Origin of the sequence: Caballeronia cordobensis (genome assembly GCF_001544575.2) — a bacterium.
GTDB lineage: Bacteria > Pseudomonadota > Gammaproteobacteria > Burkholderiales > Burkholderiaceae > Caballeronia > Caballeronia cordobensis.
The window spans coordinates 342,360-399,248 of sequence record NZ_FCNY02000004.1 but is presented as its reverse complement, the minus strand read 5'-3'; the positions used below and the strand labels follow the sequence as shown (position 1 = coordinate 399,248).

The 56,889-nt window shown below is 62.1% G+C and carries 53 protein-coding genes and 1 pseudogene (2 of these 54 running past the window's edge); 23 read left to right on the top strand and 31 right to left on the bottom strand.

All coding sequences use genetic code 11. The features are described from left to right. The 6 genes from AWB70_RS10470 to AWB70_RS10445 all read left to right on the top strand — a co-directional run. On the top strand, nucleotides 1–1,212 hold the 3' portion of the coding sequence (locus AWB70_RS10470) for a GMC family oxidoreductase (protein ID WP_053571786.1). Its footprint begins 447 nt before the window's first position; only the last 1,212 of its 1,659 coding nucleotides appear in the window; the start codon falls outside the window, past its left edge; it ends in the stop codon at nucleotides 1,210–1,212. A gap of 161 nt (nucleotides 1,213–1,373) precedes the next feature. Next, nucleotides 1,374–2,291 (top strand): LysR substrate-binding domain-containing protein, encoded by a 918-nt coding sequence (locus tag AWB70_RS10465; protein WP_014252964.1) that lies wholly within the window; start codon nucleotides 1,374–1,376, stop codon nucleotides 2,289–2,291. Nucleotides 2,292–2,306: 15 nt separating this feature from the next. Then, nucleotides 2,307–3,188, top strand: a complete 882-nt coding sequence (locus AWB70_RS10460; protein ID WP_014252965.1) for a LysR substrate-binding domain-containing protein — start codon at nucleotides 2,307–2,309, stop codon at nucleotides 3,186–3,188. 198 nt (nucleotides 3,189–3,386) lie between these two features. Beyond that, a complete protein-coding gene (locus AWB70_RS10455) occupies nucleotides 3,387–4,349 on the top strand; it encodes a DUF3616 domain-containing protein (RefSeq protein ID WP_053571787.1) in 963 nt (320 codons plus the stop codon). A gap of 108 nt (nucleotides 4,350–4,457) precedes the next feature. Further along, nucleotides 4,458–4,754 (top strand): hypothetical protein, encoded by a 297-nt coding sequence (locus tag AWB70_RS10450; protein ID WP_041733543.1) that lies wholly within the window; start codon nucleotides 4,458–4,460, stop codon nucleotides 4,752–4,754. A 418-nt stretch (nucleotides 4,755–5,172) separates the two neighbouring features. Next, on the top strand, nucleotides 5,173–6,291 hold the full coding sequence (locus tag AWB70_RS10445) for a pepsin/retropepsin-like aspartic protease family protein (protein ID WP_063786751.1): 1,119 nt from the start codon (nucleotides 5,173–5,175) through the stop codon (nucleotides 6,289–6,291). A 9-nt stretch (nucleotides 6,292–6,300) separates the two neighbouring features. On the opposite strand, the gene AWB70_RS10440 is transcribed toward AWB70_RS10445, so the two are convergent. After that, nucleotides 6,301–7,224, bottom strand: coding sequence for a LysR family transcriptional regulator (locus AWB70_RS10440; protein ID WP_053571789.1), 924 nt, complete (start codon nucleotides 7,222–7,224; stop codon nucleotides 6,301–6,303). Nucleotides 7,225–7,455: 231 nt separating this feature from the next. On the opposite strand from AWB70_RS10440, the gene AWB70_RS10435 reads away from it, so the two are divergent. The 12 genes from AWB70_RS10435 to AWB70_RS10385 all read left to right on the top strand — a co-directional run bounded on the left by AWB70_RS10435 (nucleotide 7,456) and on the right by AWB70_RS10385 (nucleotide 19,843). Continuing rightward, a complete protein-coding gene (locus tag AWB70_RS10435) occupies nucleotides 7,456–8,802 on the top strand; it encodes an MFS transporter (RefSeq protein ID WP_053571790.1) in 1,347 nt (448 codons plus the stop codon). Between the two features lie 56 nt (nucleotides 8,803–8,858). Beyond that, on the top strand, nucleotides 8,859–9,272 hold the full coding sequence (locus AWB70_RS10430; RefSeq protein ID WP_053571791.1) for a DoxX family protein: 414 nt from the start codon (nucleotides 8,859–8,861) through the stop codon (nucleotides 9,270–9,272). A 106-nt stretch (nucleotides 9,273–9,378) separates the two neighbouring features. Further along, nucleotides 9,379–9,612: a hypothetical protein gene (locus AWB70_RS39215; RefSeq protein ID WP_235024199.1), complete on the top strand. Its 234-nt coding sequence runs from the start codon at nucleotides 9,379–9,381 to the stop codon at nucleotides 9,610–9,612. Next, on the top strand, nucleotides 9,566–9,907 hold the full coding sequence (locus AWB70_RS39210) for a Cif family virulence factor (RefSeq protein WP_235024198.1): 342 nt from the start codon (nucleotides 9,566–9,568) through the stop codon (nucleotides 9,905–9,907). Before AWB70_RS39215 ends, AWB70_RS39210 begins: the two co-directional genes overlap by 47 nt. 145 nt (nucleotides 9,908–10,052) lie before the next feature. Next, the gene (locus AWB70_RS39695) at nucleotides 10,053–10,448 is read left to right on the top strand and encodes a zinc-ribbon domain-containing protein (protein ID WP_075644314.1); all 396 of its coding nucleotides are present in this window, start codon (nucleotides 10,053–10,055) and stop codon (nucleotides 10,446–10,448) included. After that, complete coding sequence (locus AWB70_RS10415; protein WP_053571793.1) at nucleotides 10,445–11,170, top strand: ZIP family metal transporter; 726 nt, start codon at nucleotides 10,445–10,447, stop codon at nucleotides 11,168–11,170. The genes AWB70_RS39695 and AWB70_RS10415 overlap by 4 nt, the downstream gene beginning before the upstream one ends. Nucleotides 11,171–11,280: 110 nt before the next feature. Then, nucleotides 11,281–11,544: a DUF4148 domain-containing protein gene (locus tag AWB70_RS10410; protein WP_075644315.1), complete on the top strand. Its 264-nt coding sequence runs from the start codon at nucleotides 11,281–11,283 to the stop codon at nucleotides 11,542–11,544. A gap of 111 nt (nucleotides 11,545–11,655) precedes the next feature. Further along, entirely contained in the window at nucleotides 11,656–12,975 is a 1,320-nt protein-coding gene (locus tag AWB70_RS10405) for a TolC family protein (RefSeq protein ID WP_053571794.1), read from the top strand. 10 nt (nucleotides 12,976–12,985) lie between these two features. Then, nucleotides 12,986–14,461 (top strand): efflux RND transporter periplasmic adaptor subunit, encoded by a 1,476-nt coding sequence (locus AWB70_RS10400; protein ID WP_053571795.1) that lies wholly within the window; start codon nucleotides 12,986–12,988, stop codon nucleotides 14,459–14,461. 33 nt (nucleotides 14,462–14,494) lie between these two features. Beyond that, on the top strand, nucleotides 14,495–17,722 hold the full coding sequence (locus AWB70_RS10395; protein WP_053571796.1) for an efflux RND transporter permease subunit: 3,228 nt from the start codon (nucleotides 14,495–14,497) through the stop codon (nucleotides 17,720–17,722). Continuing rightward, nucleotides 17,722–18,399 carry a heavy metal response regulator transcription factor IrlR gene (gene irlR, locus AWB70_RS10390; RefSeq protein WP_053571797.1) on the top strand — a complete coding sequence of 226 codons (678 nt, stop codon included), beginning with the start codon at nucleotides 17,722–17,724 and terminating at the stop codon, nucleotides 18,397–18,399. The genes AWB70_RS10395 and irlR overlap by 1 nt, the downstream gene beginning before the upstream one ends. Nucleotides 18,400–18,430: 31 nt before the next feature. Continuing rightward, on the top strand, nucleotides 18,431–19,843 hold the full coding sequence (locus AWB70_RS10385; protein ID WP_053571798.1) for a heavy metal sensor histidine kinase: 1,413 nt from the start codon (nucleotides 18,431–18,433) through the stop codon (nucleotides 19,841–19,843). Nucleotides 19,844–19,861: 18 nt separating this feature from the next. On the opposite strand, the gene AWB70_RS10380 is transcribed toward AWB70_RS10385, so the two are convergent. Continuing rightward, the gene (locus AWB70_RS10380; protein ID WP_053571799.1) at nucleotides 19,862–20,134 is read right to left on the bottom strand and encodes a DUF4148 domain-containing protein; all 273 of its coding nucleotides are present in this window, start codon (nucleotides 20,132–20,134) and stop codon (nucleotides 19,862–19,864) included. 234 nt (nucleotides 20,135–20,368) lie between these two features. Between AWB70_RS10380 and AWB70_RS10375 the strand changes: the two genes are divergently transcribed. Next, nucleotides 20,369–20,638, top strand: a complete 270-nt coding sequence (locus AWB70_RS10375; RefSeq protein ID WP_053571800.1) for a DUF4148 domain-containing protein — start codon at nucleotides 20,369–20,371, stop codon at nucleotides 20,636–20,638. Nucleotides 20,639–20,736: 98 nt separating this feature from the next. Here the strand turns inward: AWB70_RS10375 and AWB70_RS10370 are convergent, their stop codons facing one another. From AWB70_RS10370 to AWB70_RS10335, 8 genes are all read right to left on the bottom strand, one after another. After that, entirely contained in the window at nucleotides 20,737–21,723 is a 987-nt protein-coding gene (locus AWB70_RS10370; RefSeq protein ID WP_053571801.1) for a zinc-binding dehydrogenase, read from the bottom strand. Nucleotides 21,724–21,804: 81 nt separating this feature from the next. Continuing rightward, complete coding sequence (locus AWB70_RS10365) at nucleotides 21,805–22,419, bottom strand: nitroreductase family protein (RefSeq protein ID WP_053571802.1); 615 nt, start codon at nucleotides 22,417–22,419, stop codon at nucleotides 21,805–21,807. 377 nt (nucleotides 22,420–22,796) lie between these two features. Next, complete coding sequence (locus AWB70_RS10360) at nucleotides 22,797–23,750, bottom strand: Csu type fimbrial protein (protein ID WP_053571803.1); 954 nt, start codon at nucleotides 23,748–23,750, stop codon at nucleotides 22,797–22,799. 4 nt (nucleotides 23,751–23,754) lie between these two features. Continuing rightward, complete coding sequence (locus tag AWB70_RS10355; protein ID WP_053571804.1) at nucleotides 23,755–26,157, bottom strand: fimbria/pilus outer membrane usher protein; 2,403 nt, start codon at nucleotides 26,155–26,157, stop codon at nucleotides 23,755–23,757. A 241-nt stretch (nucleotides 26,158–26,398) separates the two neighbouring features. After that, complete coding sequence (locus AWB70_RS10350; RefSeq protein WP_063786752.1) at nucleotides 26,399–27,112, bottom strand: fimbrial biogenesis chaperone; 714 nt, start codon at nucleotides 27,110–27,112, stop codon at nucleotides 26,399–26,401. Between the two features lie 92 nt (nucleotides 27,113–27,204). Then, complete coding sequence (locus tag AWB70_RS10345) at nucleotides 27,205–27,711, bottom strand: Csu type fimbrial protein (protein WP_045459514.1); 507 nt, start codon at nucleotides 27,709–27,711, stop codon at nucleotides 27,205–27,207. A gap of 226 nt (nucleotides 27,712–27,937) precedes the next feature. Next, entirely contained in the window at nucleotides 27,938–28,378 is a 441-nt protein-coding gene (locus AWB70_RS10340) for a hypothetical protein (protein WP_053571806.1), read from the bottom strand. A gap of 456 nt (nucleotides 28,379–28,834) precedes the next feature. Continuing rightward, a complete protein-coding gene (locus AWB70_RS10335) occupies nucleotides 28,835–29,695 on the bottom strand; it encodes a 2OG-Fe(II) oxygenase (RefSeq protein ID WP_053571807.1) in 861 nt (286 codons plus the stop codon). 170 nt (nucleotides 29,696–29,865) lie between these two features. Between AWB70_RS10335 and AWB70_RS10330 the strand changes: the two genes are divergently transcribed. After that, nucleotides 29,866–30,726, top strand: a complete 861-nt coding sequence (locus AWB70_RS10330) for a lytic transglycosylase domain-containing protein (protein WP_235024197.1) — start codon at nucleotides 29,866–29,868, stop codon at nucleotides 30,724–30,726. Nucleotides 30,727–30,735: 9 nt separating this feature from the next. Here AWB70_RS10330 and AWB70_RS10325 read toward each other — a convergent pair whose 3' ends face one another. The 20 genes and pseudogenes from AWB70_RS10325 to AWB70_RS10235 form a co-directional block, all read right to left on the bottom strand. Beyond that, nucleotides 30,736–31,980 carry a chitinase gene (locus AWB70_RS10325; RefSeq protein WP_510183501.1) on the bottom strand — a complete coding sequence of 415 codons (1,245 nt, stop codon included), beginning with the start codon at nucleotides 31,978–31,980 and terminating at the stop codon, nucleotides 30,736–30,738. Between the two features lie 309 nt (nucleotides 31,981–32,289). Beyond that, a pseudogene (locus AWB70_RS39205) lies at nucleotides 32,290–32,589 on the bottom strand (carbohydrate-binding protein); the annotation flags it as partial. Between the two features lie 144 nt (nucleotides 32,590–32,733). Next, nucleotides 32,734–33,228: a type II secretion system protein gene (locus AWB70_RS10320; RefSeq protein ID WP_063786753.1), complete on the bottom strand. Its 495-nt coding sequence runs from the start codon at nucleotides 33,226–33,228 to the stop codon at nucleotides 32,734–32,736. Beyond that, nucleotides 33,203–33,580 (bottom strand): type II secretion system protein, encoded by a 378-nt coding sequence (locus AWB70_RS10315; RefSeq protein WP_053572133.1) that lies wholly within the window; start codon nucleotides 33,578–33,580, stop codon nucleotides 33,203–33,205. The genes AWB70_RS10320 and AWB70_RS10315 overlap by 26 nt, the downstream gene beginning before the upstream one ends. A 5-nt stretch (nucleotides 33,581–33,585) precedes the next feature. Next, nucleotides 33,586–34,053: a type II secretion system protein gene (locus AWB70_RS10310; RefSeq protein WP_053571809.1), complete on the bottom strand. Its 468-nt coding sequence runs from the start codon at nucleotides 34,051–34,053 to the stop codon at nucleotides 33,586–33,588. 21 nt (nucleotides 34,054–34,074) lie between these two features. Further along, a complete protein-coding gene (locus AWB70_RS10305; RefSeq protein ID WP_053571810.1) occupies nucleotides 34,075–36,030 on the bottom strand; it encodes a secretin GspD/PilQ domain-containing protein in 1,956 nt (651 codons plus the stop codon). After that, complete coding sequence (locus tag AWB70_RS10300; protein WP_053571811.1) at nucleotides 36,027–36,587, bottom strand: hypothetical protein; 561 nt, start codon at nucleotides 36,585–36,587, stop codon at nucleotides 36,027–36,029. Before AWB70_RS10300 ends, AWB70_RS10305 begins: the two co-directional genes overlap by 4 nt. After that, nucleotides 36,584–37,105, bottom strand: a complete 522-nt coding sequence (locus tag AWB70_RS10295) for a hypothetical protein (RefSeq protein WP_045459523.1) — start codon at nucleotides 37,103–37,105, stop codon at nucleotides 36,584–36,586. The genes AWB70_RS10300 and AWB70_RS10295 overlap by 4 nt, the downstream gene beginning before the upstream one ends. Continuing rightward, nucleotides 37,102–37,698, bottom strand: a complete 597-nt coding sequence (locus tag AWB70_RS10290; protein ID WP_053571812.1) for a hypothetical protein — start codon at nucleotides 37,696–37,698, stop codon at nucleotides 37,102–37,104. The genes AWB70_RS10295 and AWB70_RS10290 overlap by 4 nt, the downstream gene beginning before the upstream one ends. Further along, entirely contained in the window at nucleotides 37,695–38,564 is an 870-nt protein-coding gene (locus AWB70_RS10285) for a hypothetical protein (protein WP_053571813.1), read from the bottom strand. The genes AWB70_RS10290 and AWB70_RS10285 overlap by 4 nt, the downstream gene beginning before the upstream one ends. Nucleotides 38,565–38,567: 3 nt before the next feature. Further along, a complete protein-coding gene (locus tag AWB70_RS10280; protein WP_053571814.1) occupies nucleotides 38,568–40,223 on the bottom strand; it encodes a GspE/PulE family protein in 1,656 nt (551 codons plus the stop codon). A gap of 3 nt (nucleotides 40,224–40,226) precedes the next feature. After that, nucleotides 40,227–41,411 (bottom strand): type II secretion system F family protein, encoded by a 1,185-nt coding sequence (locus tag AWB70_RS10275; protein WP_053572134.1) that lies wholly within the window; start codon nucleotides 41,409–41,411, stop codon nucleotides 40,227–40,229. Between the two features lie 17 nt (nucleotides 41,412–41,428). After that, nucleotides 41,429–41,890 (bottom strand): type II secretion system major pseudopilin GspG, encoded by a 462-nt coding sequence (gspG, locus tag AWB70_RS10270; protein ID WP_053571815.1) that lies wholly within the window; start codon nucleotides 41,888–41,890, stop codon nucleotides 41,429–41,431. 88 nt (nucleotides 41,891–41,978) lie between these two features. Continuing rightward, nucleotides 41,979–43,988, bottom strand: coding sequence for a glycosyl hydrolase family 18 protein (locus AWB70_RS39200; RefSeq protein ID WP_053571816.1), 2,010 nt, complete (start codon nucleotides 43,986–43,988; stop codon nucleotides 41,979–41,981). Nucleotides 43,989–44,443: 455 nt separating this feature from the next. Next, nucleotides 44,444–45,697 (bottom strand): hydantoinase/carbamoylase family amidase, encoded by a 1,254-nt coding sequence (locus AWB70_RS10260; RefSeq protein WP_082378204.1) that lies wholly within the window; start codon nucleotides 45,695–45,697, stop codon nucleotides 44,444–44,446. Between the two features lie 75 nt (nucleotides 45,698–45,772). After that, a complete protein-coding gene (locus tag AWB70_RS10255) occupies nucleotides 45,773–46,723 on the bottom strand; it encodes a dihydroorotate dehydrogenase (RefSeq protein ID WP_053571818.1) in 951 nt (316 codons plus the stop codon). Beyond that, nucleotides 46,716–47,564: a dihydroorotate dehydrogenase electron transfer subunit gene (locus AWB70_RS10250; RefSeq protein WP_053571819.1), complete on the bottom strand. Its 849-nt coding sequence runs from the start codon at nucleotides 47,562–47,564 to the stop codon at nucleotides 46,716–46,718. The genes AWB70_RS10255 and AWB70_RS10250 overlap by 8 nt, the downstream gene beginning before the upstream one ends. A gap of 54 nt (nucleotides 47,565–47,618) precedes the next feature. Next, the gene (locus AWB70_RS10245; RefSeq protein ID WP_053571820.1) at nucleotides 47,619–48,872 is read right to left on the bottom strand and encodes an MFS transporter; all 1,254 of its coding nucleotides are present in this window, start codon (nucleotides 48,870–48,872) and stop codon (nucleotides 47,619–47,621) included. Between the two features lie 295 nt (nucleotides 48,873–49,167). Further along, complete coding sequence (locus tag AWB70_RS10240; protein WP_053571821.1) at nucleotides 49,168–50,226, bottom strand: porin; 1,059 nt, start codon at nucleotides 50,224–50,226, stop codon at nucleotides 49,168–49,170. Between the two features lie 575 nt (nucleotides 50,227–50,801). Further along, nucleotides 50,802–52,001, bottom strand: coding sequence for a T6SS phospholipase effector Tle1-like catalytic domain-containing protein (locus tag AWB70_RS10235; protein WP_053571822.1), 1,200 nt, complete (start codon nucleotides 51,999–52,001; stop codon nucleotides 50,802–50,804). A gap of 261 nt (nucleotides 52,002–52,262) precedes the next feature. Here AWB70_RS10235 and AWB70_RS10230 point away from each other — a divergent pair, with 261 nt between their 5' ends. From AWB70_RS10230 to AWB70_RS10220, 3 genes are all read left to right on the top strand, one after another. Continuing rightward, the gene (locus AWB70_RS10230; RefSeq protein ID WP_075644317.1) at nucleotides 52,263–53,060 is read left to right on the top strand and encodes a peptidoglycan-binding protein; all 798 of its coding nucleotides are present in this window, start codon (nucleotides 52,263–52,265) and stop codon (nucleotides 53,058–53,060) included. Nucleotides 53,061–53,090: 30 nt separating this feature from the next. After that, entirely contained in the window at nucleotides 53,091–54,536 is a 1,446-nt protein-coding gene (locus tag AWB70_RS39190) for a hypothetical protein (RefSeq protein WP_053571824.1), read from the top strand. Between the two features lie 394 nt (nucleotides 54,537–54,930). Then, nucleotides 54,931–55,851, top strand: a complete 921-nt coding sequence (locus AWB70_RS10220) for a phosphatase PAP2 family protein (protein ID WP_053571825.1) — start codon at nucleotides 54,931–54,933, stop codon at nucleotides 55,849–55,851. A gap of 214 nt (nucleotides 55,852–56,065) precedes the next feature. Here the strand turns inward: AWB70_RS10220 and prpF are convergent, their stop codons facing one another. Further along, nucleotides 56,066–56,889 carry the 3' portion of a 2-methylaconitate cis-trans isomerase PrpF gene (prpF, locus tag AWB70_RS10215; RefSeq protein WP_053571826.1) on the bottom strand. Its footprint extends 343 nt past the window's final position, so the window shows 824 of its 1,167 coding nt (coding positions 344–1,167); its start codon lies off the right edge, out of view; the stop codon is at nucleotides 56,066–56,068.

Genomic DNA, 56,889 nt, shown 5'->3' with positions numbered 1-56,889 from the left:
GGCGCGCATCCGATCTGCGGCACCTTCCTGGAAGGCGCGCGGCAGGCGGGCTATCCCGTGACCGGCGATATCAACGGCGCGGACTACGAAGGCGCGACCGTCTACGATCTCAATGCGCGCAAGGGCGAGCGTTCGTCGAGCAGCTTCGAATATCTGCATCCCGTGCTCGGGCGCATGAACCTGCGCGTGGAGCGCAACGTGAGCGTGAGCCGTGTGATGTTCGACGGCAAGCGCGCGACGGGCGTGGCCGCGACGCGCAACGGCGAGGCACTGCGGTTTCGCGCGAAGCGTGAAGTGATTCTGTCGGCGGGCGCGGTCGATTCGCCGAAGCTGATGCAGCTTTCCGGCCTCGGCGAGCGCGCGCTGCTCGCGAAGCACGGCATTCCCGTCGTGCATGAACTGCCCGCGGTCGGCAAGAATTTGCAGGATCATCTGTGCGTGAGCTTTTACTATCGCGCGACGGTGAAGACGCTGAACGACGAACTCGGCTCGCTTTTCGGCAAGGCGAAGGCCGCGCTGCGTTATCTGACGTCGCGCAAAGGGCCGCTCTCGATGAGCGTCAATCAGTCGGGCGGCTTCTTCAAGGGCGATGACGACGAGGCGGAACCGAACCTCCAGCTTTACTTCAATCCGCTGTCGTATCGCATTCCGAAGAGCAGCAAGGCGCAGCTCGAACCCGAGCCGTATTCCGGTTTCCTGCTGTGCTTCAATCCGTGCCGGCCGACGAGCCGCGGCTCGGTCGAGATCGCATCGGACCGCGTCGAGGATGCCGCGAAGATCCGCATCAACGCGCTGACGACGCCGAAGGACATCCGCGAGGCGGTGCAGGGCAGCAAGCTCGTGCGCAAGATCATGAATTCGAAGGCGCTGCGCGCGGTCACCGCGGAGGAAATCTCGCCGGGGCCGAACGTGCAAAGCGATGCCGACATGCTGGCGTATTTCCGCGAGCAGTCGGGTTCGATCTACCACCTGTGCGGCTCCTGCGCGATGGGGCCGGACGCGGCCACCGCGGTCGTCGACGAACGGCTGCGCGTGCACGGCGTGCAGGGCTTGCGGATCGTGGACGCGTCGGTCTTCCCGAACATCACGTCGGGCAATCTGAATGCGCCGGTGATGATGGTCGCCGAGAAAGGCGCGGACATGATCCTCGACGACGCGCGCGCGACCGTTGCCCGGATTCCCGAGCCGGCGGAGTCCGCCGCGATCGGTTGATGCGCGCGGGGCGTGAGCGCGTCGCTACGCTTTCACGCCCCGAAGCGGCATAATTTGCCTCGATTCGTAAAATGCTGCCTGAGAGCGGCATGGTCCGGCGTCGACGCGTGCTAAAAGCGCGCCTCGAACGCGAGGAAAGGGAGACCGACTTGAAGCGAAAGATGCCCGCCCTGAACGCGCTGAGGGCCTTCGAGGTGGCCGGACACACCGGCAGCTTCACGCGCGCGGCCGAAATGCTGCATGTCACGCAAAGCGCGGTGAGCCGTCAGGTGCGTCAGCTCGAAACGCAGCTCGGCGAGCCGCTTCTTTTGCGTCGGCATCATCATCTCGAACTCTCGGCGACGGGGCGGCTTCTGCTGCAGGCGCTGAAAATGTCGTTCGACCGCATCGAACTGACCGTGCGCAGCATTCAGGAGAAGACGCATCTGAAGCGTTTGCGCATCAACGCGCCGCCTACCTTTTCCAGCCGCTGGCTGATGCCGCGGCTGCAATCCTTGCGCACCGCCGCGCCCGAGCTCGAAATCACGCTGACCACGCGTCTCAGGGACGATCTCGTCGAATCGGGCGCGCTCGATTGCGCGATCCGCTTCGGCAACGGCGAGTGGGACAGCCTCGATAATCAATTGCTGATGAACGAGCGGCATATCGCGGTGTGCTCGCCAGCGCTGATCGGCGAGCGCGATACCTCGGACATCGACCTGAACGCGTTCACCCTGCTGCATGTGCTCGCGGCCAGCGATCAGCGTTATCTCACCTGGCAGCACTGGCTCAAGGCCGCGAATATCGGCGGTGTCGATACGCGCGGCGGCTACGAGTTCGACCTGCTCGATCACGCGATCCGCGCGGCCGTCGACGGGCTGGGCGTCACCATCGCGGATCGTCACATGATCGCGCACGAATTGCGGCAGGGCACGCTCGTGCCGATCGTCGATGTGGAGGTGGACGGGCATCAGTCGTACTGGCTCGTCACGCGCACCGGCCAGGACGATTCGCCTCAGGTCGCGCTGTTTCGCGAGTGGCTGCGCGCGGAGATCGAAAAGCAGACGCGCGGGCGTGGCGGAAAGCCTGCGCGGGCCTGAGCGGGAGAGACGATCATGCGCCGGCTGCCATCCCTGACCGCATTGCGCTTTTTCGAAGAGAGCGCGCGCCATATGAGCTTCAACAAGTCCGCCGCGGCGCTGTGCGTGACGCCCGGCGCGGTGAGCCGCCAGATTCGCCTGCTCGAAGAGGCGCTCGGCACGAAGCTGTTCGATCGCGATCACAAGGGCATACGTCTTACGAAGCAGGGCGCGGAGCTGCTCGCGTGTTTGTCCGATGCGTTCGATTCGATCGAGCGCGTGACGCGTTCGCTGTCGACTGCGCAACGCGGCGAGCGCCGGCGTCTGACCGTGAGCGCGCCGCCGACCTTCGCGACGCGCTGGCTTTCGCCACGCCTCGGCTCGCTGATGGACGCGGTGCCCGACATCGATCTTTCCGTGCGCACCGATGCCATCGACGAACGTCAATGCAGCATTCGCTTCGGCTACGAGGCGCGGGCGGATCACCGGTCGGAGTTGCTGTTCATCGAGCGGCACGTGCTTGCCGGCGCGATGAAGTTCGCGGGGCAGCCCGTCGAGGCGCTATTGCAGCGGCTTCCCGCGCTGCACGTGCTGCATAACGATGCGCGGCTCACGCTGTGGCCCAACTGGCTCGACGCGGCGGGACTGCCGCGCGCGTACGGCGAGAACGGCATCGAGTTCTCGACGCTCGATCAGGCGATTCACGCGGCGCGCGCGGGTTCGGGGCTGGCGGTGGTGGACCGGAACATGATCGCCGACGAGTTGCACGAGGGTTCGCTCGTGCTGTTGTCGCCGGTGGAATCGACGGGGCCGTATGGGTACTGGCTGGATATCGCGCCTGCGGAGGCGAGCTCGGATAGTGTGCAGGCGTTTGCGGAGTGGTTGCGTGGCGAGGGGGCGAAGGCTGCGCAGGCGTAGGGGTGCTGGGAAAACCTGACCACATCAGCCTCCAAGTAACGAACTTACGAATCTCCTCCGAAGAAAATCGGATATGGGCGATGCGGCCACGTAACTGAGGAACTCATCGCCTCAAGTATTCTCTGAAGCCAAGCAGTCCCGGTTTTGATCGGATCGCATCGTTTGGCGGTCAGGCGGATCACGCAAGAGGAGATCGCAATGAAAAATAGCGCCGTAGCCATTTTGTGCATGACGCTGCTCGGCAGCGCGCTTGCAGCAAGCGAACCTTCGATAACGGAATACCGAGGCATCTGCGACGCTTCGGCGGCCATCGCGCTGGACGAGAATCTGTTCGCAGTAGCCGACGACGAGCACAACATACTCAAAATATATCGTCGCGGTCAAGCGAAGGAAGTATCGAGCGTGTCGGTCATCGATTCGTTGGGCAATGACGAATCGGATCTCGAAGGTGCCGCGAGGATCGGAAACAGAATCTTCTGGATCGCGTCTCACGGAAGAAATGCGAAGGGGAAACTACGCGAGCAACGACATCGCTTCTTCGCGACCGACATTGTCGGACAAGGCGATTCAGTGACGCTGAAGGTCGTTGGAACTCCGTACACTCGACTTCTCGATGACTTGCTCGCCGACACCGATTTGCAACCGTTCAAGCTCGACATCGCGAGTAGCCTGGCAGCCGAAGCGAAGGATGGGCTGAACATCGAGGGACTCGCGGCGACACCCGATGGCCAGCTCTTGATTGGATTTCGCAACCCGATCATCAAGGGAAAGGCGCTTATCGTACCGCTGGAAAATCCGCAGGAGATGATCGAGGGTAAGAAGGCACGGCTCGGGGCGCCTATTGCACTCGATCTCCAGAAGCGAGGGATACGCAGCATCGAACGGGTGAAGGGCAGCTACCTCATCGTTGCAGGTCCGCCCGCAAAGAAGGGGACGTTCGCCCTGTTCAAGTGGTCGGGGAATCCGTCGGATGCGCCGGAGCCGGTGAGAAGCGTCGGCTTCGACGGATTGTCGCCGGAAGCACTCTTCGAAATCCCCGATAAGGAAACGATTCAAGTGCTCAGCGACGACGGCGAAAGAAAAGTCGGCGATCGGGAATGCAAGGAAATCAGCGATGCGGATTTTCGATTGTTCCGAAGCTTGAGCATTCAGATTCCGTAGGTTTTCATCGACGTTTTTCCTCACTTTAGCGTGGGATGTGCGCGCGCGTTCTTTCAAACCGCGCGAGCCATCTTCGTCTTCTTCGGTACACGGCGCGGGCACAATCTCATGCTGGCCGTCATCGCCGTCTGTGCATTCACGGCGATCAGCCTGCAAACGGCGGTATTCATTTTCGCGGTCATGGTCGTGGCGGGTGGAATCAGCATGCTTTACCTGCTGCTCATTCTCGCAACAAGACGTTGCTTCGCTTGCGGGCGTCACCGGCTATCGGCGCTGAGGCTTTCTCCCCGATGTCCATGCGGTCATGACCTGCTGCGAATATTCATGTCTGGACGCGGCAAGGCTATGCGCATCACCTTCCGGCTCGCCATTCCCCGGTGCGCGAATGACGCGTGGGATTGTTGACGCTCTGCAAGCGGGCGTTGAACGTCTCAAACTGTCGCCGCCGAGAATGACGTGAGCGTGTCCCAAGCCGGAGCAGACCAGTCGAAAATGTGAGGCAACCGGGCTTGGAAGCGTCCAACGATGCCACGCAGCAAAGCTTCCTCGTCGCCCATCGCTGGTTTTACTGCCTTTGCACCGGACGCTTGCCTGTAAAATGACAAGCAGCGCGCTGAAGGAAACTGAAACCCCATGCCGACGTGCCGTAAGGCCCGGTCGACGGAAAGGGGCGGCGTAGCAAAGCTTCAGATCAAAAGTGTTCGGGTACAAGATGGAACAAGTAAAGCGAGTTAAGTTAGCACCCCTTTTTTTTGGGGCGTTGGCAGTAAGCGTTGCCTCACTGAGTGCGTGTAATAAGGCGGCTGAAACACCGAAAGAAGTCATGCCGAAGCAAAGCGCTGCGGCGCCTGTTCTGAGCACTTCCTTCAGCCCGATATATGGTTTGATCGTTCCACTTAGGATTGCAGGAAGAGATTATCGTTTCCTGTTGGACACGGGTTTCGGCTACACGGTTCTGGATAATCACTTCGCCTCGACGATCACGAAACCCGGAAGCTATCAGACGGCCACCGTTTTTCGTTCAGCAATAGACCGGGGCATAAGTGCAGCGGATGGTGAGAAATTGGCGAAGGACCGGCTGCGCCTATGGAAAGCTCAACCTATCGAAATCGGCAGCCATGTCGTACCGGACTTCTACCCATGGTTTGGCGTCGATTTATCGATACTTGCTATGGCGAAGAAAACCGCGCCGATCGACGGTATTCTAGGTGTCGAGATTTTTCGCCAGTTCAGTTGGGTTCTCGATAATCGCGAGAAAACGCTCACCATCTGGCAACATCCACCGGCGAACGAGCATTTTGCGCACTGCGTGCCTTATCGGGATGGGCCGCCGGTGACTGGGCCCGCGCTCTATCTGCGCACGGGGGATCAGTTTATCGAGTTTGCTATCGATACAGGCGCGGAAGGTTCGAGCATCGATGCTGAGACGCTCGAGCTGCTCAAAGGTGCCAAAACGGCCAAACTCACCGGGACACGTCAGAGTGGATCGATCAACGGATTGGAGACATCCTCCGACTATTTCGTCACCGGATTTTCGCTGGACAAGCAGCCGATTGGCGGCTTTGAGTTTTCCTACGTGAATGGCAAGAAAGGCAGTAATCTGCTGGGCCGCGATTTCCTGGCCAAGCTCGACCGCTATATGTTCGTGCCCAGCACGTTCGAGTTCTGTTTCGACGAAAGCCGTCTCGCACAGGACAATCCGATCGAAGTTCGTCGACTTGGCGTTCGCTTGATCGATGGCAAAGTGACGTTCGCCGCCAACACGTCGAAGTCCTTCGAAGAGCAGGATATCCGAAACGGAGATGTGCTGATCGAGGTTAATGGTCAGCCGGCCTATCCTGCTTCTCTGGATGAAACCAGTTCCGCGTTGAATACCACGGCGAAGGGCAAATTGTCACTCGTCATCGAACGGGACGGACAACGTCGTACCGTGCGAATGTAATCGTGAAGATCAAGCGACTCGGCCAAGAGCGCGTTGCCTCTCAAGCAGGAAGTCCACAAACGTGCGCACCTTGGCCGAAAGATGCCGGTTGGTCGGATAGACGGCGAAAATCGGTTGAGGCAGCGGCCGGAATGGCGCCAATACTTCCACCAGCCGACCATCGCGCAGATCGTCCTCAACCGTGAAATCGAACAGTTGCGTGACGCCCCCACCGTTGATCGCGCAGGCTAACGTCGCGAACGGATGATCGAACGTCATTGCCGGGCGCACAGGAATTTCGTAGGCAGTCTTGGCTTCTTCGGCGAAAGACCATGGCAACGGACGTCCGCTATCGGGCATGACAAGTCCCAGACACACATGATCGCGCAATGCTTCGGGCCGGGCCGGCGCGGGGTGATGGCGCAAGTATTCGGGCGATGCCACCACGCGAAGCTGGGCGTTGTTAAGAAGCCGTCCAACGAGGCGTGAGTCGGCAACCTGGCCCAAACGAATCGTCATGTCGAAGTCCTGAGTCGCGAAATCGGCGACGGCGTTGCTCAGGGACACGGCAACCTCCACTTTCCCGTCGTAACGCTCGACGTATTGCGGTATCAGCGGGACGATGTGCTTGATGCCGTAGCTTGGCGGCACGCTGATTTTGAGTTCGCCGCGCGGTTGACCGTGGGCCGTCAGAGAATGTTCGGTTTCCTGAATGTTATCCAGCGCTAGGCGGCAGGCGTCGTAGTAGACAAGACCATCGTCCGTAAGGCGGACTGCGCGAGTCGTGCGATGAAACAGTAACAAGCCAAGACGGTTTTCGAGGCGACCTACGGCCTTGCTGATCGCGGACGGTGTCACGCCGGCCGCCGCAGCCGCGCCAGTGAAACTTTGCGCCTTAGCCGCAGCGCAGAAGAGCTGGATCTCGCCCAGTCGATCGATGGCCGAATCTTTCATGCGCGACGTTCCTTATCGACAGCGGTTCGACGTTTCCAGTGATGCCCCAGAGTATACGTCGCATCACCAATTTGTGCCCAAGAGGCACAAATAAAATGCCCGCAGGCGTCTTTATCGGCGGCAGCGGGCCTCCTAAAGTTCCACACAACGGAATCCGCCACGTGTGCGGCAAAGGGTTCGGCTATGCGGCGGCGGCCGCTTTAATGCCGGCAGATAACAGGAGTGACCTGAGTGAACACGCCACAACAGCCTATAGACATCGCTGCCGTGATCGACGCGGCGCCCTTGAGCCGCCTGCAGCTTCGAATATTGACGATGGTTGGCCTGACCGTCCTGATCGACGGATTCGATGTCCAGTCGATGGGCTTCGTGGCGCCCGCAATCATTCATGCGTGGGGGGCGGACAAGGCGGCATTCGGCATCGTGTTCGGCGCGGGTTTGCTAGGCATGCTGATCGGCTCGCTGGTGCTAAGCATCGCTGCGGATAAGATCGGGCGCAGGCCCGTACTGATCGGGGCAACCTTTGCCTTCGGACTGTGCATGCTCGCGACGACGCAAGTCACCACGATAACCGGGTTGCTCGTGCTGCGCTTCGTAACGGGTCTGGGTCTCGGCGCGATCATGCCTAACGCGATGGCGCTGGCCGCGGAGTTCAGTCCGAAGCGCAGGCGCGTCACGCTGATGATGTGGGTCTCATGTGGCTTTACGCTTGGCGCGGTGTTAGGCGGCCTGATTTCCGCCGCGTTGATTCCCGTTTGGGGATGGCAATCGGTTTTCGTCGTCGGAGGCGTGGTGCCGATTGTGCTCTCTGCAATGATGGCCTTCCACATGCCGGAGTCGATGTTGTTCTCCGTGGTTCGCGGCACCGGCCTCGTGCGCGTAGCCGACACGCTGCGACGCATCGATCCTGCTTGCGCCGCGACGCCTGAGAGTCAGTACGTCGTGCCCGAGGCGCGTCCGAAGAGCGCTCCGGTTGCGGAGCTGTTCCGTAGTGGCCGCGCGAAGACGACGTTGTTGCTGTGGGGCGTGAATTTCATGAACCTGCTCAACCTTTACTTCTTGTCCAACTGGTTGCCTACGATCGCAAAAGACCTTGGACTTTCAACCTCGACGGCTGTATTGGTTGGCACCACACTGCAGCTCGGCGGTGTTGCGGGAACATTGGCGATGGGGCCGGTTATCGACCGAATCGGATTCTATAAGGTGCTCATCCCTGCACTGTTCGTCGCAGCGTTCGCGATTGCCGCGATTGGCCAGACGGGACTTCCGTTACCGCTGTTGTTTGTCGTGGTCGGTATCACGGGATTCAGCATCATCGGGGGGCAGCCTGCCATCAATGCGTTGGCGGCAACCTGGTATCCCACGTTGCTGCGCTCGACCGGAGTGGGCTGGAGCCTGGGTGTCGGCAGGCTTGGCTCGATCATCGGCCCGGTCATTGGCGGAGAGCTCATGCGGATGAACTGGTCGAACAACAGTCTTTTCCTTGCGGTGGCGATACCAGCCATAGTGTCCGCGGGTATGCTCGCTTTGATGGCCTCAGCGCGTAGTGGGGTGCCGTCATCGGTCACGCCGTGCTGATGCAGCCTTCCATTTGAGCATGGCCCTGCATTGCAACCACAACCTGGAGCTGAAAAATGCGATATACGCTCTTCGAAAATCGAAAAGACGAACTCCTGTTGATCGGACGGGTGCTGCTGATGATTCTGTTCGTTCTCTTCGGCTGGAGCAAACTGACCCACTATTCAGACACCGTCGCCTATATGACCTCGACGGGCGCACCCGCGCCGGCGTTTTCCGCCATTGTTGCGATCGTCATGGAGTTTTTCGTCGGCATTGCAATCGTGATTGGCTTTTATACCCGTCCCCTCGCCGCGATCTTTGTGCTTTACACATTAGGCACGGGGTTTATCGGCCACCATTACTGGACGATGACCGGTGCGCAGCAGTACGCGAACATGATTAATTTCTACAAGAACGTCAGCATCGCCGGTGGACTACTTTTGCTGTGCGTGACCGGTCCTGGGAAGTATTCAATCGACCGGCGCTAAAACGCACTCAAAGTTTGCAATGTCCGTTGCAAAGAGCCGCAGTGTTTCATGAACTGCACTCTGCCGTCTGATCCAGACGAACTGCATAACCATGGTTGAGGACCGAATGAAAAAGTACGACACGTTTCGCATGACTGTTGCCATGGTTGCTCTCGTCGGCACGCTAGGTGGATCGCAGATCGCTCAGGCCGCCGCGTCCGAAACGGGAACGCCTCCCTTCTCCAGCGATCCTGCCATCAGTGCCTCGCAGAGGGCGGTGTACGCCGTCGTCCATCAGTACGAGACTGCGCTCAATGCGAAAGACACGAAAGCAATTCTGGATTCTTTTTGCGAATGGTAGCGTCGCTGAGTGGAATGGCAAACGTACTCTCGCGACACGTCAGCAGAAGATCGACGCGTACGACAGCGTATTCAGGATCGCAAAATTCAATACGGTGCTCGATTACGATTCCATCGATGTATATGGAGATACGGCCGTGGTCCGCACGCACCATCAACGTGGCTCCGTGGTTGTCTTAAACGGTAAGAACGTGCTCGACTACAACCGCGAAGTCTTCGTGCTGCGCAAGACCGACGGAAAATGGAAGATAGTCCTGTACACGTTCAATACTGACGCCGTGCAAGGCGAAGGCTGAGTCTGTACCGGTTTGGGGCGCCCTTCTAAAAAAATCCCTTGACCTTGAAGCCACTTCAGGGTGTGTACTGTGAGCATACGGCCCTGATCGATGACGCTTCGCAGGCGAAAGGGCTGCAAGGACTCAACCAAACTGGAGGAAAGCCATGAGCTGGCTTGAAAGAATGTTGGGAGGCCATCACGGTTTCCAAAACCGCGGGGGACATGATCGCGGGCACGGCGGGTCGCACGGTCAATCGCACGGTGGATCGCATGACGACAGATATGGCCATCACGGCAACAGCCACGGCAATGCTGGCGGCTATGCCGACGAACGCACTTGCGCTCCCAATGAAGGGTGGGGCAGAACGCCCGGCCGCGCTGCTTCCCCGGCGCAACCGGGCGTGATGTGCCCCAAATGTAGCGCGGCCAATGCCGAGGGTGCTCGCTTTTGCAGTCAATGCGCGACCTCGCTCACGCCACAGGCCTGCGCGAAGTGCAATCAGCCGATGGCGGCAGGCACGAAGTTCTGTAGCCAGTGCGGCACGCCGGTCGCCACGTGACGCCCGCGGTTAAACTCGCACTCCTCACGCTGCCGCCCGTGCTGGCTGCTGCCGCCGGCGCGGCTATCGCTTCGGCGCGCAAGCCCGGCGCGCGCACCACCAGCGTCATTCAGCACTTCACGGCGGGCATCGTGTTCGCCGCCGCAGCGCTCGAATTGCTTCCCGAAGACCGCAAGCATGCCCTGTGGCCGGTCGTTATGGGTTTCGCACTGGGCCTGGGGTTGATGTTGGGCATCAAGGCAGTCTGCAACCGCCTGGAAGCGCGGCTTGAAGGTTCCACGCTTCCGGCCGGTCTCGTGGTCGTTACAGCAGTCGACCTCATCATCGATGGCCTCGTGCTGGGCATCGCTTTCGCGGCGGGCGAGGAAACCGGCGTGATTCTGACCATCGCGCTCACGCTCGAGGTGCTCTTTCTGGCGCTCTCGGTTAGCACAGCGCTGAGCGCTGCCGGTGTGCGCAGCCTTTGGGCAATCGTCGTCCCGATTTCGCTTTCCGTGTTGCTCTCGGCATCGGCCGTTGCAGCCCACGCGGTGCTCGCCAACTTGCCCTCCGTCTACTACGCGGGCCTCCTCGGCCTGGGAACGGTTGCGCTCATCTATCTGGTCACCGAAGAACTCCTCGTCGAAGCGCATGAGGTGTCCGAGACAGCGCTGGCCACCTCTGCATTCTTTGTCGGTTTCATCGTCTTCTTCGTGATTGAAGCGACGGTCAAGACGGGGTGATCACGCTGACGGCGAGATGATAGTTTTCTCATCTTGCAGTCATTGAGACGCACCGTCGGTGCTCCACACTGAGTCGAGCTGTAAGCGACCCAATTATTGTGGAGTCACCGATGAAATCGATATGTGTTGTTGCAGCCGCGCTGTTGATGGCCGGCTTGGCGCAAGCTCACGAAGGTCCGTTGAACGAAGGAAAGACGCGAGAGCAAGCGCGTCAGGAACTCGAGCAGGCCTACAAAGACGGCGTCCTTCCCTTTAGACGAAGCGAATATCCGCCCACCGAGGCTTCCAGGAAAAAGAACCGGGAGGCCTACCTGCGAGCGCACCCCGAAGATGCCGCAAAGCCGACAACCTCTGAAGCGAGTACCGGCCAATAAAGTCGGGCGATGAGCGGCTTGCCCGACGATGACAGAAATATCATTTTCGTCTCATCTTCGCACTGCGACAGAACCGTAGCATCGCATCACTCCCATCCTCGAATGCCGCACATGCTTACGCGAACCCTTGCCGTTCTGGCTCTCCTGGCGGTCACAACATCAAACTACGCACAGGCGTCTCCCGTTCAACCGATTGCGGATGAGGGCGGCTTGCAGGAGCCGCGAAACGCTTCATCAACCGGCCTGCCGCAAATTTCATTGATCGACGTGCTCGGACTTGCCGCTCAGAGCAATCCGCTCTTGCGAGGCGCGAGGGCGGACTCGGATGCATCGGCCGGCGCATTGATGCAGGCGGGCGCGAGACCCAATCCTGAATTGTCGTTTCTGCAGGAAGGGCTTGGCGGCAAAGAGCGCACGAGCACAGCGACGGTCAATCAGCTCATCGAACTCGGCGGCAAGCGTCAGGCACGGCTCGACGTGGCGTCCTACGGGCGCGAGGTCGCGCTCGCCGCGCTTGACGGCAGAGGTGCGGCATTGCGTGCGGATGTCATTGCCGCGTTCTATGAAGAACTCGCCGCACAGCGCCAGGAGCAAGTCGCGCGTGAATCCGCCGACATCGCCGCCCGTTCCGCCGATCTTGCGGAGAAGCGCGCCCGCGCGGGCAAGGTCTCGCCGGTTGAAGCGACGAAGGCGCGCATTGCGGCAAGCGCAGTGCAGATCGAAGTGACGAATGCGGCCGCGCGTGTCTTGACCGCTCGCGAGCGTCTGGCATCGGTCACCGGCAACTCGCAAGTGCGAGGCAGTGCAGCCGGCGGGGACATCGAGTCGGTGCCGAGTCTCGAACCGCTTTCGGTATTGGTCGGTCAGTTGGGCAATAGCCCCGGCTCGCGCGTGGCCCGTGCCGAAATGCTGCGTTCGGACGCCGTCATTTCCGTTGAGCGGGCCAAGCGCATTCCGGATATCACGGTAAGCGCCGGGATGAAGCGTGTCATCACGGGTGGTGTACCCGACAACCAGGCGGTCATCGGTGTATCCATTCCGCTGCCGCTTTTCGACACGAACAAAGGCGCCCTGCTGGAGGCTGCTCATCAAGCCGAGAAAGCCAGCGCCGATTTCGATAACGAGCACTTGCGCATGCAACTGGAGTTGACCCGCGCGTATGCGAACTACGAAACCTCGGTGCAGGCCGCTCGCAGGCTCAAGGACGATGTGCTGCCGGCCTCCAAAGACGCATTGAACGCCATGTCGCGCGGCTTTGAACTAGGGAAGTTCGCGTTTCTCGATGTGCTCGATGCGCAGCGCACGCTGTTTCAAGCGCAATCGCAATACGTCCAGGCGCTGACCGCGGCTCATCTCGCCTATGCGGAAGTGGGGCGCCTCGTCGGCACGCCGCTTCCCGCCGTTTCGCCGTCGACGACTACTTTACCCTGAAGGAATCACCATGCCGCGCCGCAGAACCTGTTTCATCATGGCCGCTCTCGGTGGGATCGGCATCATCATTGCCGCCTATGCGATGACGCAAGAAAAGGAAGCGCCTGCGTTCGAACCCACGGCTGCCAAGGCCCAACGAGACGAGGCCGATGCCGGTGCCGGACAGCACGGCGGCGTTCTTCTGAAGAACGGTCCGATCACGCTCGAAGTCGTGCTCGCCGAAAAGCCCGGCGACGCGCGTCTCATCGTCTATCCCGCCCGCGATGGCAAGCCTTTGTCTAAGGACGTGGTGGTATCGGCGAGTGTGACCCGATACGACGGGCAGAAGGAAACGCTGGCGTTTCAGCAGTCAGGGCAGAAGTACATGTCCACCGAGGCCATTGCAAAACCGCACGTATTCGACGCGATCGTCAACGTCAAAGGAAGCGATGGCAACGCCTCGTTCGAATACGCCCGCACCGATGGCGCTGTGGTGCTATCCGAGGCGCAACTGAAGACTTCAAAGATCGACCTGGCCAAGGTCGGTCCGGCGCAGATCGCAACCTCGTTTCAGTTGCCGGGCGAGATCAAGTTCAACGAGGATCGCACCGCCCACGTCGTGCCCCGCGTGGCCGGCATTGTGGAGCGCGTGGACGTGTCGATCGGGCAGAACGTGAAGAAGGGACAGGTGCTTGCCGTGATCGCGAGCACGGGTCTGGCGGATCTTCGCAGCGAACTGCTGACGGCCGAGCGGCGTCTGTCGGCCGCGCGCACGACATACGATCGGGAGCGAACGCTCTGGCAAGAGCGCGTCTCCGCCGAGCAGGATTTCCTGCAAGCGCAGGTGCAATTGCGCGAAGCGGAGATTGCGGCCCAGAACGCTCGCCAGAAGCTCGCTGCGATCAATGCCCCCGCGGGCGCCCGCAGCCTGAATCAGTATGAGTTGCGCGCGCCGTTTTCAGGCACCGTGATCGAGAAGCATGCGACACCCGGCGAGGCCATCGCGGCAGACGCCAACGTCTTCGTGATCTCGGACCTCTCCAGCGTGTGGGCGGAAATGGCCGTGCCGGCGCAACGGCTCAATGACGTGCGCGTGGGACGAGAAGCCACCGTGAGCGCCGCTGCGTTCGAATCGGCCTCGCGCGGCCCTATCGCCTATGTCGGCGCATTGCTCGGCGAGCAGACGCGCACCGCGCCCGCGCGCGTCGTGCTGCCCAATCCCAATGGCGCGTGGCGGCCTGGCATGTTCGTCAACGTTTCTGTCGACGCAGGCACGCAGGACGTGCCGATTGCCGTCGCGACCGACGCCCTTCAGGACGTCGATGGCACGCCTTCCGTTTTTGTCCAGTCCGCGAAGGGATTTGTCGCACAGGCGGTCGAGACGGGGCGGCGTGACGAACGGGTCACCGAAGTCGTCAGAGGGCTGCACCCCGGCCAGCAGTACGTCGCGGCGAACAGCTTCGTCCTGAAGGCGGAGCTCGGCAAAGGCAGTGCCGAAGAAGAGTGAACGACGCAACCCGCCGCATCAGAGGACCATTCCATGTTTGAGCGATTGATTCGCTTTGCGATCGCGCACCGCTGGCTCGTCATGCTCGCGGTCGCCGCCGTTGCGGCCTTCGGCGTGTACAGCTATCAGAAGCTGCCGATCGACGCCGTGCCCGACATCACCAACGTGCAGGTGCAGATCAACACCGCCGCGCCCGGCTATTCGCCTCTCGAGGCTGAGCAGCGCATCACCTATCCCGTCGAAACGGCGATGGCGGGTCTGCCGAATCTCGAAAAGACGCGCTCGATCTCGCGTTATGGCCTGTCTCAAGTCACCGTCATCTTCAAGGACGGCACCGACATCTATTTCGCGCGCCAGCTCGTCAACGAACGCATTCAGGAGGCGAAGGACAAGCTCCCGCCCGGCGCGACGCCCGCGATGGGTCCGACCTCGACGGGGCTCGGCGAGATCTATCTCTGGACCGTGGAAGCGGAACCTTCGGCGCGCAAGTCGGACGGGACGCGTTACACCCCATCGGATTTGCGCGAGCTTCAGGACTGGGTCGTGAAGCCTCAGCTGCGCAATGTGCCCGGCGTGACCGAGGTGAATTCGATCGGCGGATACGTCAAGGAGTTTCGCATTGCGCCGAACCCGACGAAGCTCATGTCCTATGGACTGACCCTGGCGGATGTCGTGCGTGCGGTGGAGCGCAATAACGACAATGTCGGCGCGGGCTATATCGAGAAGCGCGGGGAGCAATATCTGGTGCGCGTGCCGGGGCAGGCCCGTTCGGCGGAGGATCTGGCCAACGTCGTGTTGACGAACGTGGGCGGTGTGCCCGTTCGCGTGAAGGACATTGCGCAGGTCGACACGGGGCGCGAACTGCGCACGGGCGCGGCGACCTCCAACGGTGAAGAGGTCGTGCTCGGGACGGTCTTCATGCTGATGGGAGAGAACAGCCGCGCGGTCTCGAAGGCCGTCGCGCTCAAGATGGACGACGTCAATCGTTCGCTGCCCAGGGGCGTGCGCGCCATTCCGGTCTATGACCGGACCCATCTGGTCGAGAAGGCCGTCGATACGGTCAAGAAGAACCTGCTCGAAGGGGCGGTGCTGGTCATCGTCATTCTGTTCCTCTTTCTGGGCAACATCCGCGCGGCGATCATTACGGCGCTCGTGATTCCGCTGTCGATGCTGATGACGTTCACCGGTATGGTGAACGCGAAGGTGAGTGCGAATCTGATGAGCCTGGGCGCGCTCGACTTCGGCATCATCGTCGATGGTGCGGTGGTGATCGTCGAGAACTGCGTGCGGCGGCTCGCGCATGCGCAAACGCTGCGCGGCAGGCCGCTTACGCGCGAGGAACGGTTTGCCGAAGTGTTCGGCGCGTCGCAGGAAGCGCGGCGGGCGCTCGTTTTCGGGCAACTCATCATCATGGTGGTGTATCTGCCGATCTTCGCGCTCACGGGCGTCGAAGGAAAGATGTTTCATCCGATGGCCGTCACGGTCGTCATGGCCCTGGCTGCCGCGATGGTGCTGACCGTGACGTTCATTCCCGCGGCGGTCGCGCTCTTTATCGGCGACCGAGTGGAAGAGAAAGAAAACCGCATCATGGGCTGGGCGCGGCGTGCCTATGAGCCTGTGTTGAATCGCTTTATGGCGCAACCCAGGCGCGTGCTGACGGGCGCGGTGGTCATCGTGGCGCTCACGCTTGGACTCGCGACCCGGCTCGGCAGCGAGTTCATTCCGAGCCTCAACGAAGGCGATCTCGCCGTGGCTGCGCTGCGCATTCCCGGTACGAGTCTGTCTCAGTCGCTCGACATGCAGAAAACGATCGAAAAGACGCTCAAGCAGCGCTTCCCCGAGATCGACCGCGTGTTCGCGCGCACCGGTACCGCTGAAATCGCCGCTGATCCCATGCCGCCGAATCTGTCCGATGGCTATGTGATGCTCAAGCCGGCGAAGGAATGGCCCGACCCCGGCAAGTCGCGTGACAAACTCATCAAGGAAATCGAGACCGTGCTGGCTGAACTGCCGGGCAACGCATACGAGTTTTCGCAACCGATCCAGCTTCGCTTCAACGAACTGATCTCCGGTGTGCGAAGCGATGTCGCCGTGAAAATATTTGGCGACGACATGTCGATGCTCAACGATACGGGCGAAAAGATCGCGGCGGCGCTGAACAAGGTGCCGGGCGCATCCGAAGTCAAGGTCGAGCAGACGACCGGTCTTCCGGTGCTGACCATCAATCTCGAACGCGAGAAGCTCGCGCGCTACGGCGTCACCGTCGCCGATATTCAGGACGCGATAGCCGCGGCGGTGGGAGGACAGAAGGCGGGCACGCTCTTTCAGGGCGACCGCCGCTTCGACATCGTCGTGCGCTTGCCGGATGAGCTGCGCTCTGATATCGAAGCCATCAAGCGGCTGCCGATCGCGCTCCCGGCCGCGGCGCTCACGCCGGCGAGCGGTCCGGTGGTGCAGGCGCCGTACGTTCCGCTGGCCGAACTCGCAACGCTCGAAGTCGGTCCTGGCCCGAATCAGATCAGCCGCGAGGATGGAAAGCGGCGCGTGGTCGTGAGCGCGAACGTGCGTGGTCGCGACGTGGGCTCTTTTGTGGCGGATGCACGCCAGCAGATCCGGCAGGATGTGCAGATTCCGGCGGGTTACTGGGTGTCCTGGGGCGGCCAGTTCGAGCAACTCCAGAGCGCGAGTGAACGGCTGAAGCTCGTCGTGCCTCTCTCGCTCTTCATGGTGTTCGTGCTGCTGTTCGTGATGTTCAACAACGTGAAAGACGGTTTGCTGGTATTCACCGGCATTCCCTTCGCATTGAGCGGCGGTGTCGTGTCGCTCTGGCTGCGCGGCATTCCGTTGTCGATCACGGCGGCGGTTGGCTTCATCGCGTTGTCGGGCGTCGCGGTGCTCAATGGTCTCGTGATGATATCGTTCATCCGCAGCCTGCGAGAAGGCGGGGCGCAGCTCGATGCTGCGGTCAGGGAAGGCGCGCTAACCCGCCTGAGGCCCGTGCTGATGACCGCGCTCGTCGCCTCGATCGGTTTCCTGCCGATGGCTTTCGCAACCGGCACGGGCTCCGAGGTGCAGCGACCGCTGGCGACCGTCGTGATCGGCGGCATCCTTTCGTCTACCGCGCTGACCTTGCTGGTTTTACCCGTGCTGTACCGGGTGAGCCACGCGACATCGATGCGCTCCATGTTCGAACGGCGCTTCGGCCTGATCGTCCCAAGCTGGCTTCAGCGGCGTCTGCGCCACTCCCGAGGAAACGTGTAATGCGAATTCTGATTGTCGAAGACGAGGCGAAGATGGGCCTCTATCTGAAAACGGGGCTCTCCGAGGCGGGGTACACCGTCGATTGGGTCGAGGACGGCCTATCCGGCCAGTATCAGGCGGAAACGGAAGACTACGACCTGTTGATACTGGACGTGATGCTGCCCGGCCAGGACGGCTGGTCAGTGTTGCAAAACCTCCGCCGCACGAAGAAGACACCCGTTTTGTTTCTGACGGCGCGTGACGATGTCGGCGACCGGGTCAAGGGACTGGAGCTTGGCGCCGACGATTATCTGTCGAAGCCATTCGATTTCGTGGAGCTCACTGCCCGGATAAAAGTCATTCTCCGGCGCGGTCAACCTGGTGATTCGAACACGATTCGCGTGGCCGACCTCGAGCTCGATCTGACCAAACGCAAGGCCTTCCGACAGGGCAATGCGATCTTGTTGACGGCGAAGGAATTTGCGCTGCTGTGGCTGCTCATGCGACGCAACGGAGAGATTCTCCCGCGCGCAATCATTGCCTCTCAGGTCTGGGACATGAATTTCAATAGCGATACCAACGTGGTCGATTCATCGATCAGACGCTTACGCTCGAAGGTTGACGATGCCTATGCGCCCAAGCTCATTCATACCGTTCGCGGCATGGGATATGTGCTTGAAGTGCGAGATGAGAAATGAACGCCGCCATTGGCACGCGCATTGGCATGCCATGAAGCGATTCTTTCCAAGGACGCTACGGGCGAGGCTCACCGTCCTCATCGTGGTTTCGACCTCGAGCATCCTGGCCCTAAGCGGCCTTGCGCTCTACGAGGCGCTACGCAGCCGAATCGAGTGGACGGCATCGGAGCAGATGACGAGCATCATGGCCGCGCTGCAGGGCCATTTCGACGAAATCAAGTTCGCCGATGAAATCGCGCGCAAGCCGGAAACGTGGTCGGATCAACTGCACGATCATCCGAACGTGGCCATGGCGATCTACGATCGCGACGGCCGGCGCTTGCTGCAAACAACCGGGTTTCAGCCCTATGGCCCCGCGCTGATCGATAAGTTGCCCTCGGACGGCCTGAGCATTGCGCGGCCGGAAACAAAGCTCCGCTATCTCGCCGCGTCGGCGTCGCTCAACCCCGCTCCGGGCGAACGCGTGCGCGTGATCATGCAATACGATGGCAAAAGCGATGCCGCATTGCTTCGGGCTTATGCATATACGATCGTCGTGATCGAGGTGCTTGGCGTCGTGCTGGCCGCTGCTCTCGCATACGGCATCGCCAAGTTCGGGCTAAAGCCGTTGCGTCAGCTCGTCGCCCGGGCAGAGCAGATGTCCACCGCAAGGCTTGCGCACCCCTTGCCGTCACTGGATACGTCGGGCGAACTCAAAGAGTTGGAGTTCGCGTTCAACGGAATGGTGGAGCGGCTCAACGAGTCGTTCACGCGACTCAGCGAGTTCTCGTCGAACCTCGCTCACGACATGCGAACTCCACTCGCGAACTTGCAGGCGGCGGCTCAGGTGGCCCTGTCTCAGGAGCGCGCCGCGGATGAATACAGGGATGTCATCGAGTCCAGCATCGACGAATTTCAGCGGCTTTCGCGCATGATCGAAGACATGCTCTTCATCGCGCGTTCCGAGCGCGCGGACGCTCTGCTCAATATTCAACGGCTCGACGCGGCGCAAGAGGCGCAACGCCTCGCCGGCTTTTATGAATCGTTGGCGCAAGACGTAGGCGTCGAGATTCATGTCTCGGGGCAGGCGCGCGTCGATGCCGACCTTCTTCTGTTCCAGCGAGCGTTGAGCAATCTGATCTCCAATGCGATCGCGCATGCACCGAAGGGTACTGTGATCAACGTGGAGTGTAAGGAAGGTGCGGATTGGACGACCGTCAGCGTGTCGGATACCGGGGCGGGGATCGCGGCGCAGCACATAGACCGCATCTTCGATCGGTTCTATCGAGTCGATCCTTCACGGCATAGCCGATCATCGAGCTCGGGGCTTGGACTGGCGATCGTGAAGTCGATCATGGAAAGTCACGGCGGAAGCTGCGGGGTCCAGAGTCAGCCTAACGTACGAACCCGGTTTTGGTTGGCCTTTCCAAACGATACAAAGGAACCAGCCAACCTTATCCGTTGATGCCGGCGCACGCAGAGTTTAGCGAGCGGCGATGCTGTCGTGATGATCGACAGGCGGCGTCGTCTCACCGGCGTGTCTCGCTATTGCGTGCGTTTCCTTATTGCGAGCGATCAGTGCGTCGCTTGGCGGATAGTGCGTCGTGCTGCTCGGAATGAGCCCGTCGTGTTGTGCCTGAGCGAGTTCTTGCCGTACCTCGTCTCGCGTCTTTGCTTGCGCCAGAGCCGCCTGGGACACCGCGCCGAGCGCGATTGTCGAGGTAACGAGCAGGGCTGCGAACTTGATTGCTTTCATCTCTTTCTCCGTTCAGTGAGATTGCCATTCGGTGCAACTTGAAGTTCAGTATGCTCGATGGCTTATGCGTCACCATGACGTGAAGATGAGAAATGCATATGGAATGGTTCGACACGCAGTCGATTCGCTCGTCTGACATATTTCTCATTTTCACGTCACGTTCGCGCACTGTCGGGCTCACATACTGTTTCCATGACGCGCCACTTCTCGGCGGTCGAAACTTGGAGAACAGAAATGAAAGCAGCAAAACTCGCGGTCGTGCTCGCAATGACCGGTATTTCGATCGGTTTGGCTTCGCAATCTGCATTGGCACAAAAGTCCCGCGAGCAGGTGCGTCAGGAATTGGCGCAGGCGCAACACGACGGATACTCGCCCGCTGGCCGGACTCAGTATCCGCCCACGGAAGCATTGATCGCCCGGAACAAGGAGATCCACGCAGTGGCGACGCATGGCGGCGAGAAGGCGCCTGGTCCCGATCGCCACGATCAGGTCGCGGGCCGCTGAAGGACTCGGAAGCCAGAAGAAAACCGTTTCCCTCACGCTGTCGGCTACAAGCGGGCACTCGCACCCGCTTGTCGATTCGCTGCAATTTACGAGCTGGCTCAGATACGCACGACCAGTTTCCCGTGCGCGCGATTGCCTTCAATCCACGTATGCGCCTCCCGAACTTCGTCGAAGGCAAACGTATGTTGCAAATGCGATGGCAAGCGCTTTGCGGCGATGTCGTCGGCGATCCGGCGCAGCGGTGCATGCGTGAGCGGCAGCGCCTCGGAGCCGAACAACTGACTCGGGAAGAAGGACAGCCGGACCGCAGGCGGCAGATCGGTCATCAGATTGAGATTCTCGAGCACCGGCGGCCCGGCGAGCAGCCCGATCACGGTCACCGCGCCAAAGGGCCTCAGCGTCTTCGCGGTATCGCGCAATGTCGCCGCACCGACGACTTCTAGCGCCGCATCGATCCCGTGAGGCCGAAGGCGCAGGACATCATCCGCGACGTTGCCCGCATCAATGATCACGTGCTCGGCACCGGCGGCGTGAAGCTGCTCCGCATGATCGGGCGAGCGCGTTGTCGCGATGACGTGCAACCTCGACGCTTTCGCATAAGTTACCGCCGCGAGGCCGACCGTCGATGTCGCGCCGCGCACGAGCAGCGTTTGCCCCGCATCGATCGACAGGCTGTGGGTCAGCGCTCCCCAGATTGTCAGATATGCCTGAGGAAGCGCGGCAAGCTCCTCCCACGACAGATCAGTGCCGTCGAGATCGACTACGTTGGCGCGCAACACGGTGACCTCCTCGGCATAACTGCCGTGACGGGTGAATTGCAGCCCGCCCATTGCGGTGGCGACGCGTTGCCCGACGCGGAACGTGCCCGACGGATCCTCGGCAATTTCCCCGACGGCCTCGATGCCGGGTACCCGCACGCCTTCGATCGGCCCCATCTTGCCGGCGCGCAGATAGACTTCCCCGCGGTTGAGGCCAAACGCACGTACGCGGATGCGAACTTCGTCCGCTTGTGGAGCAACAGAGGGGATGTCACGGAGTTGCAGGACTTCGGGGCCACCGATACGGTCAATCACATAGGCTTTCATGGCGCATGTCCTTTCAGGTGGAGTCCGTATGATTCGGCGCGACAGGGCGCCGATCAGGTCACTAGGTCGATTCGAAGCCGTTCAGGCTAGAGACACCACGTCGGTGACAGCCTTTCTCGGTTTCTGCGGCCAGTTGCCGGGCGCTGCGTAGCCGACTGTCACGAGCATGACGGGCACGTCGGTCGCCTTCAAATCAAACGCCGCCGATACGCCCGCGGGATCGAACCCGATCATCGGACCGGATGCGAGCCCGCGCTCTTCTGCAACAATCATCAGCGTCATCGCGGCGAGCGATGCAGAGCGCACAGCCTCGTCGCGTTGCATTACCGGATTGGTTCCGTACATGTTCTGTGCCGCTGCAATCCAGCCGTCGTAGATCGCCTGATCGACAATCTCGGCATCGAGCGAAGGCCTTAGAGCGGATGGCAAGGTGAGATGCGGTTCCAGCGTCCCGCAGACGATGAACGTCACCGCGGCATCGACGACCTTCTGCTGGCCGTAGGCAATCGGCAGCAATTTGGCTTTTCCTTCCGCGCTACGTACGGCAATAAACTTCCAGTTCTGGAGATTGAAGGCGGACGGAGCGGTCGTGGCAAGACTGATTAATTCTTCAATTTGCCGATCGCCGAGTGTGCGAGCAACGTCATAACGATTGGTCGAAACTCTTGATTTCAAGAGCTCTGCGAAACGAGACATGCTTAACCTCCTGGCGTATTTAAGGAAGAATGCGTGAGCAATATACCTGCTGAAACTGCGCAGGGAATTGCGATAACCTGTAAAAAAGTGTCGCCTTATTTAAGGGGAACAAAATGGATTCGAATGCAGTCGAGATGTTCTTAACGTGGCATAAAGCAACTCGAAAGTAAGCTTTTGGTTCAGTTTCTGAAACGTTCAGTGCGCGGCACGCGATTGAAGGGGATGCGACCATGCTGGGCACGTAAAGAAAAACGCCACGCCCAGAAATCCGGGAGCGTGGCGCGAGTCGAGAGGATTTAGACCGTGTTAGGAATTTATTATTCAGGTTTGCGAAATTAAATTGAACTCATTTGGTTTGGCTGCCGCAAAGCGCGGCCTCAAAAGTTCACCGTCACCGTAATCGTATCCGTATAACGCCCAGGCGTTTTTGCGGGCTGCGGCGGCACAAGTCCGTACACCGTGAATTGGCGCGTCGTGCCCGAGCTCGTGGAGACTAGCCGCCATGTGCCGTTCGTGCCGTCGGCCCAGATCTGCGTGCGGGCCGAATCCAGATAGAGCTGATAGTCGATCGTGTCGGCGCCGCTGTCGAGCAGCAGCTTGCGCTGGGTGACGCTGCCGCCCGGCGTCGTGCCGGCGTCGAGTTCGATGGCGTAGTTCAGCCCGGCAGTGCAGGTGACCGTGAGCGAGCTCGTGGCCAGCAACGGCTTCCTGAGCAGGCGTGCGTTGGCGAAACGCATCGGCGTCGCGCTGATGTCGCAGTCGCTGCCCACGGTCGCCGTCACCATGAACGGGGCCGTCGTGTACGGCGCGGTCGACGTCGCGCAATTCGGCGGCGTGCCGCTGTAGCCGATAAACACGAAGTAGGTGTCCGTCGCCGAGAATGCCTGCGTGTAGGTGCCGACCGGCACGTTCTGGTTCGGCGGTATGCGCCCATAGAACGGCTCGTTCGCCCACACCTGGCCGCCCTGATGAACGGGAAAGTCGAGAATCAGCGGCGTCGTGCTCGGCGCGGTCACCGATCCCCACACGCCGACGTGATCCGGATCGACGTACAGGTTGTAGTTGAGCGCCGCGCCGTCCGGGCCGAGCAACTGGCGCGGCGCGGTCGCGCTGATGTTCAGGCACATGCGGACCATCGGCGTCGTGTAGCCGCTGCACAGAATGTGGATGCCGCCGACGATATCCTCCGGCTCCGTGCGGATCGCGCTGATCGTGCCGAAGTTCGTGTAGCCGACCGAAAACGTGCAAGTCTGCGCGTTCGCCGCGTGATGCGCAAAGAGGAGCACGACCAGCACGGCCACCCATCGGGCGATGCAAAAAAGCCTGTACATGATGTCACCTCCCGTCGCTCCGGTTCGCGATACACGGCACCGGCCCGAGTTGCGCGAGCGTGCCGGCCGCGGGCGTTTCGTACGCGACGATCGCCGTGCAGTCGAGATCCTTGCCGCGGATCGTCACCGTGTTGCTCGCGTCGAGCTTGTCGAAGAATGCGATGCCGTCGTAGCCCACCGTCGCGGCCGCGCCGCTTGCTGTCGTCGCCGTCGCGCCGGCGGGCAGCGCGCGGCCGTTTGCATCGACGAAACTCACCGACGCGCCCCGGTAGCGCTCCATGCCGAAGTGCGCCAGCGCGCCCGAGCGACGCTCCGGCGCAATGTCCAGCCCCGTGCGCTCGATCCGCACGTCGGCGGGCAGCGCGAGCGGATCGATCGCGATCTGATTGCGCTGATAGGACGTCAGATCGGGCACGAGCAGATAGCCGCGCCGGTTCGTCGCGCCGACGAGGCGGTTTTCCTGCAGGACCGGCACCCTGGCGATGCCGTCGGACGAAACGAGCGCGAAGCCGTCGGTCAGTGTGCGCGACGGCAGCACCGTGCCGTCCATCACGACGAGTGCGCCCGCGGCTTCGGCGGTCGCCGTCGTCACGCCATTGAAGCGCTGCGCGGTCGCCTGGAAGTCGCCGAAGCTCGCCCGGTAGTTCGCGCCCGCGAACGCATGCCGGTAATCCGCGCCCGCGCCGCCCTGCACGGACCAGCCCCAGCCGCCGCTGAAATCCGCCGGGCGCGACGCAGTGACGTCCGCCGTCATGTGCCCGCCGTTCTGCGCGAGCGTCGTCGCGACCGATGTATTGCCGCCGAGCGCGATCGTCACGCCGATCGAGCCGCCCCACACGTCGCGCTGCAGGAAATCGCGATACGCGGTGGCGAACAGCGACCAGCGCCGGCCGAGCTGCGCGTTGTACGCGAGCGTCACGACGCGCGCGTGGCCCGCAAAGCTGTCGAGCGAATCGATATAGCTGAGGCTCGCCGACTGCCCGCGCCCGAGCGCGACGGACGCCGTGGACTGGTAAATGTGTTCGAAGAGCGACGTGCCCGACAACGCGCCGATATCGCGATAGCCGTCGGTCGCACGCGTCGCCTGAGCGGTGAACGAGAACTTCGGCCCGATGTACTGATAGCCGACGCTCAAGAGCGCGCCCGTCATGCCGCGCAGCCTGCTTCCCGCCGCGGCCGTGCTGATGACGCCCGCATTGCCGATGCCCACGATCGCGCCCGCGCCGCCGTTGGAGAGACCCTGGCCGCCTTCCGCGTGCGCCTGCAGTGTGAGCCAGTCGGACACGCCGTAGCTATAGAGACCGCTGAAGATCGGCGACGACTCGTAGTCGTTGGAACGGATCGTGTAGTTGTCGCGCAGAAAGCCGACATCGACCGAATAGTTCGACAAGCCTTTCGCGAGCAGCTTCGTATCGATGTAAAGCGGAATGCTCGTCGTCACGCGGCGACCGAGCGCATCGGTCACGACGACTTGCGCGACGCCCGCGCCCGTCAAGCTCGGCGGCTGCGAAATCTGAAACGGGCCGGGCGCTGCGTTGCCGCTGTATTGACGCAGGCCGTTGATATACAAATCCACGGCCGATGGCACCGCCGCCGAACCCGCGAATACCGGCAAGGGAAACGTGATCAGATCCGGACGCAGGCTGAAGTCGCGCTGCAACTGGATACCGGCGTAGCGCACCGAGCGCGACCACGCGAGCGAGCCGGAAATCGTATCGCCGACGGTCATCGTGAACAGCGTCGACGGGCGCGAATACGTCCAGTTGGTGTCGAGCCGCGTGTAGCGGTTCAGGCCCGTGCCGTTCAGATAAGTGCCCGTGTTGTCGAACACGCCGTAGTGCGTGAAAAAGCGCTGCTCGCTCCACACGCCGAACTGGTCATCGTGGACCTCGCCGACATTGCGCAGATACGAAATGTCGTAGTTGAGCACGAAGCCGGTGCCGGGCGTCGCTTTCGGCGTGGACGGCGTGCGATAGCCGATTCGTTGCGTGACGCGCCGCGCTTCGTCCACTTGCAGAATAGCCTGCTGTTTCGCGACGGAATAGTCGGCGCGCAGCCCAGGAATCGATGAAAGCGCCAGCCAGCCATCCCTGTCCGGCGTGAGGTCGTTGACGCGCACGCCCGCGTTTTCCAGCGTCGATGGCTCCGCGTACAACTGGCCGTCGCGCAGTTGGAACGTCACAGGTTCGCCGAGGCTCGCGCCATTGAGCACGATTTCGAGCACGAGCGTTTGCGCCGCCCCCGGCGGGCTCGCGGCCGGCATCGCGCGTGCGGCGCCGGCAAGATTCGGCATGTCGGCGGGCGGACCGCCGGTGATGTCGTCTTGCGCAACGACTTTCGACGAGATCACGCAGAGCGCAATGAACCCGCACGCGGCACGTACGCGAAGGGCAGGCCACGCAGGCATGGCGACTGGAACGTCCTTTGTTGCGCTTATCGACGATCATGTCGCGTGGCAAATTTAAATATCGCGTAGTTATGCGAAACAATTGAGTAGAGTAAAATCGTGGACAGGTCGCGAGCCTGTTTCCCGTTTGGCATGACTGCGCGGAAGGGTTCTTTATGGCGTGTCATCATCGTCTCCAGAGTCCGCTCGCGGGGGTCACTATGAAACAGTACGATTGCGCGCGGCCGACGCCATCAACCGGTCACTGCGCCGGTTCGATCCTCGCGTCCTGCGGCTTGCCGTTGACGCTCGCTTTCACGCCGCTAGCCGCGCCTTTCAGTTTGATGTCGGCGAGCGACCACGCGCGCACGCGGCCCGCGAGCACATAGCCGAGCAATCCGGAGGAAAGCGGCACGTCGCCGCTCGCCGTCCTGATGGTGATCGCGCTCAGTTGCGCATGCAGCTTGCCGCTGTTGCTCACGCGCAGGAACGGCTGACCGTTTTTCTGAACGATGGACCAGTGCAGCTCCGGCGCGCCTTCTTCGCCGGCAGCCGAAATAAAAAGGGGTACTGAGTATCGAAATCGAAACTGAACCGCGTTTGCGGTTTCCGCGCCCGCTGCGGGCAGTTCGTCGATCAAAAGCCGGTAGGTTCGCTCCGCGGGCGGCGCGGTGCGATCGACGCGGATCACGCGCACGACTTGCTTCGCGCCAGGCGCAATCGGCGCAATGGGCGGACTGGCGATCAGATCGCGCGTCGGGACGATCGATTCTTTCTCGTCGACCTGATCCCAACTGAAGACGCGCACTTGTGCATTGATGGGCTGATCGCCTTCGTTGCTCAATTCGATGGTCTTGCCGGCTTCGGTTGCATCGAGACGAATGGAGACGGGCGAAATCTGCAATGACGCGGCGTCCGGCGAGCTGGCGTGAAGCGCTAGCGAAACCGTTAGCGCGCAGAGGAACACGCGTCGCATCGTTGACCTCCGGATACTGGCCGACCGTCAGTCATTGATAGTGCGAATCACGCATGATGGCAAGCGCCGCGCATCGTGCTTCGATGAGCGTCTCAGAACGCAACGGTAGCCGTAACCGTCGACGTGTACGTATCGGCGGTGGGCATCGCTTGCGCGGGAACGCGGCCGTAGACGGTGATCGACTGGGCGTCGCCGTTGCCGGTGCCCGTCACGACGTCGCTGCCGGTCGTTTGACCCCAGACCTGCGTGTGGCCGGCGTCGCGATAGAGGTTGTACGTCACGGTGTCCGAACCCGTGGTGCCCTTGAGCAGGCGGTTGCTGATGTCCGAGCCCGTGGCCGAACCGGCGTCGAGCGCGACCGTGTACGGCGTGCCCTTCGTGCAGGTGACGGCGAGGCTGGTCGTCTGATCGAGATTGTTGTCGATCACGCCGGTCGTGCCGAAGTTCAGCGGATTCGCCGAAATCGCGCAGTCGGCCTCGACGGTGAGCGAAACCTGAAACGTGGCGCTCTTGGTGCCTGCGAACGAACTCGGCGCGACGGACAACGCGGCTGCACTCATGACGGCGACCATAGCGACTTTGGCGAACGTGATCTTCATGTTTGAACTCTCTCTATGTGGATGTCGGAAGGCTTGCCGTGGCGGGCGTGTTTCCGTTGCCCGTCGACATGTGAACAGATTAATGAGATGGGAATTGAGAGTGAATGCGACGATTCCTAAGTCGCGTACGCCTCTCCAAAACATGGTGTTGACGAAATCGAATCAAAGGCGAGCGCAAACGAAAAAGGGCGGCTTCGGGAAGTCGCCCTTCAATACGACACGCTGCTCAGAACACGACCGTGGTCGTGACGACATTCGGAACATCGTCGGCTGCATCGGGCGCGCCTTCATCGGCATTCGTGGCTTGCGCGGCGCGGCGGTGCGCGGCTCTGATCACTGCGGCCTGCGCGGAGTCGTGATCCAGCGCGTAGCGCGCGCCGGGCGTGTTGCTTTCACCCGCGAGCGCGCGCACGACTTTGCCGAACTTCGGTTCGAAGTCGCCGTCCTGCAGGACGTAAGGCGACGTGCGACCGCTGCAATTCACCGTGAGATCGCGCGGCGCGGAGCCGGCATCCGGCGTCACGGCCGTGACTGTGCACGTATCGTGAACGGTCAGTCCGACTTCGAACGACGCGGACCGGCCCGCCGCCCGCGCGCCCGGCATATCGAGCATCGTCAACACCGCGCACGCGATGAGCGTCGACGTGCCGCACAGCTTGCTCTTCATGATGAACCTCCGTATCCATTGCTTGCAATGCGCTCTCTTCGAACCGCGAGATGGCATCGACCGATGACAGAAAGTTACGTCAGACGAGCTTAAGAATAAATGAGATGACTCTTATTGAACGCGTTATTGCACAGTCGAGGCCCGATTGAAGGCAAGGATGTTATCGAAGCGTCGATTGAAGCGAATTGGCGTTTCGATTTGCGTCATCTTTTGGAAATGAGCGACTGGAATGAAACTCATCCGTTCTCGATTGACGATGTATTAAGTTAGATATACCAAGCAATATTTTTGGTGTATCGTCGAATTGCTGCCTGCCTGTCCGTACAGCTTGAACCTCGGCGTTTCATCTGCGACTCTTCACGGGAAAACTCGCGATGCACGGATATCGGCGCACATCGCTGCGCTCATCGTTTCGATTGTGGGAAGCGCGGCGCAATTCAGCCGCAAGCGGGCGTATCAGTCTTGCGTCCGGAAGCGCCCGCGCCGCATCCACTTCGTCGCGATCCATTTTTCGCCGCGTTCGACGGGCATGCCGGCATGCAGCGTCCTGGGATCGGTCTGGCCGAGCGCGTTCACATACTCGAAATACAACGCCGCGCCGCGTCGCGGATGAATGGTCAGGCCGATATCCGGGAACGTCGTGTCGCCACCGTCTTCCACCTGATTCAGATACAGAATCAGCGTTGCGATGCGCTGACCACCGCGTTGCATGTGGTGCTTGCTGCCTGCTTGTTCCTCAGGAAAGTAGTCGAAGTGCGGGCGATACTCGCCGCCCGCGCCGTAGCGCAGGATGTGCAAGTCTTCGCCATTCTCGACGGGCTGCTGCACGAGTTCGGCGATGCGGCGGTCGATGGTCGCGACGAGCGGATCGGTCGAACCGTTCACGAACGCGCCTTCGCTCTTGCGCGCATCGATCAGCACTTCACCGCCCGAGTCAGGATCGACCACCGACGAGCGCTGCACCCGTTCGCGGCCGATCTCGATCAACCGGTCGCATTCACGGGGGCTCAAGACATCGGCGAGCAGCGCGACGACGGGCTCATCGCAACTGAAGAGTTTCGACGACTCGCAATCGCTCGCGACGAGCACGCGGCCCGGCGGCAGCATCGGCTTGCCGTAGACGTAGTCGGCGGTTGCATCGTCATGCTGTCCGACTGCTTCGCCCGCGAGATGGCGGGCGAGTATCGAGCGCGCCGCATTCGGATGGAACGCGCTGGCGATCATCGCGTCGATCATCGATTGATGCGTGCATCCGCGCCGGAGGTTGTCGTCGAGCCAGGTCTGCCATGCGGCATCGAAACGGGGAATCGTGCTCATGTGGGCGTCGGGAGAAAGAGAGTGCGCCTCCATGGAAGCACAGGGCGGCGCGAAAGACAACGACGTTGTTGGAAACAAACGTAGCGACTGTTGTGCGCGCGGGCGCATGATTCCGATGCCGCCGTGCGCGATGCGAACCGTGCTTTGCGAATCACGTTAAAGGTCAGGCCATGCGACGCGCAGCGACGATCATCGTTTCGGCATCCGGTGTGCGCCGCTCGATCGGCTGCGCGCTCGCGTGCGGATGGATCGCGGCGGCGTCGACCGCGCACGCCGCCTCGATGCTCCGATGCGAAGGCGACGACAACTCGGTGAGCTACGTCAGCGTACACGCGGACAAGGCGAATTGCAGCCGCGTGAATATGTCGTGGCAATGGAGCCCACCCGTCGGGGCTTCGGGCGCGCAAGCGGACGCTAAGTCAGGCGAAAAGAAAGAGACGCCGCGCCTCGCGAGCCTGTCGCGACGGGAATCCACGACGCGCATCTACAGCTACGTCGAAGACGGCGTGCGTCACTATCTGACGCGCATGCCGGAACGCGCGCCGCGCGACGTGACAGTGATTCAGCTACATTTCATCGAGACCTGCCATCTCTGCGCGCGCGATGCGCCCGTCAACGTCGCGACGCTGCTGCTCGACCAACGCGCCTACCAGCAGGAGATCGACGCCAGCGCGGCTACGTTCGGCGTCGACAGTGCGCTCGTGCGCGCCGTCATCCACGCGGAATCGGCGTATCGGGCGAACGCGCTGTCGCGCGCGGGTGCGCAGGGGCTCATGCAACTGATGCCGTCGACGGCGCTGCGCTTCGGCGTTCGCGATCCCTTCGACGCCGCGCAGAACATCCGCGGCGGCGTGCAGTATCTTTCGTGGCTGATGAAACGCTTCGGCAACGATCTGGATCGCGCGCTCGCCGCCTACAACAGCGGCGAGGCGGCCGTCGACCGCTACGGCGGCGTGCCGCCCTATGCCGAAACCACGGCCTACGTGGCGCGCGTGAAGGCGCTCGCCGACCGCTATCGAAGCGGCCGGTGAGCGTGACTGTCACTTCGTGTTATCGACCTCCACCTTGCCGTTGAACATGACCTTGCCGCGGAAGAAGTAGTCGGTGCAGGCCTTGTAGTCGCCGGGCGTGAGCAGCGAGAAGGGCATCTGATAATCGACGATCTTGCAGCCCGTCGCGGGCTTGCCGTTGACCCACGAGTAGTCCTTGTCGAGATACGCCTTGATCGCCGCCGCCGATCCCTCCTGGAATCCGCGCATGTTGGCGCAGCCGAGCGGCTCGTCGGACGGAATCGTCACGCCAAGTTCTTTTGCGATTTCCTTGTACGCGTTGATGCGGTTCGTGACCTGCGGTCTTTCCGCGCCGCCGCCGCCGCATTCGATCCCGCCGTTGATGATGTACACCGTCGCGCCGAAGCCCGGTTTCATGTTGTTGGCGAGATCGACGCTGTTCGGCTTCCAGGTGCCGTCGATGGCCCAGGTCATCGGCGGTTTCGGCGTCTGCGGCGTGACGGCGAACCACGTCGCCGACGCGAAGTTCAGCCACGTATCCGCGACGTTTCCGGGGTTGTCGAGCAACGTGTTCACGTTACCGTAGAGCGCCTGTGAGAACGGGCCGAAGTTGTAATTCCATGACAGTTGCTTCGCGCCGCGCCCGAAGTAATCGAGATAGTTGCCCTGGGCGTTCTTCGCGCACGGATAGAAGATCCAGTTCGTCGCGTGCGATCCGGGTATGCACTGCTGATACGAGCCCACCGCCGAGCCTTCCTCATAGCCCGATTCGCGCAGGAACCACAGCGCCTGCTGCCAGAACGGAATCGGGGTGTCTTGCGGCATCGAGGCGAGCACGGCGTTGTTGTGATTCGGATCGGTGCGCGCCTGCGCGGGCGTGAGCGACGGCCAGTTCGCGCCGGTTTCCTGCGTGAAATGCGCGAACGACGTGGCCAACAGCTTGCGGCAGATCGCAACGGCGTCGCGTCCGTCGGTGTAGTCGGCGCAGTACGCGGGGAACTTGGCGATGCCGCGCAGGAAGTTCACGTACGAATACTTCACGTGCCGCACGGGGAAGAGCTTGTCGAACTCGGCTGCCGGGACGATCGACTCGACCCGCCGCACATTCGACGGATTCGCCGCGCGGCCGGGCACGACCGCGTTGACATCGGCATCGGGCAGGACGCGCTGGGCGTCGCGCAGGAGCGCGATCATCGGGCCATTCGCCTGATCGACGAGCGCCTTCTCGGACGCGGCCAACTGCGCGTCCGTGGGATAGCCGGCCGGGGCGGGGATGTAGGTGATTTGGGGTTTGTAGGATGCGGGTGTTGGGGTTGGCGCGGGCGTTGGCGTTGGTGTCGGTGTTGGTGTTGGGGTTGGCGCGGGCGTTGGCGTTGGTGTCGGTGTTGGTGTTGGTGTTGGGGCGGGCGTCGGTGTTGGTACAGGCGTGGGCGTAGGCGTCGGTGCCGGCGTAGGCGTGGGAGTAGGCGTGGGAGTAGGCGTAGGCGCGGGAGTAGGCGTACCGCCCGAGCACGCGCCCAAATCTTGCCAGGGTCCGTATGGACCGGATTGCGCCGGATTATCGCCCTTCGTCCACCACTTGCTCTGATAGTTGCGGCCGTTGTACGTCACGCGGGTTCCCGCGTTCGAATACACCGTCGCTGCCGCCCAAGCCGGAAAACATGACGATGGTGTCGGCGTCGGCGTCGGCGTCGGCGTCGGCGCAGGCGCAGGCGCAGGCGCAGGCGCAGGCGCAGGCGCAGGTGCAGGTGCAGGCGCAGGCGTCGGTCCCGCCGTGCCGACATCCCTCCACAGCGTCGGCGTACTCGACGGCGTCCATCCCGCTCCCGGATACGCCGTGTGCGTCTGCAGCGCCTGATAGATGCGCCCGTTGTACGTCACCATCGTGCCGGACGTATACGTGCTGCCTTCGCTCCACGCCTGTTGAGCGAGCGTCACGCTGGCCTGCAGCATCAGCGCGACCGGAAGCAGCGCGATTTTTCTTCGAATCGATAACATGTCGTTTCCTCCACGCGAGGCCGCCTCGCGCTATCGCCGGCTCATACTTCGCTCCGGAAAGTTTGTGAACTTCCACTCCTGATACGTCGGCTTCAAGGCGAAGCCCGCGTATTGATCGGGAAAGCCGTCTTTCTTCAACGGCTCGTCCCCCGATGCGCTGTACACGCCGTACAACTCGCCGCCCGGTCCGCGCTCGAAGAGCCATTCGCCGTTCGTCATCGGATCGGCATAGGGTTCGCGCAGAAAGCGCCGCACGAAAGACACGCGCGGATCGCGCAGCAAATCGTCAAAGCTCTTCGGATACGCGCCGCTCTGGTCCGCCTGCACGTAGGCGACGATCGCGCGGCGAATCGCATCGCCACGGCGCAGCAACTCGTCTTCCTTCGCGCGCTTGACCTGCGTCGTCCACACGGTGCCCACTTCCATCAAATAGATGCCGATGAGCGCCACGCATACCAGCGCCCACAACATGCCGAAGCCGCGCTGCCGGCCGCGCCGCCTACCAACTGCTGTAGTTCGTGCCATCTTTCGCCTTGCCTTTCGCGCCGCTGCGCACGTTGTAGACGCCCGGCGTGCCGTCGGCGGGCTGCTCGACCGTCCATGCCGTGCGGCTCTGCGCGACCGGGTCCATCGGGACTTCGCGCAGATAGCGCTTCTGCACCAGCTCGTCGAGCGTTTGCGGATAACGCCCCTGGTCCGCGCGAAAGTGATCGATGGAATCGCGCATCGCGGCGAGGTTCTGATGCAGCACCGTCTCCTTCGCCTTGTCCGCCTGGCCGAAGTAGCGCGGCACGACGAGCGTGAGCAGCGTCGCGATGATCGCCAGCACCACCAGCAGTTCAATCAGCGTGAAGCCGCGCCGAATCTTTCTCCACATCGCGCTCACCATTTGCGATAAGGAATGCCGTTGAGCCCGGCTCCTTCGGATAACGAATAGACGTCGTAGACATCGTTGCCTTCGCCCGGCGACTCGGGCGGGCTCGCGTAGCTGCGCTTGCCCCAGGTCTGCTCGTCCGATTTGCTCGGGCAATCGCACATCGGATCGCGTGGAACGCGTCGCAGGAAATAGATGCGCGCGCCCGCCGGACTGGTCTTGTCGACGACGCCCGCCACCAGCGTGTCGAGCTTCGGCGGATAGCCGGAGTCGCCGGGCGCGCGATCGAACTTGCCGGCGTCGCCGGCGGCCTTATAGGCATCGATGGCATCGCGGATACTCCAGAGCGCGCGCCGCAGCTCGTCTTCCTTCTGCCGTTGCGCGGCGATCTGCACGAGCGGCGCGGCCACCGTCGCCAGAACCGCGAGGATGGCGAGCGTGACCAGCATCTCGATGATCGTGAAGCCTCGTTGCATGGCGTGCGGTCCGCATGTCGGTCAGGGCTGGGTGAACGGCGGCGTTTCGCCGCCGGGCGGCTGCTGCGGCGCGACCGGCAGCAGGAATGCCGCGGGCGGCGGCGCCGGGACGGGCGGCGGCGCGGGCGGCGGCAGCGAAGGCGCGGCGGGCGCGGCGGGCGGGACCGCCGCGGGCGGCGGCAATGACGGCGTCATGCGCACGCTGTCGTTCGTCGCAATGACATTGCGATCCGTCGAGATGCGCGTCTCCGTGCCGGAGTTGAACTGCATCACGTTGCCCGCGGGCGTCGCCTGATTGCGCACGATGCGCGGCGTCAGCAGCAGCACGAGTTCGGTCTGATGCTGGTCGTCGGCGCGCGTGCCGAAAATGCGGTCGAACACCGGAACGCGGCTCAGGCCCGGCCAGCCGCTGCCCGCCGAGCGCTCGTTGCGCTGTAGCAGGCCCGCGAGCATCTGCGTTTCGTTGTTGCGCACGCTCATCACGGTGTCGGCGGAGCGTGTGCCGATCTGATACGCGACGAGTCCCGTCGAGGTCGTGATCGTGTCCGTCACGTTCGACACCTCCATGTGCAGCTTGACCTGCACTTCGTCGTTGCCGGCGATCACGGGCGCGACTTCGAGCGTCAGCCCGACATCCTGATAATTGATGCTTTCCGAACTGAAGTTGCTGGACAGCGTCGTCGTGACGACGGGCAGCCGGTCGCCGATCAGCACCTTCGCCTTTTCGCGGTTGCGCACGCGGATGCTCGGATTCGCAAGCGTCTTCGTCTTGCCCTGGCTTTGCAGGAAATTGATGCCGAGCGGCCCGATGCGCACGAGCACGTCGCCGCTGTTCAGGCTGCGCAATTGCGCAAGCGTGAGCGTGCCGGCTTCTCGTGGCGTCGTGTTCGGATCGTCCGGCACCGGCTGCAGCGCGAAGTTCGCGCCGTTCGGCCAGTTGATGCCGAGATTCAGCAGGTCCGACGACGTCACTTCGAGAATCTGCGCATCGATGACGACTTCCGCGGGCGACACGTCCAGCGCCTTGATGATGCGTTCGGCCACTTTCACGGTATCGGCCGAGTCGCGCATGATGATCGCGTTGGTGCGCTCGTCGAGCACGGCGTCGCGCGTCTTGACCATCTGCTTGAGCGAGGCGAGCACCTGCGCGGCCTGCGCGTTCTCGAGATAGAACGTGCGCACCACGAGATCCCTGTATTCGGTTTCCTTGTCCGGGCGTTTCGGGTAGATGAGCACGGCGTTGCCGTTCACGACCTTGCTCGCGAGCTGATTGGCCTGCAGGACCATCGAGAGCACCTGCTTCACCGGCGTGTTGCTCGCGAAGATGGTCGTCGGCGCAGTGGCCTGCACGTCGCGATCGAACGTGAAGTTCAGGCCCGTGATGTTCGACACGAGCTCGAAAATGCTGATGAGCGGCTGATCGCGGAACTGCACCGTGATCGGTTGATCGAGATCCTTGTCCAGCTTCGGCGCGAGATCCTGTCCCTTCGGCGTGACGATCGAATCGCGCAGGCGCGCGGCGCGGGCGTTGCCGGGCTGTTTCGCGAGCACGTCGTTGAGAATGCCGAGCGCTTCCTGCGGCTGATCCAGATAGATCGTGCTGGCGTACTGCACGGCGGTATCGATCGGCGCCTGCTTCCCGATCCACTCGATCATGCTGCGCGCGGCGTCGTCGCCGGGCGCGGCTTCTTGCGCCTTGCGCGCCCACGCGAGCGCCTGCGCGGAATCGCCCGCGCGATAAGCGACCGTCGCGCGATTCAGATAATCGACTTCCAGCCGCCGCCGCAAGCTCAGATACCAGCTTCGAATCTCGAGATCGTCGGGATATTGCGCGGTCTGCTGCGCGAGCAGATCGAGCTGCGCGTCGGGCGTCATGTTCGACAGCGTGTTTTCCAGCCCCTTGCGATGCATCTCGCTCGCGCAGGCCGTCAGAAGCGACAGCAAGGTCAGGACCGTGATCTTCTTGAGCCGGCTCATTTCAGTTCTCCGAGCGCGAGCACTTGGCGGCGCTTCAACGGCAGGTAGGTGAGCTGCACTTGCTTTCGGTCGATGTCCTCGATCTGGTATGCGTTGAGCATCACGTCGCCCTTTTTCAGGAACCCCTTTCGGTCGCAGTTGGCGCACAGCGAGAATTCGCGCCCGGCTCCGGACAGCAGCACGTAGAGCACGCCACGCTGATCCAGCCAGAGCGAGCGCACGACGAACGGCAGCGGCGGCGGCTCGGGCGGAGGGGGTGGCTTCAGCGGCTTGGGCGGAGGCGGCGGCGGAGGCGGAGGAGGTGGCTGCCAGTTCTGAGCCGGAAAGATATCGACGGCGGTGGGCGGCGCGGCATTCGCCGTCGCGACGGCGCTCGCCGCGGAAGCTGGGTTTGGCGAAGCGGCCGCCGCTGGCTTTCGCGACACGGCCGCGGGCAGTTCGGGCGCTTCATCCGCCGCGCCGTGAAAGTACGCGTACACGATCAGCCCGAGCGTGGCCACGAGGAGCGCGAGCAGCGGGCGCGATACCTTCAGCGTGCGGACGTCGAGCCGGTTCATTTCGATGCCTCGACGAGAAACGCGCATTGCAGATGCACATCCAGTTGCGTCACGCCGATATTCGGCCGCGCGATCGTGAGCCGCTCGCAACGCAGCCCCGGCATCGTGCGCAATTCGGACAGGAAGACGCGAAATTGCAGATACGTGGCCGCAAACGTCGTCTCGACGACATAGCGCCTGAGCGACGAGTCCTTGTCCGGCGCCGCGAGCTGATACGTGATCTGCGGCAGCGAGATGCCGTTCTTCGCGGCGATCGCGTGCAGGCTGTGCAGGAAGATGAAATAGCGCTGCTCGGCGCTGAAAGGCGCGACCGCCTGATCGGGCGATGGCGGCGGCGGCAGCTTCAGCTTCGCGGCGCGCGCATCGAGGTCGGCTTCGCGCGCGGCGATGTCGTTGTGCAAGGGCAGAATCTGCACCAGCGCGATGACCGCCGCCGCGCCGATCAGCAGTATCGCGAGCGCGCCGACGATGCCGAGCCGCCATTGCGCGCGGCGCAGTTCCCAGACGAGGCGGCTCATTTCGGTGCTCCGCCGGACGCGCCGGATGCCGCTGCGGCCGCGCTCGCGGGCCCGGATGCCGCCACGACCGGCCGCCCGAAGAACGGCCGCCACGTCAACTCGATCGCCGTTTCCACCGACGTCATCGGCGCTCCGGCCTTCTCGGTCTGCCGCTTCACGGTGACGCTTTCGGTGCTCGGCTGCGCCTGAAGCCAGTCCGCGTAAGAGAGCGCTTCCTGCGCCGAGCGCGTCTCGAACTGCATGTTGATGGTCCGCGACGCCGTCGCGATGTCGAGCGACAGCAGCGCGATACTCGGATTCCATCCGCCTTCGACGAGCGCGCGCGCCGGTTCCGCCGCATAACGCTGCTGCGCCATGAGTTGCGCGGCATGCGCATCGCCCGAATTGCGGTGCGCATTGCTGATGGTCCTGAACGTCTGCTCCTGCTTCGCGACCGCGCTTTCGCGTTCGTCGAGCGCTTCGCCTTGTTCCGTGAGCGTGTCGACATATTGCATCGTCAGGATCAGCACGACGATGCCGGCGAGGAGCGCGACCAGTCCCGGCACGGCGTCCGTCCGGTTCGGGCGATGCAGGTTCAGCGCGGGCGCTTTCATGCCGATGCGTCCCAGGGCGCCGCGAGCCACTCGACCTGTGCTGCGTTCGCGATCCATCGATCCGCCGCGCCAGGGCCGATCACGTAGCGGCGCTCGGGCGCATCGGCGTTGCAGAGCGCGAAGGCGTCGCGCCAGAGATCGTCGAGCGCGCCGGGCACGGGCAGGGTGACAAAGCCGGTCCAGCCGCCATCGCGCCTGAAGCCGATATGCGCAATCGCCGCCGCGCCCGCGGTTTCCTCCAGTCCGGCAATCGCGATCGCGCCATCGCGAATGCGCCGCGCGTGCCGGTGGAGCGCGAACGTGTAGCCCGGCTCGATGCCCGCGAGCTGCAGCTTGCGCGCCTTGCAGATGCGTTCGATGCCTGCGCAGAACGCTTCGGACATCGCGGCGGCGAGGCGGCCTCGTCCCCATACGCCGTCGCTCACGGCATAGCGCCACGGCTCCGCGCCCGCGCCCGCCTGAACCGCCTGCATGCGCGCGGCCGAAACCCAGTCGTCCGGCTTCGGAAGCGGCTGCCACGGCAGCGCGTGATAGCGCACGAACGGCGCGCCGACGATCACGCGCAACGCATGCAGGCCGGGCCGCGCGGGTGCGGGCGCGAGCGCTTCGATGGCTTTGAGCGCGGCGGCGACGTCGCCCGCGGGCGAGAGCGGCGTCGTGACCGGCGAATCGAGCGCGTGGGCGCGTTCGCCGTCGATCCAGAGCGTCGTGCGCGAAAACATCGACGGCTTCCTGAGCGTCGGCCGTTTCGACGCCGCTCTGCGCAGCGCATCGAGTTGATCTGTGAAGCGCGACATCATCCACGATGACGCTTGCACCGAGTGCGACGCGACGAGCCGGTCCGAGAAGTCCGATAAGCGCGTCATGGCTCAAACCTCGACCATCGTGACGCGGTTCACTTCGGCGAGCGTCGTGCGGCCATCCGCGACGGCGCGCAGCGCGATCTGCCGGATCGGCACGAAACCGCTCGACAGCGCGAGTTGCTTCAGCTCCATGATCGGCCGCCGCTCGACGAAACATTGCTTGATGGCGTCGTTCAGGCGCAGCACCTCCGCGATCGGCTGACGCCCGAGATAGCCCGTGCGCCGGCACGCCTCGCACCCAGCGCCCTTGCGAAAGCGCCATGCCGCGACTTGCTCGCGCGTGAGGCCGGAAGCGCGCAGCGTGGCGTCGTCGGGCGGCGCGTCGTCACGGATGCAATGCGGGCAGTTCCTGCGCATGAGGCGCTGCGCGACCGCGCCGAGCAGGGCGTCCACGAAGCTGTGCATGTCGACGCCCATGTGCAGGAAGCGGTCGAGCACGGAAAACACGTTGTTCGCGTGCACCGAGGTCAGCACGAGATGGCCCGTCAGCGCGGCCTGCACGGCGATGCCCGCCGTTTCGCCGTCGCGGATTTCGCCGACGAGAATCTTGTCCGGATCGTGGCGCAGGATCGAGCGCAGGCCGCGCGCGAACGTCAGCCCTTTCTTGTCGTTGATCGGAATCTGCAAGACGCCGCCCAACTCGTATTCCACCGGATCTTCGATCGTGATGATCTTTTCGTCGCCCGTGTTGATCTCGGTGAGCGTCGCGTAGAGCGTCGTCGATTTGCCCGAGCCGGTCGGGCCGGTCACGAGCAAAAGGCCGTAGGGCTCGTGCGCGATCGCGCGGATCGCATCGACGATTTCCGGCTCGTGGCCGATCGCGTCGAGCCTGAGCGTCGTCGATCCGGCCTCGCCGCGCTGCTTGTCGAGCACGCGCAAAACGGCGTCCTCGCCATGTATCGACGGCATGATCGAGACGCGAAAATCGATTTCGCGCTGGTTGATCAGCGCCTTGAAGCGCCCGTCCTGCGGAATGCGCCGCTCGCCGATATCGAGATCGGCCATCACCTTCAGCCGCGACAGAACCTGCTCGGCCGTATCGACGCCCGGCGCGGCCGCAGTCTCCTGCAACACGCCGTCGATGCGGTATTTGATGACGAGCCCCGTCGCCGTACTCTCGATATGAATATCGGACGCGCGCGCCTTCAGCGCGTCGTACAGCGACGAATTGACGAGCCGGATCACCGGATGCACGTCGGATGCGAGTGTCGCGAGCGTGATTTCGACGCCCGCATCCGCCGTCGCCGCCGACTGGCTGCCGACATCGATCTGCGTGAGCGCCTGATGAGCCGATTCGTGCAGCGCGAGATACGCCATCAACTCGGTGGGCACGCAAAACGCGAACGCGAACGGCTTTTTCACGCGATGCATCGCCCACGCGCGCAGGTTCGGATCGAAGGGATCGGCGAGCACGAGCCAGAGCCGGGCATTGTTGCCGGCGGCGAGCAGACAGCGGCGCGCCATGGCTTCGCCGAAGGGCAGCAGATCGAAGCGCGGCTCGAGCGTTTCGAGCGCTTCGGCGCTGAAGGCGGCGAGGCCGATTGTCTGCTTCACCTTGTTCAGATAATCGGCGGGATCGTGCCCGGCGTCGTCCCAGAACTGTTGCTGCTTCGGGCGCAGCGCGCGCACGGGCGATTGGTCCATCGGGGTCGTCTGTGCCATGTTTTACCCCACGCTTCCGGCAAGTTGGAAGATCGGCATGTAGAGCAAAAAAATGATCGTCCCGACGACGCCGCCCACGACCAGCATCAGCACCGGCTCGACGACGCGCATCAGCGTGTCGATGGCGCGATCGAGTTCTTCGTCGCAGAATTCGGCCGAGCGCGTGACCATGCCCGCGAGTTCGCCGCTCTGCTCGCCGACGCGAATCAGCCGCTCCGCGACGGGCGTCGTCAGGTTCGCGGCGGGCAGCGCGCGGGACAGCGCCTGGCCCGCGCGGATGTCGTCGAGCGCCTGCGCAAGCGCGGTCTGCATCTGCGGCGGCAGCAGTTGCGCGGCAAGCTCCATCGACGCGACCACCGACATGCCGCCCGCGAGCAACAGCCCGAGCGTGCGATAAAAGCGCGTCAGGGCGAAAAGCCGCTGATAGCCGGCGAGCTTCGGCAGGCGCAGAAACGCCGCGAACAGCTTGCCGCGCACGGCCGGACTCCTGAGCGACCAGCCCGCGCCGGCGAGCAGGGCGAGCATCGCGGCGAGCAGCACGCCGCCGTGCTTCTCGACGAGATTCCCCCACGCGAGCATCACGCGCACGGTGGGCGGCATGTCCTTCATCGTCGCGAAAACCTGGCTGAACTTCGGGACCACGTAGAACGCCATGAACAGGATGATCGACGCGCCGACCGCAATGACGATGGACGGATACACCATCGACGACACGACCTTCTTGCGCACGACCGCGAGCCGCGCGTCGTAGTGGTGATAGCGCTTGAGTGCTTCGGCGAGATGGCCGGTCTGCTCGGCGGATGCGACCGTTGCGACATAGAGCGGCGGAAAATGCGCCGGTTGGCGTTCGAGCGCGCGCGAGAGCGGCTCGCCCTCATAGAGTGCATCGACGATCGTTTGCAGGACCGTCCGGTTGAGGCCTTCCTTGCTCTTGTCGCGCAGCGTCTCGACGGTTTCGACGAGGCTCAGGCCCGCTTCGAGCAGCGCGATCAGCTCCTGCGTGAAAAGCGCGCGCTCGAACACCGGCTTCTTGAGCGAGAGCGAGAACCTTTTCTTGTCGACGGGCGTCGCCTCGATCAGCGCGAGTCCCATCGCGGCGACGCTCTGGCGCAACTGCGCTTCGTCGGCGGCGTCGAGATCGAGCTCTTGCGGGCCGCCGTCGGTGTCGACACGAACGCGATATCGCATGACAGCCACCGCGCCTGTCATTTGGCGACGATGTCGGCGTCCTCGCCGCTTCCGCCCGGTTTTCCGTCGGCGCCGTAGGTCATCAGGTCATAGTCTTTGCCGTTCTCGCCGGGGGACCGGTAGATGTACGGCTTGCCCCACGGATCGTTCGGAATCTGGCTGCTCATGTACGGGCCGTCCCAGCCCGCCGAGTTGCCGACGTTGGTCATCAGCGCGGGAAGGCCGGCCTCGGTGGCGGGATAGTGGCCCGTGTCGAGCCGATAGCGGTCGAGCGCGCTTTCGATGCCCTTCATCTGCGAGGCCGCCGTCTTGCTGCGCGCCTTGCCCACTTCGCCGAAGAGCTTCGGCCCGACATAGCCCGCCAGAAGCGCGATGATGAGCAGGACGACGAGCAGTTCGAGTAACGTGAAGCCGCGCCGGCGCAAGCTGAGACCAGGTCGCGCGAGTTGCGCCCTCAATGCGGACGAAGTGTTCTGCATGGCTGTCTCCCCTTGTTCTGTTGTGCTTTTCGTTCGCGCGCGACGGCAGTGCTTGTTGATTTCGCCGTCGCGCGCGGCCCTGTCGGGCTTACTTGTTGACTTCGCCCATGATCGTCAGGAGTTCCGCGTTGGGACCGTCGCCGTCGAGTTCCCAGCCGAACACGCCGCGCAGGCCGTTCTGCTTCACGTAGTCGTTCTTGACGCGGATCGTGGCGGGGGAGTCGAAGCCCCAGAAGGTCGTGCCGTCGAACTTGTACGACTGCTTGGCCACCGGATGTTCGTAGACCGTGCCGGGAAGGGTCTTGAGCATCTTGTAATCCTGATAGCCGTCTTCGTACTTCCCGGGCGCGACCTTGGTCGCCTTCTGATACAGGCCATCGCCCTTCGCTCCGGGTGTGACGCCGGTCCAGCCGCGTCCGTAGAACGGAATGCCCAGCACGATCTTGTTGGCCGGCACGCCCGCGGCGAGCAGCGCCTTGACGGCCGTATCCCCGACGTAGGTGTTGAGCGGCGCGGACTTCATGTTCGGACTGTTGGGGTCGCCATACAGGTTCGACTGGAAGTCCGTCGGCCCGGTGGCTTCCCATCCGCCGTGGTAGTCGTACGTCATCACGTTGATCCAGTCGAGCGACTTGCTGTACTCGCCCGGCACCGTGTTGGCGATCTTGTCCCCGCCCGCGCCGATCGCGACCGTGAGCACATAGCGCTTGCCCGTCTGGGTACCGTAGGCGTCGAGCTGCTTGCGGAACTCGGCGAGCAGCAGGGTGTAGTTCTGCTTGTCGCTCGGGTCGGCGTAGTTGTACGGCTGGCCGCCGCCGCCGGGGAATTCCCAGTCGATGTCGATGCCATCGAAGATCCCGGCCGCCACGCCGTTGCCGCCGCTGGACGAACCGCTATCCACGGGCAGATTGCCTTTCAGATAAAGATCGATGCACGACGAGACGAGCTGCTTGCGCAGCGCATCGGTGGCTGCGGCCTTGCTGAACCACTTCGACCAGGTCCATCCGCCGAGCGAGATGATGATCTTCACGTTCGGATACTTCGCCTTGAGCAACTTGAGCTGATTGAAGTTGCCCTTGAGCGGCGCGTCCCAGGTATCGCCTTTGCCGTTGACGGATTCGTTCGCGGCGAAGCCCTTGCCGTAGTCCGCCCACTGATCGCCGCCGGTGCCCGCATCGGGCGCATTCGGATTGGTCGCGCCCGGCTCCGCCTTGTTGACGATGCCGCACTCGTAGCCGTTGTTCTTCTGATACAGGTTGCCGAACGCGTAATTGATGAACGTAAGCGTCTTGGCAGATCCCGACGTATCGATGTCCTTCACCTTGTAGTTGCGATCGTAGATGCCCCATTGCGCGAAATAGCCGCCGACCTCGCGTGCGCCTGCGGGACTGGGCGCGGGTGTGGGTGCCGGTGCGGGCGTGGGGGTAGGTATTGGTGCCGGTGCCGGTGCCGGTGTCGGCGTAGGCGTAGGCGTAGGCGTAGGAGTTGGTGTTGGCGTTGGTGTTGGCGTTGGTGTGGGCGTTGGCGCAGGTGCTGGAGTCGGAGTCGGAGTCGGAGTCGGAGTCGGCGTCGGCGTCGGCGTCGGAGCAGGCGTCGGCGTGCCCGAACACGCGCCGATGTCTTGCCATACGCCATACGTCCCGGACTGCGACGGATTCTCGCCCTGTGTCCACCACTTGTTCTGATAGTTGCGTCCGTTGTACGTCACCTTCGTTCCCGCATTCGCGTAGATCTTCGAAGCGGACCACGCCGCAAAGCACGCAGTCGGCGATGGTGTCGGTGTGGGCGTGGGCGTGGGCGTCGGAGATGGCGTGGGTGTCGGCGTGGGTGTCGGAGCAGGAGCGGGCGCAGGCGTCGGTGTCCCCGAAGTGCCCAGATCTCTCCACAGCGTCGGCGTGCTGGAAGGCGTCCAGCCAGCGCCGGCGTACGCCGTGTGCGTCTGAAGCGCCTGATACGTGTGCCCGTTATAGGTGACGGTCGTTCCGGCCGAATAAGTCGTGCCTTCCTGCCATTCGGCGCCCCATGCCGCGACTGAATATGCAACGAGCGCAGCGACCGTGCATGCAATAGATCTGTACTGCTTACCAAAGCGGTTCATGAGACCGTCTCCTTTGCGTGGATATGCCCGATTCGTTTCGATCCCTGGTATTTTCGCGCCCGACATGCAGTCTTATCGAGCGGCCATGGAAGCATATGCAGATCTACAGATAATCTAACTGATGAAACTAGGCAACTAAATTCGAAGTTCAGGTTTCCTATTAAAGCCAATCATTGAATTTCGATGGCTGAAACGCTGCGGAGACGTTGCCTGATGCGCGCTGTGCTGATTATGAAATATTGCAGGCGTCGAAATGGCCGGCTTACAAACCCCGCGTTCGAATGCTTTCGTTCATGGATTCGCAAAACAGTAGCCGTGTCGATATCGGTTTGCCGGTACGGGATATTGATTAATCTATTGCCGTCGAATAAAAAAACGGACCCCGAAGAGTCCGTTTAGTGCTTCTATTCTTACTCGAATCGAAGCGGGTTGCATTCAGTTTCAAGCCGTATTCGTCAAAGACGGTTGATGGTGTCGGCGAGCACCATCACGCCCAAGATGAAATCCTCGGTTTCCATTGCTTCGTAAGGATTATGTGAGCCATTCTCGTTGCGGATGAATAGCATGCTGCTCGGGATACCCGCATTGGCAAACAGCGACGCATCGTGCCCTGCGCCGCTGGGAACCGCTTCGAAATCGATCGCGAAGCGCTTGCACGATGCCGCAAGCGCGTTGCAAAGAGTTTCGTCCATCGTCGCCGGCGCGGATTCGAGGCGACGGTCGAACTCGAAGCGGACGCCGCGTTCCCGCTCGATCGACGCGCATTCGCTGCGCATGAGTCGATAGAACCCTTCGAGCGTGTCGCGGCTCTTGCTGCGCGCTTCGAAACTGAAACCGACCGTGCCGGGAATGCGGGAGATGGAATGCTCGACAGGATCGGTGCCGACGACGCCGCTCGTCACGACCAGGTCGATGCCGCGTTCGAGCAGCACGCGCCAATGCTCGTCCAGCCGCGTGATCAGATCGGCGACGGCGAACATGGCGTCATGTCGCAACCAGCGGGGCACGGCGCCGGAATGTCCGGCTTCGCCGATACAGGTGATGCGATTGTGCCGCACATTGCCGCGAATTCCGGGCACCACGGCGAGCGGAATCTTTCTCGCCACCATAACCGGCCCCTGCTCGATGTGCAGTTCCAGATAAGCCTTGGCCTTCGACTTGTCGAACAGGATCTCGCCGGAAGCGATCGCGTCGACATCCGCTCCCACGTTCTTCATATGGCTGGACAGTGTTTGTCCGGACGAGCGGTGCTTCAGTTCGAGGTCTTGCGGTGAAAGCTTGCCGAAGACCGCGCCTGAGCCCATGTATGCCTTTCCGAACCAGGCGCTTTCCTCGCCGCGAAACGCGATCACGCGCAGCGGCGTGGGCGATGGCTCGGCGCTGCGCCTTTGCGTGACCAGGCACAACAGGCCTGCAATGATTCCCGCGAGTCCATCGAAGTTGCCGCCCTGCGGAACGGAGTCCATGTGCGAGCCTACCCACACCGCGGGTGCGTCGGGGTCCGTGTCCGGCAAGCTGAAAATCAGATTCGCTGCACGGTCGATATCGACGCGCAATCCCTCTGCCTCCGCAAAGCCGGCGAGATAACCCGCGGCAGCCGATTCACCCTCGCCGTAGCTGTCGCGCGTGACGCCCACGCCGTCAGAAGACAGCGCACGGATGTCACCGAAGAGCTTTTGCGCGAGGTCGGCCAGATCAACAATTTCCATATTGCTTATCCAATTGCAGGAGACGCCGGATTACCGGTGCTTCAAAGGCGCGCGATGGCACTCCATTCCCTCGGCTCAGCCCGATTGTTGCGCGAAGCGCAGCCATCGGTCGCTCAGTTGGTGGTCGAGCTTGAGTTGGCCCGTAAGGTCGCTGATCCGTTCGAGTCCTGTCTCGTCGCAATAAGCCGCGAGGCCGTCAACGATCTTTTGCATGACGCCCGGATCGCGGAAGGACGCGGTGCCCACCTGAACGGCGCTTGCCCCCGCGAGCATAAATTCGATCGCGTCTTCGGCACTCTGAATTCCGCCGCAGCCGATGATCGGAATGCGGATAGAGCGATAACACTGATGCACGAGGCGGAGTGCGATCGGCTTGATGGCGGGACCGGAAAGGCCGCCCATCACATTCCCCAGCTTGGGCTTGCGCGTCCGGATGTCGATGGCCATGCCGAGCACCGTGTTTCCCATGACGATGGCGTCGGCGCCCGCGTCCTCGGCTGCGCGCGCGACGGCGGCAATGTTGCTCGCATTCGGCGTGAGCTTGACCCAGAACGGATGCCGGGTACGGCGACGGATGGCGGTGACCGCCTTGTACGTCGTTTCCGGCAGCATCGCGAAAGCCATGCCGTCGGCTTCGAGGTTCGGGCACGAGATATTGGCTTCGATGGCCGCGACTTCGGGCAACGACATTTGCTCGCACGCGTCGCCGAATTCATCCGCGGTATCGGCCGAGATGGAAACGACAACGGGCGTGTTGAATTTCAGGTAGGGCGGCAGTACGTGCTCGCGGTAATAGTCGAGACCCTTGCTAGGGATACCGATGGAGTTCAGCATGCCGCTGTGGCAATCGGCTACGCGAGGTGTCGGATTACCCGCGCGCGATTTGGGCGACACGCTTTTCACGACGAGCGCGCCCAGACGGTTGAAGTCGAGCGCCTCCCGATATTCGATCGCAAAGCAGCCGGACGCCGGCATGACGGGGTTGCGCAGGATCAGGTCGCCAACCCGGGTCGTGAGATTAGCCAAATTCCACCTCCCCGACGACTTCACGAATCGGAAACACGGGACCTTCGCGGCAGACACGCAGAAATCTACGGTCTCCATCGCAATCGAACATGCGCACGCAGGACAGGCAAACGCCCATGCCGCAGGCCATGTGCTGCTCCATGGCGACTTCGGCGGTGACGTGCGGATAGTCGTTCAGGACGCGCTGGAGCAGCATGAGCAGGCGCTGCGATCCGCAGGTGTACACCGCATCGGGTTGCTGCTCGTGAATCAGATCGCGAATCAGGATCGCGACGGCTTCGACCGAAGAGGAACCGTCGGCATCGAAGACGCTGCGAACGTCGGCGACTGCGCCGCGCAGAAACTCCTTCTCCATCAGATCCGCCGGCGAACGGGCCGACATGACCGCGGTGATCGCGACGCCCGCCTGCGACGCTTCCCTGACGAGCGGCGCCATCGTGGCCAGGCCCACGCCTCGCGCGACGACCAGAATGCGGCGATAGCCGGGGCTGAACGTAAACGTGTTGCCAAGCGGCCCGACGATGTCCATGTAGCCGCCTTCCGGCAACGTCGCCATGGCTTTCGTGCCGACGCCGGTCACGTTGTAGAGAAACTCGATACGGTTGTCTTCCGGTCCCGCGCCATAGACACTCATTGGCCGGAGTAGGAAGGGTTCGTGCTCGGCCGTGGTCGGGCACTTGAGCTGATAGAACTGACCAGCCTGCGTGACCGTTGCGATAGGAGAATCCGCTTCGAGGCGAATGTATTTGTATCGCTGATTCACCCAGTAATGTTCGACGACGCGGCAACGATGAGAAGCAACGGTCGCGGCTTTTCCGCCGCCGCACGGGCTTGCTGACATGACGACTCCACTCTTTATATGACTGCGAGACCCGCGGGTCTCACGCGCGAACGTTCAATCGAGTTCCTTGCCCTTCAATTCGGGCACGAGGAAAATCGTGGCGATCACATCGAGAACATAGATGCTTGCCAGAAGGGCGATGGCTGCCTGAAACGAATAGGTTGCGGCGAGACTGCCGACGACGATCGGACCGAAGCCGCCCACCGCGCGGCCGATATTGAAGAGCGTGTTTTGTGCGGTTGCACGCGCGGCAGTCGGATATGCTTCCGAAATCAGAGCACCGTACCCGCCTATCATTCCATTGACGAGCATGCCCAATAGCGCGCCTGCCCAGAGCATCACCGTAGGATCGCCCAACGTGGAGTAGACAACGACCATTGCAGCCGCGCCTATCTGGAACATGACGAATGTCGGCTTGCGTCCGATACGGTCCGCCAGTTGTCCGAAGACGTATACACCCACCATCATCCCGACGATGGTCACCGAGGTCCACAATGCCGATTTCGTCAGCCCGAAGCCAAGTGTCTTCGCGAGATACGTCGGCAGCCAGATCATGATGCCGTAGTAGCCGAAGTTTTGTACCGCGCAGAGAATGACGATGCCCAGGCTCGTGCGCGTCGTGCGGCGATCGATCACGAGCATGCGGAAGGCATTGGGTTTCTTCTCCGTCGTCTTGGTGCGGACGAACACTTCCGGCTCGTGGAGCTTGTTTCGGACCACCCACGCGACCAATGCGGGCGCCACGCCGAGGAGAAACATGCCGCGCCAGCCGATATGAGGCAGCAGAAGCGGTGTCAGCAGCGAGGCGGCAAGCACGCCGGATTGCCATCCGAGCGCGACGTATGACGAGACGCGTGCCCGGTGTTTTGCCGGCCAGGCCTCCGCGGCAAGCGCCATCCCAATGCCGAATTCGCCGCCGAGGCCAATGCCCGCGATGGTCCGATAGGCCAGCAAATCATAGAAGCCGGTGGCGAAGGCGCAGAGTCCGGTGAAGACCGCGAACAGGACGATCGTCCATGTCAGCACACGGATGCGTCCGAACCGGTCACTGAGCGCACCGAAGATGATGCCGCCGGCCACGGCGCCAATCAGCGTCCATGTCACCAGCGCGCCGGACTGTTGCGTGGTGAGATGCAGTTCCAGCGCGATGACCGGAAGCATGAATCCGAGAATGAGCAGGTCGAAGCCATCCATCGCATAACCGATGGCTGACCCGGCCAGCGCTTTCCATGCGTATTTGTCGGGTCGTTCCGACGCCGCCGGAGCAATAGATCTCTCGCATACGGCTGCTTTCGCGTTCGCTTCCATTCCTTTCTCCATTGACACCTCGGATATCGACTTCCGCCATTCACATTTCTGGCTTCTATTTCGCCGTTTGTACAAAAAAATAGACGGCTCGGACGACTCAAAATCGGCTTGCGGCTCCAGGCAACAATCACCGAAATTGCAAGCGTGGTCCGATATAGAAGCTGGATTTCACTGCATGACTAGCGGAAGCGTCTCTTGGTGCGCTCGTTCGTCTAAATATTTAGACTAGACTCTTTCTCAGATGACCGCAATACGAATCGAATGGGTAAAAACCCTTGAATCCCGGCATGCCGTTTCAGAATTGATGACGGAGCCCGACGCCGTACGTCAATCCGGTGGACAAGCTGTCATAGCGGTCGTACTTGAACCCTGCGTAGGCGTCGGTGCGCTTGGAGAGGGGATAGTCATAACCGACGGACCATGTCAGGCGATTCACGTCGTTGCTGTTCGTGCCCGACGACTTCGAATACGCAAGTGCGGCTAGGATGCTCGAGGCTCCAACGGGAATTGTGACGCCGATATGTTCCGTGTTCGTGGTGATCGTGCCGGGGGCCGCCTTGTCGCGGATATTCATATAGCCGGCAAAGACGCGCACGACATTGAAATTATATGAACCAGCTAGTTGGGCGGTGGCCTGGCTTTGCAGCCCCGCGACGCCCGGCAGCGAGCTTGCAATGTCGCCCGCCAAATTGCTGTAGTTGATCCACTGATAATTGGCGGTCAACTGAAACGGCCCGTTGGCATACCCGAGCTGCGCGCCCCATTTCTTGGAGCTGGGCTGGCTGGCGGAATTGCCGAACGAGTAAATGAGCTGGCCGGTCAGTCCCGCCCAGTTGGGCGTCGAATAGGCTACGGCGTTGTTCCAGCCGGAATCTCCGACCACGCCCTGAGGTCCGAGACCTTTGTACGTGTGCAGGATCCACGGCGAGAACGTGTACGAGTTGAAGAACGGGTTCTGGTTGATGGTCGAAATATACAGGGGCGTCGTGAGGCGGCCGGCGCGTATCGAACCGTAGGGCGTGGCAAGGCCGACATAGGCGTTGCGAGAGAAGAAACTGTCGTTGGCGAACCGCCCGAACGTGCCGTTGTTGGGTTGAAAGTAAGATTCGAGAACGAAGTAGGTCGAGTAGCCGCCTCCGAGGTCTTCCGTTCCACGAAGACCCCAGAACGACGTCGACATTCCGCCGCCCTGCATGACTGTTGCCGAGTGCGCGCCCGGATTCTTCACTTCACCCACGAAGCCATCGATGAGGCCGTAGAGCGAAACAGAGGACTGCGCGATTGCGGGCGTGCTGAGCGACGCCGCACTCGCTATGCATACCGCGGAAAGCGCGTTGAAGTGCTTCTTTGACATTGACGGATCTCCTGTTTGTCCAGCTTTTCCAGGAGCGGCCCGCTCGCCAGATGAACTCGCATCGGCGGCGGTGACGTGGACGCCGATTGACCCGGTCGTCGATACGTCCAAAAAACTAGACAAAGATAGAATATCCGTTTTTACGCGGAAGTTTGCCGGAAAGTTGTCAGGATTTTCCCTAGCAATCGGGCCGTAGAATCGCGTGGCGATATAATCCATTCGAATTTTTATACGAGCGTGATAGTGGCCGAGATAGCGAAAGGCCGGGACGGCGCCAGGCTATTGCAAACGCTTCTGGACAAGAGGTGATGCGGCCGCCGCGCCGGTGAAACTCGCCGGCGGCGCTGTGCGCGGTTGTGAGTGGGTATGTGATGGCGCAACCGGGAAACGCCTGGACCGGTCACACGAGATCCGGCGCGATGCGCGCCGCGAAAGCGTTCAACGCGGATAGAAGAACGTCGGCTGCGCCCTTGCTCGCATCTGACAGGGTGCGCGTTGCTTTGCGGATGAGGCGATGCTCAAGAGCACGCCCCCTCAGCACCCTGCACGCGACGAGCCGAATGCCGCGAAGCCCTCTAGCTCATAATCCATTTGGTTTGCGCAGTGACGGCTGCCGCGAGAACGGCGGGCGAATAGAGGTTGGGATTTGGCACCGGTCTGCCGGCCACGTTCACAAGGCCCATGCGCTGCGCGATCGAAATATGCGCGCCGATGTCCTGAGGGAAGGCAAACGGGCCGCGCGGTCCGAACGGTCGCAGTGAGAACGGCAGACCGGTCCACGGCGAGTGCGCCTCGCCAAGAAAGTCCGGATTCAACGACCAGGGCTGCGCGTTGAGACGAACGCCGATGGACGGATCGGCGAGGCGGTTCAGCATCCATTCGCAGGCGATATCGGAGAGGCCCGATTCATTGTTCGGATAACCGCCGCCGACGTCCGCGTGCGCACCCGCGAAGAGCACCTGCGTGATGCCCGCACGGGCGTCCCAGAGCGTGGGCGTGAAGTCGCCGCGCTGCTCGTCGAGGCTTATCGCGTGGATGCCGAACTTGACCTTCGGATTGAGCGCCGTGTCGGCGAAGCGGTACAGATCAACGGTGGAGTCTTCGTCGTCCAGATAAGCCGGGATGCCGAGCGCGCCGACCGTGTCCCACACGCCGATCGCCCGTATCTCGTCCACGGCCACGGTATCTTCCGGCTGCAACTCCGTGAGGCGGAGGGTAGGATCGAAGTTGACGATCCTGTCCAGCAGGCCCTTCAGTCCACCGCCGGTGTCGCGCGGCGCGGGCCTCGACTCGCGATGCTTGCGCCACGCGAGAATGCCCATGCGATACGCAAGCGCCTTGTCGTTGAGGTCGAAGCGGCTCTTATCGAGCAGCCCGACATTCGCGATCATGCCCCCGAGCGCGCGCGCCGTGTACGCACCGCGGCTGAATCCCATCAGGACGATGTGGTCGCCCGGCTCATAGTGGCGCGATACGAAGGTGTAGCCACGCACGATGCGCGCGATGATGCCATCCCCGAATGCGCCGCCTAACAACTTTTTAATGACGTTACGCGAATCGCCCACGCCGTGCAGATATTTGGCCACTTGCCCGTCCGGCCCCGGCTCCGCGATTTCCTGCTCCGAGGCGAGCAGCGTCGAAGCGGGATCCGGTACGCCGCGCAACAGGAGAAATGCCTTGAACACGTTGGTCGGATCAGGAATGCCGTCGTTGTCTTGATCGGTGTTCGGTCCGTTCCACGTTCCGTCGGCGCAAAAAATGATGTTCTTTGCCATGGCGAGCTTCCCTCATTTCCCGAGCACACGATAAGTATGTCTTAGCTTTTGTCGGCGCACTCGGCAAGGCATGCGTCGTATGTGGACGGCGATTTGGCCGAAACCGCCTATCGCGTCCGTCAAACGTGATGCGACGCGCATCCCTATGCAGTCTTATAAAGGACGTGAATCACGCAGCGACCTCTTCAATTCACTGATCCGAGATTCGTCTTCCGAGTAGGCCAGTTCCGAACTGCCGTTTCCTTTTAGCGGGAGCCTACCGTGGATATCAGACCGTTTGATGGCGTGATTCTCAAAGCCGGTATTGCCGCGCCCGACAAAGTAAGGTTAGTGCAAGACAGGCTGCGTGCACTGGGCTATGGCGCATCCGTGACCGGCATCTTCGATGCGCAAACGGAATCGGTCGTGAAGCTTTTCCAGGCTCAGCACTCGGATGACAGCGGGCTGCCCTTGAAGATTGACGGCGAGATCGGGTTCCATACCTGGACGGCGCTGTTCGGCGTGCTGCCATCGGTCGTCCAGCCAGTCGCGCAACTTCTGTCGCAGGCGCTGGCCGTGGCTGCGTCGCAGGACCATCAGATGGAGGTGCCGCGCGGCTCTAACAGAGGACCGATGGTCGATGAGTATTTGCGTGCGGCCGGCATGGATCCCACCAAAGGCAGTCCCGACTCGCGTCCCTGGTGCATGTGCTTCATGTACTGGGTGTTTGAGCAGGCCGCGCAACACATGAACCGGGCAACGCCTCTGCCGAAGACCGCGAGTTGCCATCAGCACTGGGCCGCTGCGGCGGACCTTGCGAACGTAGGACGAATCACGCGGCAACAGGCTCTGGATAACCGGAATCTGATTCAGCCCGGTCTGATCTTCATTCTCGACTTCGGAGGAGGAATGGGCCATACGGGCATCGTCGAATCGGTGCTCCCGGGCGGCGCGCTGCAGACGATCGAGGGCAACACCAACACGGACGGCTCGCGCAATGGCGTCGGCGTGTTTCGCCTGCAGCGGCGCAAGCCGTCGGATACGGTGCTGACGGGCTTCGTCGACTATTCGAAGGCTTGATGCGCGTGGCAATTTTGGATTGGGGACATCATGGCTTTCCTCTTCGCATATGGCACGGAACTCGACCGTGCAGGCCTGCTTGCGCGTGCGCTGACGAGCGGGACAACCGTGCAGCGCATGACCGAAATCGTGGGCGGCGAGGCTGCCGATGCCCAAGCGGAACAGCCTGGCGCGGACACGGCCAGACAGGCGTATGACGAGTACGCGACGCGGCAGCCCATTGCTTCGGGCTACGTCGACGGTGCGATCATGGTTTTCCGCGAGCGCAGCGAAGGCTTGGGCGGGCCGGTTCCAGACTTGCTTGAGGAAGCGAGCGCGCGTACGTGGGGCGTGCTGTTCGAAGTCTCAGACAACACCGTCGGCGCGCTTTGCCAGAACTTCGATATCGCGCGTAGCTGCATCGTGCGGAACGTTCGAATCGTCAAGCCGTTGAGTGGCGCGGAAAACGCGACCTTCGATGTAGCGAGTTGCATCGACCAGACGATCCAGGCAAGCTGCCTCGTCGCCAAGAATGTCGATATGCCCTTGACCTCGCTCGATGAGCCATTGCTGCGGAAACTGCTTGGCTACTATCTCGCGTATGAGGCGCCCGCCGAGGTATTGCTCAGTCTGATGCCGCGTCGCGGCGCCAGTATCAGCGATGTGGAACGCGGGAAGGAGGACTTGTCGGAGCGCGTGATTTGCGAGATCTACTACAAGGCGCCGCCGCGCTACGCGATCTATCGCAGCTCGGAACGAGTCGTCGTCCAGTACGCGGACGAAGGCGTGGCTGACTCATCGGGGACGCCGCTCGCCGACCAGCAGCGCGCGAAGATGGCGTGCCTCAATCCGTTGCGCAGTCAGATTACTGGACTGATTGACGGTTGGGAAAAGAGCAGGAAGCCTGGTCTGGCCGAACGCGCGCGGCGCTATAACGCGCGCGTTGCCGCCGCATTGAATCAGTGTCTCGAAGGCGATTCGACGAGTCCAATGCTGACGCTGGCCGAGGTCCGCGATGAGATCGCCGCCGAGCGCGCGTCGTGGGGACGATTTCTTTATTTGTCGTCTGCGCTGGCCGTCGCTGCGGCGTTTTGCATCGCCTTCTGGGTAATCAAGGCGCACGTCTTTGGCCCTTCGCATCCGACAGCGGGACTCTGGCTCGCCGCGCGCGCCGGCACGATCGGCGCGTTCTTCTCGATTGCGATGAACATCCAGCAAAGAAAGGTTTTGACCGACCTGCTCACACGCGACAACATCGCCGATGCCGCGCTCCGGATTACGGTCGGTGCGATCGGCGCGGGCGCGCTGCTTTGTCTCTTGCAAAGCGGCATCACGCCGCTCGCGAACTTCGGCAACGCCACGCTCGCGGGTTCGGCGATGAGTTGGCAAGTCATTCTTGTGATTGGCTTCGCAGCGGGGTTCTCTGAGCGGCTGGTGCCGACCATTGTGGAAAAGATAGCTGTGCAGAATGGGACTCTGGCGGGGGCTAGGACTTGATTGTCATCGGTGTGCGGGATGACTTGGGGGAGGGGTGGGTGACGAGGCGGTGCGTGAGGGCTGGCTGGTAGAGAAGGGTCGGCGTTTGCCGCTCGCATTGTGCGCCAGTCGGCCACAAAGGGACAATCGACTAGGGTGTCCAGATTGTTGGCGGTTCGGTGAATCCAGCATCACGAGACGCTTCCAGTCTAAAGATCTCAGCTCCGCCGCCGTAATCACGGATGTCCGATGGCTTCACGACAAGCCACTACTACGTTCCGTTGAACGCCATTCATTGCAACCTGATCCAACATTGCCAATGAGCTTGCCTGAGTCGAATCCTGGCCCTACTACGTCGCTGCGGTCGCTTCGACAGTGTTATGTCGTCGGTTGGGGCATTGTCTCGATCATCGTGATGATCGACGCCCTATGGATAGCAACGAGTGATCATTCCGTGAGATGGACAAGCCTTCTTCCTCCTTGCAAAGCAACGCTAGTCCTGCTCGGCATTGCAATTATGTTGCGGGCTATTGGCCGCTTTCCTCGCTATCACGTCGTTACCAAGAAGTTGCGCTACTTCAGGGTGTCGGACACAGCTGCATGGAGCGCGCTGCTTTCGTTCTTCGTATCGGCCAGTTTTATCTTGTCTTATCTCTGCGTCTCGCTGGACGCGCCTCTCATTGAGCGCTCGTTGATTGCTTTTGACCGTTCGCTAGGGTTCGATTGGCCCGTCGTTTATCAGTGGGTACTGGCTCACCCGCTCGTCTCCGGAGTGTTTGAATTTGCATATGCAAGCGGACGATGGCAGTTGATAGCAATACCCGTCTTTCTTGGCTTGTTCGGAACGCGCGAGGAATTGCCCGCTTTCTTTTTTTTACTTGTGATTGCAAGCTGCTACTTGCTTTTGATCTCGACGCCTTTTCCGGCAACGAGCGCGTTCGTTCATTTCAACGTGAGCGATAACGCCGCCAAAGCGACGGTGTCCGACTTCGCATTGCTCCGCGTGGGGTCTCTAAAGGTTATTGACCTCGATAATGCACAAGGATTAGTGTCTCTGCCATCATTCCACACGGCGTTGGCGGTGCTCTTCACGTATTCTTTACGAAGATTCCCTCGACTCGTTTGCATTGCCGCTCCGCTCAACGTAATCATGATTCTGTCTACCCCGACGCAGGGCGGTCACTATCTGGCGGACGTGATCGCAGGGCTTCTCCTGTTTGCACTGACTTTCTTTACTTACAACGCAATCGTCCGCCGAAGATCGCCGTTACCGAATGCTATTGCGCTTCCACGCGGTGGGATGGCCGACATTGCTGCTCGCGAGCGTCCGCTTTAGGGCGGCCTCGATGTCCCTTCCGGGTCGAGAAACGCCCCTCGACTTCACAGCACGACCAGGTCATCCCCGTTAGTCTGACCAGCTCACGACAAATCGAACGAACAAGGCAGAGAAGCACAACGGCGAAGTCCGGTCGCCGATAAACAGCATCCCAAGCAGCGCCGAAGCGGCACACCCTCCCAAGCAGGCTCTTCCGCTCCCAAGCCCGCTTCACTCAACCCGAAATCACCAAAGAAGGCACCAGCACAAACCCTTCCATCAATCTCCGCGCGCTGCGGCTCATAACCGCCTTGGTAACCCTCCACACCCCATCCCTCAACTCCGCTTCCGCGCCAACCCGAAGACTCCCCGACGGATGCCCAAAGCACACCGATCCCTTCGATTCCGGCACGAGCCGATTCACCACGGTGCCCGGAATGACCGCCGCGACGGCGATCGCCACCGCGCCGGTGCCGGTCATCGCGTGGTGGAGCTTGCCCATCGAGAAGATGCGCGCATTGATGTCGAGCGTGCTTGCGTCGATTGCCTTCCCGCTCGACGCCACATAACTCGCGGGCTTGGACACGAACGCCAGTTTCGGCGTGTGCGGCCGCAAGCGCGTCGCATCTTCGGCGGTCGCGGCGAGCCCCATGCGCACGGACGCATGCGAGCGGATCGCCTCGGCTTTCTGAAGCAAGGCGCTGTCGCCGTTCACGTCGCGCTGTAGTTCGCTGCCGTGCAATCCGAGCGATGCCGCGTCGATGAAAATCGCCGGATTGCCCGCGTTGATCATCGTCATTTCGATGGGACCGACGCCGGGTACGTCGAGCACGTCGATGGCGTTGCCGGTCGGGAACATCGCGCCGCCGGCATCGTCGCCATCGCCGCCCGGATCGAGAAACTCGATCCTGATTTCCGCAGCCGGGAACGTCACGCCGTCGAGCTCGAAATCGCCTTCTTCGACGACTTCGCCGCTTTTCATCGGCACATGCGCGATGATCTTCGCGCCGATATTCGCCTGCCAGATGCGCACGATGGCGATGCCGTCGCGCGGCGCAT

Excerpts from the sequence above, each read along its gene's own strand:
- AWB70_RS10245 (WP_053571820.1), bottom strand. The coding sequence starts at position 48,872 with ATGGAAGCGAACGCGAAAGCAGCCGTATGCGAGAGATCTATTGCTCCG.
- AWB70_RS10380 (WP_053571799.1), bottom strand. The coding sequence starts at position 20,134 with ATGAAAGCAATCAAGTTCGCAGCCCTGCTCGTTACCTCGACAATCGCG.
- AWB70_RS39210 (WP_235024198.1), top strand. The coding sequence starts at position 9,566 with ATGCGAAAGACACGAAAGCAATTCTGGATTCTTTTTGCGAATGGTAGC.
- AWB70_RS39695 (WP_075644314.1), top strand. The coding sequence starts at position 10,053 with ATGAGCTGGCTTGAAAGAATGTTGGGAGGCCATCACGGTTTCCAAAAC.
- AWB70_RS10400 (WP_053571795.1), top strand. The coding sequence starts at position 12,986 with ATGCCGCGCCGCAGAACCTGTTTCATCATGGCCGCTCTCGGTGGGATC.
- AWB70_RS10355 (WP_053571804.1), bottom strand. The coding sequence starts at position 26,157 with ATGCCTGCGTGGCCTGCCCTTCGCGTACGTGCCGCGTGCGGGTTCATT.
- AWB70_RS10450 (WP_041733543.1), top strand. The coding sequence starts at position 4,458 with ATGCTGGCCGTCATCGCCGTCTGTGCATTCACGGCGATCAGCCTGCAA.
- AWB70_RS10365 (WP_053571802.1), bottom strand. The coding sequence starts at position 22,419 with ATGTCTCGTTTCGCAGAGCTCTTGAAATCAAGAGTTTCGACCAATCGT.
- AWB70_RS10295 (WP_045459523.1), bottom strand. The coding sequence starts at position 37,105 with ATGAGCCGCCTCGTCTGGGAACTGCGCCGCGCGCAATGGCGGCTCGGC.
- AWB70_RS39190 (WP_053571824.1), top strand. The coding sequence starts at position 53,091 with ATGGCTTTCCTCTTCGCATATGGCACGGAACTCGACCGTGCAGGCCTG.
- AWB70_RS39215 (WP_235024199.1), top strand. The coding sequence starts at position 9,379 with ATGAAAAAGTACGACACGTTTCGCATGACTGTTGCCATGGTTGCTCTC.
- AWB70_RS10235 (WP_053571822.1), bottom strand. The coding sequence starts at position 52,001 with ATGGCAAAGAACATCATTTTTTGCGCCGACGGAACGTGGAACGGACCG.
- AWB70_RS10385 (WP_053571798.1), top strand. The coding sequence starts at position 18,431 with ATGAAGCGATTCTTTCCAAGGACGCTACGGGCGAGGCTCACCGTCCTC.
- AWB70_RS10290 (WP_053571812.1), bottom strand. The coding sequence starts at position 37,698 with ATGAAAGCGCCCGCGCTGAACCTGCATCGCCCGAACCGGACGGACGCC.
- AWB70_RS10310 (WP_053571809.1), bottom strand. The coding sequence starts at position 34,053 with ATGCAACGAGGCTTCACGATCATCGAGATGCTGGTCACGCTCGCCATC.
- irlR (WP_053571797.1), top strand. The coding sequence starts at position 17,722 with ATGCGAATTCTGATTGTCGAAGACGAGGCGAAGATGGGCCTCTATCTG.
- AWB70_RS10445 (WP_063786751.1), top strand. The coding sequence starts at position 5,173 with ATGCCGAAGCAAAGCGCTGCGGCGCCTGTTCTGAGCACTTCCTTCAGC.
- AWB70_RS10315 (WP_053572133.1), bottom strand. The coding sequence starts at position 33,580 with ATGTGGAGAAAGATTCGGCGCGGCTTCACGCTGATTGAACTGCTGGTG.
- AWB70_RS10330 (WP_235024197.1), top strand. The coding sequence starts at position 29,866 with ATGCGACGCGCAGCGACGATCATCGTTTCGGCATCCGGTGTGCGCCGC.
- AWB70_RS10360 (WP_053571803.1), bottom strand. The coding sequence starts at position 23,750 with ATGTACAGGCTTTTTTGCATCGCCCGATGGGTGGCCGTGCTGGTCGTG.
- AWB70_RS10460 (WP_014252965.1), top strand. The coding sequence starts at position 2,307 with ATGCGCCGGCTGCCATCCCTGACCGCATTGCGCTTTTTCGAAGAGAGC.
- AWB70_RS10430 (WP_053571791.1), top strand. The coding sequence starts at position 8,859 with ATGCGATATACGCTCTTCGAAAATCGAAAAGACGAACTCCTGTTGATC.
- AWB70_RS10260 (WP_082378204.1), bottom strand. The coding sequence starts at position 45,697 with ATGGAAATTGTTGATCTGGCCGACCTCGCGCAAAAGCTCTTCGGTGAC.
- AWB70_RS10340 (WP_053571806.1), bottom strand. The coding sequence starts at position 28,378 with ATGAAGAGCAAGCTGTGCGGCACGTCGACGCTCATCGCGTGCGCGGTG.
- AWB70_RS10350 (WP_063786752.1), bottom strand. The coding sequence starts at position 27,112 with ATGCGACGCGTGTTCCTCTGCGCGCTAACGGTTTCGCTAGCGCTTCAC.
- AWB70_RS10465 (WP_014252964.1), top strand. The coding sequence starts at position 1,374 with ATGCCCGCCCTGAACGCGCTGAGGGCCTTCGAGGTGGCCGGACACACC.
- AWB70_RS10455 (WP_053571787.1), top strand. The coding sequence starts at position 3,387 with ATGAAAAATAGCGCCGTAGCCATTTTGTGCATGACGCTGCTCGGCAGC.
- AWB70_RS10275 (WP_053572134.1), bottom strand. The coding sequence starts at position 41,411 with ATGCGATATCGCGTTCGTGTCGACACCGACGGCGGCCCGCAAGAGCTC.
- AWB70_RS10320 (WP_063786753.1), bottom strand. The coding sequence starts at position 33,228 with ATGGCACGAACTACAGCAGTTGGTAGGCGGCGCGGCCGGCAGCGCGGC.
- AWB70_RS10250 (WP_053571819.1), bottom strand. The coding sequence starts at position 47,564 with ATGTCAGCAAGCCCGTGCGGCGGCGGAAAAGCCGCGACCGTTGCTTCT.
- AWB70_RS39200 (WP_053571816.1), bottom strand. The coding sequence starts at position 43,988 with ATGAACCGCTTTGGTAAGCAGTACAGATCTATTGCATGCACGGTCGCT.
- AWB70_RS10345 (WP_045459514.1), bottom strand. The coding sequence starts at position 27,711 with ATGAAGATCACGTTCGCCAAAGTCGCTATGGTCGCCGTCATGAGTGCA.
- AWB70_RS10335 (WP_053571807.1), bottom strand. The coding sequence starts at position 29,695 with ATGAGCACGATTCCCCGTTTCGATGCCGCATGGCAGACCTGGCTCGAC.
- AWB70_RS10280 (WP_053571814.1), bottom strand. The coding sequence starts at position 40,223 with ATGGCACAGACGACCCCGATGGACCAATCGCCCGTGCGCGCGCTGCGC.
- AWB70_RS10300 (WP_053571811.1), bottom strand. The coding sequence starts at position 36,587 with ATGAACCGGCTCGACGTCCGCACGCTGAAGGTATCGCGCCCGCTGCTC.
- AWB70_RS10440 (WP_053571789.1), bottom strand. The coding sequence starts at position 7,224 with ATGAAAGATTCGGCCATCGATCGACTGGGCGAGATCCAGCTCTTCTGC.
- gspG (WP_053571815.1), bottom strand. The coding sequence starts at position 41,890 with ATGCAGAACACTTCGTCCGCATTGAGGGCGCAACTCGCGCGACCTGGT.
- AWB70_RS10305 (WP_053571810.1), bottom strand. The coding sequence starts at position 36,030 with ATGAGCCGGCTCAAGAAGATCACGGTCCTGACCTTGCTGTCGCTTCTG.
- AWB70_RS10410 (WP_075644315.1), top strand. The coding sequence starts at position 11,281 with ATGAAATCGATATGTGTTGTTGCAGCCGCGCTGTTGATGGCCGGCTTG.
- AWB70_RS10370 (WP_053571801.1), bottom strand. The coding sequence starts at position 21,723 with ATGAAAGCCTATGTGATTGACCGTATCGGTGGCCCCGAAGTCCTGCAA.
- AWB70_RS10240 (WP_053571821.1), bottom strand. The coding sequence starts at position 50,226 with ATGTCAAAGAAGCACTTCAACGCGCTTTCCGCGGTATGCATAGCGAGT.
- AWB70_RS10285 (WP_053571813.1), bottom strand. The coding sequence starts at position 38,564 with ATGACGCGCTTATCGGACTTCTCGGACCGGCTCGTCGCGTCGCACTCG.
- AWB70_RS10405 (WP_053571794.1), top strand. The coding sequence starts at position 11,656 with ATGCTTACGCGAACCCTTGCCGTTCTGGCTCTCCTGGCGGTCACAACA.
- AWB70_RS10395 (WP_053571796.1), top strand. The coding sequence starts at position 14,495 with ATGTTTGAGCGATTGATTCGCTTTGCGATCGCGCACCGCTGGCTCGTC.
- AWB70_RS10220 (WP_053571825.1), top strand. The coding sequence starts at position 54,931 with ATGATCGACGCCCTATGGATAGCAACGAGTGATCATTCCGTGAGATGG.
- AWB70_RS10375 (WP_053571800.1), top strand. The coding sequence starts at position 20,369 with ATGAAAGCAGCAAAACTCGCGGTCGTGCTCGCAATGACCGGTATTTCG.